This window comes from Kitasatospora sp. NPDC059973, from assembly GCF_042737525.1.
GTDB lineage: Bacteria > Actinomycetota > Actinomycetes > Streptomycetales > Streptomycetaceae > Kitasatospora.
Map to the genome: position 1 here is coordinate 1 of NZ_JBHWUI010000037.1, position 55,452 is coordinate 55,452.

General features: G+C 73.3%; 51 protein-coding genes and 2 pseudogenes (1 of these 53 only partly in view). 22 read left to right on the top strand and 31 right to left on the bottom strand.

Features of this window, described 5'->3' with window-relative positions; genetic code table 11:
* Positions 1-125: 125 nt before the first annotated feature.
* The 8 genes from ACFWA9_RS13095 to ACFWA9_RS13130 form a co-directional block, all read right to left on the bottom strand.
* Positions 126-1,067 carry an ABC transporter substrate-binding protein gene (locus ACFWA9_RS13095; protein WP_380386404.1) on the bottom strand — a complete coding sequence of 314 codons (942 nt, stop codon included), beginning with the start codon at positions 1,065-1,067 and terminating at the stop codon, positions 126-128.
* Between the two features lie 68 nt (positions 1,068-1,135).
* A complete protein-coding gene (locus tag ACFWA9_RS13100) occupies positions 1,136-1,831 on the bottom strand; it encodes an ABC transporter permease (protein ID WP_352287275.1) in 696 nt (231 codons plus the stop codon).
* Positions 1,828-2,496: an ABC transporter permease gene (locus tag ACFWA9_RS13105; RefSeq protein WP_352287272.1), complete on the bottom strand. Its 669-nt coding sequence runs from the start codon at positions 2,494-2,496 to the stop codon at positions 1,828-1,830. Before ACFWA9_RS13105 ends, ACFWA9_RS13100 begins: the two co-directional genes overlap by 4 nt.
* Positions 2,486-3,622: an ABC transporter ATP-binding protein gene (locus tag ACFWA9_RS13110; RefSeq protein WP_380386408.1), complete on the bottom strand. Its 1,137-nt coding sequence runs from the start codon at positions 3,620-3,622 to the stop codon at positions 2,486-2,488. The genes ACFWA9_RS13105 and ACFWA9_RS13110 overlap by 11 nt, the downstream gene beginning before the upstream one ends.
* A gap of 411 nt (positions 3,623-4,033) precedes the next feature.
* A complete protein-coding gene (locus ACFWA9_RS13115) occupies positions 4,034-4,420 on the bottom strand; it encodes a rhodanese-like domain-containing protein (protein ID WP_329490478.1) in 387 nt (128 codons plus the stop codon).
* Positions 4,414-4,980, bottom strand: coding sequence for a cysteine dioxygenase family protein (locus tag ACFWA9_RS13120; RefSeq protein WP_352287266.1), 567 nt, complete (start codon positions 4,978-4,980; stop codon positions 4,414-4,416). Before ACFWA9_RS13120 ends, ACFWA9_RS13115 begins: the two co-directional genes overlap by 7 nt.
* 175 nt (positions 4,981-5,155) lie before the next feature.
* The gene (locus ACFWA9_RS13125) at positions 5,156-5,233 is read right to left on the bottom strand and encodes a putative leader peptide (RefSeq protein ID WP_380386513.1); all 78 of its coding nucleotides are present in this window, start codon (positions 5,231-5,233) and stop codon (positions 5,156-5,158) included.
* 47 nt (positions 5,234-5,280) lie between these two features.
* The gene (locus tag ACFWA9_RS13130; RefSeq protein WP_380386412.1) at positions 5,281-8,376 is read right to left on the bottom strand and encodes a hypothetical protein; all 3,096 of its coding nucleotides are present in this window, start codon (positions 8,374-8,376) and stop codon (positions 5,281-5,283) included.
* 410 nt (positions 8,377-8,786) lie between these two features.
* Here ACFWA9_RS13130 and ACFWA9_RS13135 point away from each other — a divergent pair, with 410 nt between their 5' ends.
* From ACFWA9_RS13135 to ACFWA9_RS13150, 4 genes are all read left to right on the top strand, one after another.
* On the top strand, positions 8,787-9,629 hold the full coding sequence (locus ACFWA9_RS13135; protein WP_329490481.1) for a nitrilase-related carbon-nitrogen hydrolase: 843 nt from the start codon (positions 8,787-8,789) through the stop codon (positions 9,627-9,629).
* Between the two features lie 14 nt (positions 9,630-9,643).
* Entirely contained in the window at positions 9,644-11,056 is a 1,413-nt protein-coding gene (gene hydA, locus ACFWA9_RS13140; RefSeq protein ID WP_380386415.1) for a dihydropyrimidinase, read from the top strand.
* 75 nt (positions 11,057-11,131) lie between these two features.
* Entirely contained in the window at positions 11,132-12,169 is a 1,038-nt protein-coding gene (locus ACFWA9_RS13145) for a TIGR03842 family LLM class F420-dependent oxidoreductase (protein ID WP_380386418.1), read from the top strand.
* A complete protein-coding gene (locus tag ACFWA9_RS13150; RefSeq protein WP_380386420.1) occupies positions 12,159-13,685 on the top strand; it encodes an NCS1 family nucleobase:cation symporter-1 in 1,527 nt (508 codons plus the stop codon). Before ACFWA9_RS13145 ends, ACFWA9_RS13150 begins: the two co-directional genes overlap by 11 nt.
* 90 nt (positions 13,686-13,775) lie before the next feature.
* On the opposite strand, the gene ACFWA9_RS13155 is transcribed toward ACFWA9_RS13150, so the two are convergent.
* Positions 13,776-15,014 (bottom strand): glycosyltransferase, encoded by a 1,239-nt coding sequence (locus tag ACFWA9_RS13155; protein ID WP_380386423.1) that lies wholly within the window; start codon positions 15,012-15,014, stop codon positions 13,776-13,778.
* Between the two features lie 136 nt (positions 15,015-15,150).
* On the opposite strand from ACFWA9_RS13155, the gene ACFWA9_RS13160 reads away from it, so the two are divergent.
* Positions 15,151-15,417 carry a GlsB/YeaQ/YmgE family stress response membrane protein gene (locus ACFWA9_RS13160; protein ID WP_329490487.1) on the top strand — a complete coding sequence of 89 codons (267 nt, stop codon included), beginning with the start codon at positions 15,151-15,153 and terminating at the stop codon, positions 15,415-15,417.
* A gap of 91 nt (positions 15,418-15,508) precedes the next feature.
* Here the strand turns inward: ACFWA9_RS13160 and ACFWA9_RS13165 are convergent, their stop codons facing one another.
* The 4 genes from ACFWA9_RS13165 to ACFWA9_RS13180 form a co-directional block, all read right to left on the bottom strand.
* The gene (locus ACFWA9_RS13165) at positions 15,509-16,441 is read right to left on the bottom strand and encodes an ADP-ribosylglycohydrolase family protein (protein ID WP_380386426.1); all 933 of its coding nucleotides are present in this window, start codon (positions 16,439-16,441) and stop codon (positions 15,509-15,511) included.
* Between the two features lie 144 nt (positions 16,442-16,585).
* Positions 16,586-17,173, bottom strand: coding sequence for a TetR family transcriptional regulator (locus tag ACFWA9_RS13170; protein ID WP_380386429.1), 588 nt, complete (start codon positions 17,171-17,173; stop codon positions 16,586-16,588).
* Between the two features lie 123 nt (positions 17,174-17,296).
* Positions 17,297-18,292, bottom strand: a complete 996-nt coding sequence (locus ACFWA9_RS13175; RefSeq protein ID WP_380386516.1) for an aldo/keto reductase — start codon at positions 18,290-18,292, stop codon at positions 17,297-17,299.
* A 213-nt stretch (positions 18,293-18,505) separates the two neighbouring features.
* Positions 18,506-18,808 (bottom strand): GNAT family N-acetyltransferase, encoded by a 303-nt coding sequence (locus tag ACFWA9_RS13180; RefSeq protein WP_380386431.1) that lies wholly within the window; start codon positions 18,806-18,808, stop codon positions 18,506-18,508.
* A 1,073-nt stretch (positions 18,809-19,881) separates the two neighbouring features.
* Between ACFWA9_RS13180 and ACFWA9_RS13185 the strand changes: the two genes are divergently transcribed.
* The 6 genes from ACFWA9_RS13185 (at position 19,882) to paaE (ending at position 25,574) form a co-directional block, all read left to right on the top strand.
* Entirely contained in the window at positions 19,882-21,213 is a 1,332-nt protein-coding gene (locus ACFWA9_RS13185) for a M20/M25/M40 family metallo-hydrolase (protein WP_380386434.1), read from the top strand.
* A gap of 497 nt (positions 21,214-21,710) precedes the next feature.
* Positions 21,711-22,775 carry a 1,2-phenylacetyl-CoA epoxidase subunit PaaA gene (gene paaA / locus ACFWA9_RS13190; RefSeq protein WP_380386436.1) on the top strand — a complete coding sequence of 355 codons (1,065 nt, stop codon included), beginning with the start codon at positions 21,711-21,713 and terminating at the stop codon, positions 22,773-22,775.
* Positions 22,772-23,065 (top strand): 1,2-phenylacetyl-CoA epoxidase subunit PaaB, encoded by a 294-nt coding sequence (gene paaB, locus ACFWA9_RS13195; protein WP_329490494.1) that lies wholly within the window; start codon positions 22,772-22,774, stop codon positions 23,063-23,065. The genes paaA and paaB overlap by 4 nt, the downstream gene beginning before the upstream one ends.
* Before the next feature lie 17 nt (positions 23,066-23,082).
* Complete coding sequence (gene paaC, locus ACFWA9_RS13200) at positions 23,083-23,964, top strand: 1,2-phenylacetyl-CoA epoxidase subunit PaaC (protein ID WP_352291080.1); 882 nt, start codon at positions 23,083-23,085, stop codon at positions 23,962-23,964.
* Positions 23,958-24,464, top strand: coding sequence for a 1,2-phenylacetyl-CoA epoxidase subunit PaaD (gene paaD, locus ACFWA9_RS13205; RefSeq protein ID WP_380386440.1), 507 nt, complete (start codon positions 23,958-23,960; stop codon positions 24,462-24,464). Before paaC ends, paaD begins: the two co-directional genes overlap by 7 nt.
* On the top strand, positions 24,465-25,574 hold the full coding sequence (gene paaE / locus ACFWA9_RS13210; protein WP_380386441.1) for a 1,2-phenylacetyl-CoA epoxidase subunit PaaE: 1,110 nt from the start codon (positions 24,465-24,467) through the stop codon (positions 25,572-25,574). It abuts the gene before it with no gap.
* Here paaE and ACFWA9_RS13215 read toward each other — a convergent pair.
* Positions 25,562-26,653: an NAD(P)-binding domain-containing protein gene (locus ACFWA9_RS13215; protein ID WP_380386519.1), complete on the bottom strand. Its 1,092-nt coding sequence runs from the start codon at positions 26,651-26,653 to the stop codon at positions 25,562-25,564. The genes paaE and ACFWA9_RS13215 overlap by 13 nt on opposite strands.
* A 200-nt stretch (positions 26,654-26,853) precedes the next feature.
* Positions 26,854-27,225 (bottom strand): YbjQ family protein, encoded by a 372-nt coding sequence (locus ACFWA9_RS13220; RefSeq protein ID WP_329490498.1) that lies wholly within the window; start codon positions 27,223-27,225, stop codon positions 26,854-26,856.
* A gap of 122 nt (positions 27,226-27,347) precedes the next feature.
* Between ACFWA9_RS13220 and ACFWA9_RS13225 the strand changes: the two genes are divergently transcribed.
* The 3 genes from ACFWA9_RS13225 to ACFWA9_RS13235 all read left to right on the top strand — a co-directional run bounded on the left by ACFWA9_RS13225 (position 27,348) and on the right by ACFWA9_RS13235 (position 29,792).
* The gene (locus ACFWA9_RS13225; RefSeq protein WP_329490499.1) at positions 27,348-28,283 is read left to right on the top strand and encodes a hypothetical protein; all 936 of its coding nucleotides are present in this window, start codon (positions 27,348-27,350) and stop codon (positions 28,281-28,283) included.
* Positions 28,284-28,348: 65 nt separating this feature from the next.
* Positions 28,349-28,960: a hypothetical protein gene (locus ACFWA9_RS13230; RefSeq protein ID WP_380386445.1), complete on the top strand. Its 612-nt coding sequence runs from the start codon at positions 28,349-28,351 to the stop codon at positions 28,958-28,960.
* A 97-nt stretch (positions 28,961-29,057) separates the two neighbouring features.
* Positions 29,058-29,792: a peptidyl-tRNA hydrolase gene (locus tag ACFWA9_RS13235; protein ID WP_380386447.1), complete on the top strand. Its 735-nt coding sequence runs from the start codon at positions 29,058-29,060 to the stop codon at positions 29,790-29,792.
* Between the two features lie 586 nt (positions 29,793-30,378).
* On the opposite strand, the gene ACFWA9_RS13240 is transcribed toward ACFWA9_RS13235, so the two are convergent.
* The 6 genes from ACFWA9_RS13240 to ACFWA9_RS13265 form a co-directional block, all read right to left on the bottom strand.
* The gene (locus tag ACFWA9_RS13240; RefSeq protein ID WP_380386450.1) at positions 30,379-31,209 is read right to left on the bottom strand and encodes a terpene synthase family protein; all 831 of its coding nucleotides are present in this window, start codon (positions 31,207-31,209) and stop codon (positions 30,379-30,381) included.
* 168 nt (positions 31,210-31,377) lie between these two features.
* Positions 31,378-32,856: a cytochrome P450 gene (locus ACFWA9_RS13245; RefSeq protein WP_380386453.1), complete on the bottom strand. Its 1,479-nt coding sequence runs from the start codon at positions 32,854-32,856 to the stop codon at positions 31,378-31,380.
* 99 nt (positions 32,857-32,955) lie between these two features.
* Positions 32,956-34,590 (bottom strand): prenyltransferase/squalene oxidase repeat-containing protein, encoded by a 1,635-nt coding sequence (locus ACFWA9_RS13250; protein ID WP_380386456.1) that lies wholly within the window; start codon positions 34,588-34,590, stop codon positions 32,956-32,958.
* A 67-nt stretch (positions 34,591-34,657) separates the two neighbouring features.
* A complete protein-coding gene (locus ACFWA9_RS13255) occupies positions 34,658-35,749 on the bottom strand; it encodes a polyprenyl synthetase family protein (RefSeq protein ID WP_380386459.1) in 1,092 nt (363 codons plus the stop codon).
* Between the two features lie 917 nt (positions 35,750-36,666).
* Positions 36,667-38,355: an IPT/TIG domain-containing protein gene (locus ACFWA9_RS13260; protein WP_380386462.1), complete on the bottom strand. Its 1,689-nt coding sequence runs from the start codon at positions 38,353-38,355 to the stop codon at positions 36,667-36,669.
* Positions 38,356-38,875: 520 nt separating this feature from the next.
* Positions 38,876-39,835 carry an IPT/TIG domain-containing protein gene (locus ACFWA9_RS13265; RefSeq protein ID WP_380386465.1) on the bottom strand — a complete coding sequence of 320 codons (960 nt, stop codon included), beginning with the start codon at positions 39,833-39,835 and terminating at the stop codon, positions 38,876-38,878.
* A gap of 257 nt (positions 39,836-40,092) precedes the next feature.
* Between ACFWA9_RS13265 and ACFWA9_RS13270 the strand changes: the two are divergent.
* The 5 genes and pseudogenes from ACFWA9_RS13270 to ACFWA9_RS13290 form a co-directional block, all read left to right on the top strand.
* A pseudogene (locus tag ACFWA9_RS13270) lies at positions 40,093-40,287 on the top strand (hypothetical protein); the annotation flags it as partial.
* 290 nt (positions 40,288-40,577) lie between these two features.
* Positions 40,578-41,918, top strand: coding sequence for a hypothetical protein (locus ACFWA9_RS13275; protein ID WP_380386467.1), 1,341 nt, complete (start codon positions 40,578-40,580; stop codon positions 41,916-41,918).
* Between the two features lie 463 nt (positions 41,919-42,381).
* A complete protein-coding gene (locus ACFWA9_RS13280; protein ID WP_380386470.1) occupies positions 42,382-42,651 on the top strand; it encodes a hypothetical protein in 270 nt (89 codons plus the stop codon).
* Positions 42,652-43,080: 429 nt separating this feature from the next.
* Positions 43,081-44,088 carry a recombinase family protein gene (locus ACFWA9_RS13285; RefSeq protein ID WP_380386473.1) on the top strand — a complete coding sequence of 336 codons (1,008 nt, stop codon included), beginning with the start codon at positions 43,081-43,083 and terminating at the stop codon, positions 44,086-44,088.
* A gap of 77 nt (positions 44,089-44,165) precedes the next feature.
* Positions 44,166-44,636: pseudogene (locus ACFWA9_RS13290) on the top strand (site-specific integrase); the annotation flags it as partial.
* 129 nt (positions 44,637-44,765) lie between these two features.
* On the opposite strand, the gene ACFWA9_RS13295 reads toward ACFWA9_RS13290, so the two are convergent.
* From ACFWA9_RS13295 to ACFWA9_RS13310, 4 genes are all read right to left on the bottom strand, one after another.
* Positions 44,766-45,284 (bottom strand): hypothetical protein, encoded by a 519-nt coding sequence (locus ACFWA9_RS13295; protein ID WP_380386476.1) that lies wholly within the window; start codon positions 45,282-45,284, stop codon positions 44,766-44,768.
* Between the two features lie 105 nt (positions 45,285-45,389).
* Positions 45,390-46,314 (bottom strand): IS5 family transposase gene (locus ACFWA9_RS13300; RefSeq protein WP_380386522.1). Its coding sequence is split into 2 segments (ribosomal slippage): positions 45,390-45,741 and positions 45,740-46,314, totalling 927 coding nucleotides; the frame shifts between segments, so codons are not numbered across the junction.
* A 111-nt stretch (positions 46,315-46,425) separates the two neighbouring features.
* Entirely contained in the window at positions 46,426-46,860 is a 435-nt protein-coding gene (locus tag ACFWA9_RS13305; protein ID WP_380386479.1) for a hypothetical protein, read from the bottom strand.
* Positions 46,861-47,568: 708 nt separating this feature from the next.
* Entirely contained in the window at positions 47,569-47,913 is a 345-nt protein-coding gene (locus tag ACFWA9_RS13310; RefSeq protein WP_380386482.1) for a hypothetical protein, read from the bottom strand.
* 335 nt (positions 47,914-48,248) lie between these two features.
* Between ACFWA9_RS13310 and ACFWA9_RS13315 the strand changes: the two genes are divergently transcribed.
* Complete coding sequence (locus ACFWA9_RS13315; RefSeq protein WP_380386485.1) at positions 48,249-48,578, top strand: hypothetical protein; 330 nt, start codon at positions 48,249-48,251, stop codon at positions 48,576-48,578.
* 178 nt (positions 48,579-48,756) lie between these two features.
* Here the strand turns inward: ACFWA9_RS13315 and ACFWA9_RS13320 are convergent, their stop codons facing one another.
* The 4 genes from ACFWA9_RS13320 to ACFWA9_RS13335 form a co-directional block, all read right to left on the bottom strand.
* Positions 48,757-49,365, bottom strand: coding sequence for a transposase (locus ACFWA9_RS13320; protein ID WP_380386488.1), 609 nt, complete (start codon positions 49,363-49,365; stop codon positions 48,757-48,759).
* Between the two features lie 329 nt (positions 49,366-49,694).
* Positions 49,695-50,441 (bottom strand): hypothetical protein, encoded by a 747-nt coding sequence (locus ACFWA9_RS13325; RefSeq protein ID WP_359804239.1) that lies wholly within the window; start codon positions 50,439-50,441, stop codon positions 49,695-49,697.
* 45 nt (positions 50,442-50,486) lie between these two features.
* Positions 50,487-51,302, bottom strand: coding sequence for an ABC transporter permease (locus ACFWA9_RS13330; protein ID WP_380386491.1), 816 nt, complete (start codon positions 51,300-51,302; stop codon positions 50,487-50,489).
* Positions 51,299-52,207 (bottom strand): ATP-binding cassette domain-containing protein, encoded by a 909-nt coding sequence (locus ACFWA9_RS13335; RefSeq protein WP_380386493.1) that lies wholly within the window; start codon positions 52,205-52,207, stop codon positions 51,299-51,301. Before ACFWA9_RS13335 ends, ACFWA9_RS13330 begins: the two co-directional genes overlap by 4 nt.
* A gap of 131 nt (positions 52,208-52,338) precedes the next feature.
* Here ACFWA9_RS13335 and ACFWA9_RS13340 point away from each other — a divergent pair, with 131 nt between their 5' ends.
* Together ACFWA9_RS13340 and ACFWA9_RS13345 are read left to right on the top strand one after the other, a co-directional pair.
* On the top strand, positions 52,339-53,586 hold the full coding sequence (locus ACFWA9_RS13340; RefSeq protein ID WP_380386495.1) for a histidine kinase: 1,248 nt from the start codon (positions 52,339-52,341) through the stop codon (positions 53,584-53,586).
* Complete coding sequence (locus ACFWA9_RS13345; RefSeq protein ID WP_380386498.1) at positions 53,583-54,263, top strand: response regulator; 681 nt, start codon at positions 53,583-53,585, stop codon at positions 54,261-54,263. The genes ACFWA9_RS13340 and ACFWA9_RS13345 overlap by 4 nt, the downstream gene beginning before the upstream one ends.
* A 37-nt stretch (positions 54,264-54,300) precedes the next feature.
* On the opposite strand, the gene ACFWA9_RS13350 is transcribed toward ACFWA9_RS13345, so the two are convergent.
* Together ACFWA9_RS13350 and ACFWA9_RS13355 are read right to left on the bottom strand one after the other, a co-directional pair.
* Positions 54,301-55,368 carry an ATP-binding cassette domain-containing protein gene (locus tag ACFWA9_RS13350; protein WP_352291091.1) on the bottom strand — a complete coding sequence of 356 codons (1,068 nt, stop codon included), beginning with the start codon at positions 55,366-55,368 and terminating at the stop codon, positions 54,301-54,303.
* On the bottom strand, positions 55,365-55,452 hold the 3' portion of the coding sequence (locus ACFWA9_RS13355) for a hypothetical protein (RefSeq protein ID WP_380386501.1). It continues 53 nt past the right edge of the window; only the last 88 of its 141 coding nucleotides appear in the window; its start codon lies off the right edge, out of view — the gene reads right to left on this strand; it ends in the stop codon at positions 55,365-55,367. The genes ACFWA9_RS13350 and ACFWA9_RS13355 overlap by 4 nt, the downstream gene beginning before the upstream one ends.

Sequence of the window (55,452 nt, forward strand, 5' to 3'; positions counted from 1 at the left end):
GCCCGGGGGTCGCCCCCCGGACCGCCGCCGCCTGCCCTCACCGGCCGTCCGGCTCGTACCGCCGGCCCGGCGCGTACGGTCCGCCGGCCGCCGTGGCTGCCGGTCGGGCCGTCCGGCCGCCAGGCTCAGCTCAGGCCGTTGGCCTTCAGCCACTCCTTGGCCACGGCGGACGGGTCCTCCTTGTCCACCGCGACCTTCTTCATCAGCGTCGCCAGGCCGTCGGTGCTGAGCTTGGCCGACACGGCGTTCAGCGCGGCGACGGCGGGGGCGTCGACGGCCGTCTTGTTCACCAGCGGGGTGATGTTCTGCGCGCCGAACAGGTGCTTCGGGTCGGCCAGCGGGACGAGCTTCAGCTGGGCGATCTTCGGGTCGGTGGAGAAGACGTTGCCGACCTGGATCGAGCCGTCCTTGATCGCGTTGGCGGTGGTCTCGCCGGTCGGCTTCCACTCCTTGAAGGTCAGCCCGTAGACATCCTTGAGCGGCTGCTCCTGGCGGGTCTTGAACTCCGGCGGGCCGCCGATGGTGAACTCGCCCGCCTTGGCGGCCAGGTCCTCGATGCTCTTCAGCTGGTACTTGTCGGCGCTCTCCTGGCTGATGCTCAGGGTGTCGTTGTCCTCGGCGGGCGAGGAGTCCAGGATGGCCAGCGAGGCGGGCAGCGTCTTCGCCAGTTCGGCGTTGACCTCGTCCTTGGTCGCGGCCGGCTTGCCGCCGAGGTAGGAGAGCAGCGCGCCGTTGTACTCGGGCAGCACGGTCAGGCTGCCGTTCTGGAGCTGCCCGTAGAGCACCTCGCGGCTGCCGATGTTGAACTTCTCCTCGACCTTGACGCCCTTGGCCTTCAGCGCCTGCGAGTAGATCGAGCCGAGCAGCACGTTCTCGGGGAAGTTGGCCGAGCCGACCACCACGGTCGAGCCCGAGCCACCGGTCGTCGCGCCGGCCGGGGCCGAGGCGCCGCCGCCGAGCGGGTCGCCGCCGGAGGAGGAGCAGGCGGTGGCGCCGAGGGCGAGCGCGGTGACCGTACCGAGGAGCAGGGCCCGGCGGCCGCTTCGGCGGCGTGCGGATGTCGACATGGTGATTGGTGTCCTTTCGGGACGGCAGATGCTCGGTGGGACGAGCGGGACAAGCCTGCGGAGCGGGATCAGGGGGACTCGCGCGAGGAGCGGGCGCGGCGCTGGGCGCGCAGCCCGGGCGGGAGCGCGTAGCGGGCGAGCAGCGCGAAGAACAGCTGGGCGCCGACCGCGAGCAGCACCACGAGCAGCGCGCCGCCCACCGTCACGGCGTAGTTCCGGGTGGCCAGCCCGTCCATCACGTACCGGCCGAGCCCGCCGAGGCCGACGTAGGCGGCGACCGTGGCCGTCGCGACCACCTGGACGGTCGCGGTCCGGAAGCCGGCCAGCAGGGTGGGCAGCGCGGACGGCAGGCAGACCTGCCGCAGCACCTGCGGGTGGGTCAGCCCGACGCCGCGCGCCGCGTCCCGGACGTCCGGATCGGTCCCGCGCACCCCCTCCACGGCGGCGACCAGCAGCGGCGGCGCGGCGAGCGCGACCAGTGGGACCAGCACGGCCGTGTCGCCGACCCCGGCGAGCAGCACCGCGAGCGTCACCAGGCCGAGCGTCGGCAGCGCGCGGGCGGCGCCGGCCAGCGAGGTGACGGCGGTGGCGCCGCGGCCGGTGTAGCCGATCAGCAGGCCGAGCGGCACGGCCAGCAGGGCCGCGAGGAGCAGGGCCTCGCCGGAGAGCACCAGGTGCTCGGTCACGCGGTGCACGATCGAGTCCGGGCCGCTGCGGCGGTCCGGGGAGGAGAAGAAGTCCCCCAGCCAGGAGAGCCAGTTCATCGGCCGGCCCCCTTCTCCCGAACGGCCCAGGGCGCGAGCACCCGCCGGGCGCCGACCAGGAGCAGGTCCACGGCCAGCGCCAGCGCGGCGATCAGCACGATGCCGGCCACGATCGGGGTCGGGAAGGTGCGCTGGAAGCCGTCGATGAAGAGGTAGCCCAGCCCGCCGCGTCCGACCAGGGCGCCGACGCTCGCCAGCGAGATGCTGGAGACCGCGGCGACTCGCAGGCCGGCGACCAGGTACGGCACGGAGGCGGGCAGTTCGACGGCCGTCAGCCGGTGCCACGGCCCGTAGCCCATCGCGGTGGCCGCCTGGCGGACCGAGTCGGGGACGGCGTGCAGGCCGTCCACGGTGGTGGGCAGCAGGACGGCGACCGCGTAGAAGGTCAGCGGGATCATCACGGTGGCCTGGGTGGCCAGCCCGGTGTAGGGGATGAGCACCACGAAGACCGCCAGCGAGGGCAGCGCGTAGACGACGTTGAAGACGGCGGCCAGCGGCTGGTAGAGCCGGGGGTGGCGGGCGCAGGCCAGGCCGAGCGGGACGGCCAGCAGCAGGCCGATCAGGACCGGGAGCAGCGCGATCACCGCGTGGTCGGCGAGCAGGTCGCCCAGGTAGCCGAGGTGGTCGCCGATCCAGTACCACCGGACGATCGGTTCATCGTCCACCGGTGGCTCCGTCGGTCGCGTCCTCGTCCACCTCGCCCGCCCCGGGCGTGTCGTAGGCCTTGACCATCGCTATCTCCTCGGCCCTGGGACCGGGCGCGGCCGCCAGGGCGGTCAGGACGGCCTCCCGGCTCGCCGTGCCGGTGGCCCGGCCCTCGGCGTCCAGGGCGACCGCGACCCCGGCGGGGGAGAGGACGGCGGCGTCCAGCGCGGAGCGCAGGGTGTCCGCCTGCGGGTGGTACCCGGCGACCGGGTGCAGCGCGGCGGCCGGGGCGTCCCGGTCGATCCAGCCGATCGGGCGGCGCTCGTCGTCCAGCGTCAACTCCCACCGGCCGTAGCGCAGTCCGTCGGCCACCGGGCGGACGGTGACGGCGGTGGCCGGCCGCAGGCCGAGCCCGCGCAGCCCGCGGTCACGGCCGAGGAAGGCGGCGACCTCGGCGTCGGCGGGCGCGGTGAGCAGCGTGTGCGGGTCGGCGAGCTGGGCGATCCGGCCCTGCTCGCGCAGCACCACGACCTGGTCGCCGAGCCGGATGGCCTCCTCGATGTCGTGCGTGACGAAGAGGACCGTCTTGTGCAGTTCGGACTGCAGCCGCAGCAGCTCGTCCTGGAGCCCGGCCCGCACCACCGGGTCGACGGCGCTGAACGGCTCGTCCATCAGCAGCACCGGCGGATCGGCGGCCAGCGCCCGGGCCACGCCGACCCGCTGCTGCTGGCCGCCGGAGAGCTGGAACGGGTACCGCTTGCCGGTCTCGGGCGCGAGCCCGACCAGCTCCAGCAGCTCGGCGGCCCGGGCCCGGGCCCGCTTCTTGTCCCAGCCGAGCAGGTAGGGGACGGTGGCGATGTTGTCGATCACCTTGCGGTGCGGGAAGAGGCCGGCCTGCTGGATCACGTAGCCGATGCCGCGGCGCAGCTTGGCCGGCTCCAGCTCGGCGACGTCCGTGCCGTCCAGGAGCACCCGGCCCGAGGTCGGCTCCACCATCCGGTTGACCATGCGCAGCAGGGTCGTCTTGCCGCAGCCGGACGGGCCGACCAGCACCGTCGTCCGGCCGGTGGGCACATCGAGGTCCAGGCCCCCGACGGCGATGGTGCCGTCGGGATGGCGCTTGCCGGCGCCGTCGAATCTGATCACGGGGAGTTTCCTCTGTCTCGGTGCCGCCCGGTGGTGGCGCCGATGGTGTCGGTCTGTCGGTCGTGGCGGTTTGTCGACAAGTGACGGCCCGTGAAGCGGCCGCCCTTCGTCGGATCAACTGCCCGGGCGTTCTTCCGCCCGCGTGGCTGCCCTGCATCGGACCGGCGGAAACTCCGATCAGACTATGACCTGAATCATCTCCTGTCCGTGATTTACCCTCCGCGTGGGGCGGCCGCCCCCGGGAGACGGGGCCGGGCCCGGGTCCGTCGGGCCGGCCGCCGAGGGGACGCGTCGGCGCTGCCACCGGGCCGGACGCACCCCGGACCCGGTCGGTGGGAGCGCCCTGCGGGCGCCCCGCTCAGCCGCTCAGCCGCTCTGCTCAGCCGTCCTGCCGTCCTGCCGTCCTGCCGTTCAGCCGCCCTGACGCGTCGGCAGTCCGGCGGCCGCCCAGCCGACGAAACCGCCGTCCAGGTCCGTCGCCCGGTGCAGCCCCAGCTCGCGCAGCGAGGCGGCGGCCAGGCTGGAGGCGTAGCCCTCCGAGCAGACCACGACCACCTCGACGTCGTAGCCCTCGGCCTCCGGGATCCGGTGACTGCCCGTCGGATCGAGCCGCCACTCCAGCACGTTGCGCTCGATGATCAGCGAGCCGGGGATCTCGCCCTCGGCCGCCCGCTGCGCCGCCGGCCGGATGTCCACCAGCAGCGCGCCGTCCAGCTGGGCCTGGTACGCCTCCCGGGCGCGGGGCCGGTGGACCCCTTCGCGGGCGCGCTCCACCAGGTCGTCGATCGTGGTCACCATTGCTCCGGTCCTTCCTGCGAGGTGCGGACCAGTCCGCCGGCCCGCAGTTCGTAGTGCGCCATCGAGTCCAACGGCGGTGAGTAGGCGTGCAGCGTGACCGCGGGGCCGGCGCCCGTGTTGCGGACGTCGTGCACGTATTCCGGGCCGAAGGCCCGGGCGGTGCCGGCCGTGATCCGGCGGATCAGCAGGCCCTGCTCCGGCCCGCCGAGCGAGAGCTCCTCCAGCTCGCCGAGGGCGACGGCGAACGCGCCGCGCGAGCCGCCGTGGTCGTGGAAGCCGGTGGACTGGCCGGGCAGCCAGCTGATCAGCCAGACCTCGTGGTCCTCGTCGGCCACCAGGCGCCGGTACCAGCGTTCCTCGGTGGAGAGCCGGACGTGGTGGATCCACTGGTCGGGCTGCTCGGCGAGGTCGCGGACGATTGCGCGCAGGGACTTCGGGGTGAGCGGGGTACCGGTCCGCGCGGGCGCGGTGGCGGCGGAGTCGGCGGCGGTCGGGGCGTCGGGGGCGGCTTCGGTGCGGGCCGGGCCGGCCGGGGTGCCGGGGGCGAGGTCCAGGCTCATGTGGGCGTCCTCGGGGAAGGCGGAGCGAGCGGAGGTACGGCCGTACCCGGCGGGGGATGCAGGCCTGCCGGGTGCGGGTGCGCCGGGAAACGGGGCGCGTCAGGAAGACGGGTACGGCTGCGCGGCGCGGGCCCTGGCGGACGTCACAGGGCGGGACCGGCGAGGAGGGTCAAGGTCAACAGGCACACATGGAGCTCGCCTGGCGTCGCAGATCGACGTGCAGGCGGCAAACCAGAGTGGTGCCGGAGTCCATGCGCCGGATCTTTCCCGACCCGCGGGGCGTGAGTCAAGCGGGCCCGGTCACTCGTGCGTGGCGCGCCGGGGTGCGGGAGGCGCCGCGGCCGGGCGCGCTGCCGTGCTGGTCGGAGCCACCGGGGCGGTCGGCGCGGGGGCCGGCGCCGGGGTCGGTGCGAGGTCGGCCAGCGTCGCGCCGAGCACCGGGGCGGCCTGCTCGCCCAGATGGCGGCCGAGCGTCTGGTAGGCGTCGAACTGCCGGTGGTCGAACCACTGGTCGCTGGTGCTGTCGTTGGGGAACGCCGCGTTGGCCGCCGCGTAGGCGTGCAGCTCGTACGGCATGCCGACGGTGAGGACGGCCTGGACGACGATCAGCGTGCCGTGGTGCCGCCACTCGTCGCCGTGGGAGCCGTGGGGGCCGTGGGGGCCGTGGTGCCGGTCGCCGACGGCCGGGCCGACGCGGGTGTCGTCGCCGGGGGCGTCGAACGGGTCCGGGTAGCGGATGTCCCCGGTGATCACGGCCCGGGCGGAGAGCCGGCCCGCCAGGCGTGCCGCCAGACCGCGCAGCGACGTGTCGTCGCTGCCGGGGATCAGCAGCTCCGGCCGGTGCAGGGTGATGACGATGCCGAGCTCCTCGCGGGCGAGGGTGATCGCCGCCGCCAGACTCGCCGCGACCGGGGCGTCCCCGCTCGCGTCGACGCAGACCGCCGTCCGCACGCGGTGCCGGAGCAGCTCGACCAGGCCGAGGTTCTCGTAGTGCCCGCCGTCGGTGGTGAGCAGGAAGCGGTCGTCCATCGGGAAGCGGCCGCTCAGCTCGCGCAGCTGGTAGGGGAGCCGGCGGACGGCGGGCTGGGAGGGGAGCCGCCAGTCCCGCCCCGGCGCCCAGAGCGGCCCGAGCGCGGCCGGGTTGGGCAGCCAGGTGCCCAGCCGGGCGTTGGTGACGGCGAACAGGCCCTGGTAGGCGCGGGACTGACGGCCCATCGCGGAGGAGAACGCGGCGCCCGAGACGGCCATCGCGGACTGCACGGTGAGGTCCCTGGCGATGTGCCGCCGGGTGCGCCGCTCCAGCAGGTCGGTGCGGGCGTAGCCGACGTCCGGCCCGCCCACGTAGTCGTGCGAGAAGGTGAAGGAGACGGCCCGGCGCCCGGGCGGCGTGCGGGAGCTGCCGGACAGGTTGGCCGCCGCCGCGAAGATCATCTGAGGGACGTCGGGGTGCCGGGCGCCGTAGTGGCTGAGCCAGGTCTGCTCGCGGTAGAAGTGGTACGGCCGGGCCAGTGCCTCACCGTCCTCGGTGGCGCGGCGGACGGCGAAGGCGGAAGCCAGCCGGCGCCGGTAGAACGGGTGCAGGCTCATCCACGTCTGGTCGAGGTTGAGCCCCACCGTGCCGAGCACGAGCGGCAGCAGCACCTGCGCGGTGGCGGGCCAGGCGTGGCCGGTGGCGACCGCCCAGCCGAGCGCGAGCAGCGCGCCCGACGACAGCGTGGCGAGCGCCGCCCACACCAGCAGGTACTGGACCAGCCCGTCCGTCACCCCGCCGCCGAGCCGCCGGGTGCTGTGCAGCAGCCCGCCGAGCGCCGCCGCGCCCTGCTCGACGACCCGGCGCCCGCGCCACAGTATGCCGAGCAGCAGGGTGAGGTAGCTGAGGAGGACGGTCAGGCTGAGCCCGGCGCCGGTCTGCCGGGCGCCGACCGCCAGCTCCTGCTGCAGCCAGACCGCGCCCCAGGCCAGTCCGGGCACCACCAGCACCCCGGCGGCCACCAGCGCGGCCAGGGCGAGGGCGCCGTGCGAGAGCCGCCGCAGGGTGCGCGGCAGCGGGGTGTCCCAGCCGAGCTGCGAGAAGGCGAGCAGCCAGAGCAGCCAGCAGAGCGCGGCCGCCGCGAGCAGCCCGAGCAGCGCGAGGACGGCCGGCTCGCGGACGGCGAGCGCGCCGAGCCGGCCGGCCCCGCCGGTGCGCAGGCCGACGGCGGCCAGCGCGTCCAGGTCGGTCAGCGGGACGAGGTGGTAGAAGCGGCTGAGCCCCAGGCCGAGCACCAGGACGGCGGCGAGCAGCAGGGCCAGCGCCGCGACCAGGCCGCGGAGCAGCGTGCCGAGGGCGACCAGCCACTGGCCGGCCCCGTCCGCGAGGTACTTGGCGTGCCGGCGGAGGTGGTCCTCCTCCGGCGAGCCGGGCTCCAGGACGTCGTCCGCCGTCAGGCCGGAGACGGCGTGCTCCGGGCCGCCGGGCGCGGAGTCGCTGAGGGCGAGCTGCAGCGCGCCCGTGGTGTAGCCGCCGCCGGAGACGGAGACCAGGTAGCGGGCCTGCTTCAGCCAGGGCCGCAGCGCCTGGAGGACGCCGAGGGTGACGCAGGCGGAGCGGATGCCGCCGCCGGAGACGCAGAAGCCGAGCCGGGCGGGTTCCCGGCCGGGCGGCACCCGGGTGCCGTTGCGCCAGCGGGCGTGGCGGTCGAGCGGCCCGTGCGGGCGCGGCCCGGGCGGCCAGCGCCCGCCGTGCCGGGTGGCCACCGGCCACGGCGGGATCAGCTCGGGGCCGGCGTCGGCCGGTCCGGCGCCCCCGGCTCGGGCCGGCGCGGGCGGCCGCCGCAGGATGCCGCGCGCCGCGCGGTGGACGGTGATCGCGAGCACGGCCAGGGCCATCGCGCCGGCCGGCAGCAGGAGCAGCCACTTGACGGTGGCGAGCGCGGTGGCGGCGGCGAAGGGCGCGTCGGAGCCGGCGTGCGGGCCGGGGCCGGTGCCGAGCCCGTCCAGCCCGATGCCGAGCAGCGCGTTCTCCGCGATGTCCAGGGCGCCCGCGAGCAGGCCGGCGGCCCCGGCGGCGAGCGCGGTGAGCCGCCAGTGCGGACGGGTGAGCACGTACCGGCCGAGCAGCCCGGCCGCCGCGAGGGTCAGGGTCCAGCCGCCGAGCAGCCAGGGCTCAGCCCGCAGCGCCGCGAGGTGGTCGGCGGCCCGCCCGGCGACCACGGCTCCGGCGGAGGCGGCGGAACCGGCCAGTTGCAGCCGCACGCTCCGCACCGCGGGCGCCCACCGGGCGAAGAGCAGGCTCCCCAGCACGAGGGGCAGCGGCACCGCCAGGGCGAGCAGCAGCCCGGCCCACGGCGGTACCGGACCCGGCGGAGGGTCGGGGGGCGCGCCACCCGGCCCGGGCGCGGCGGATGCGGCCTTCACCTCGACCTCCCCCCGTGGGCCCGGCCCGGACGACCGCCGGGAACTCACCGTCCGGAGCGCCCCGGTGACGGACCGGAGCAGCGTCCACCGGCGTCTTACCCCGGCGCGCGGTACTTCGCACCCGGAATCACCCGAATGGGTAAGGAGTGCGGCAGTGGGGTAGTTGAGCGTTTCATCCCGTCCAGAAGCACCCGCGTGTCCGCGTAACAGGATCGCCCCGGCCGCGTTACGTCCGACGTATTGTCAGGCCACCGAGGCCGGGCCTACGGTCTACAGACCACGTTCTACGCACGTAGATGTGTGCGTCGCCGCATGCCGACGCGTGCCGGAACCCGAGGCGGATCCGCCCCGTCAACCCTCAGACCGCAGGCCCGACCCCCCGGCCGGGCCACGGAGTTGCGGAGGTACCCATGTCGCAGATCGTCCGTGCCGCCCTCGTGCAGACCCGGTGGACCGGTGATCAGGAGACGATGATCGCCCTCCACGAGCGCCACGCCCGCGAGGCCGCCGCCCAGGGTGCGAAGATCATCGGTTTCCAGGAGGTCTTCAACGCCCCGTACTTCTGTCAGGTCCAGGACCCGGAGCACTACCGCTGGGCCGAGGCCGTCCCGGACGGGCCCACCGTCCGCCGGATGCGGGACCTCGCCCGCGAACTCGGCCTGGTCGTCGTCGTCCCCGTCTACGAGGAGGAGCAGCCCGGCGTCTACTACAACACCGCCGCCGTGATCGACGCCGACGGCAGCTACCTCGGCAAGTACCGCAAGCACCACATCCCCCAGGTCAAGGGCTTCTGGGAGAAGTACTACTTCAAGCCCGGCAACCTCGGCTGGCCCGTCTTCGACACCGCCGTCGGCAAGGTCGGCGTCTACATCTGCTACGACCGCCACTTCCCCGAGGGCTGGCGCGCCCTCGGCCTGGCCGGGGCCCAGATCGTCTACAACCCCTCCGCCACCAGCCGCGGCCTCTCCGGCTACCTCTGGCAGCTCGAACAGCCCGCCGCCGCCGTCGCCAACGAGTACTTCGTCGCCGCGATCAACCGGGTCGGCACCGAGGAGTACGGCGACAACGACTTCTACGGCACCTCCTACTTCGTGGACCCGCGCGGCCAGTTCGTCGGCGACGTCGCCTCCGACAAGGAGGAGGAACTCGTGGTCCGCGACCTCGACCTCGGCCTCATCGAGGAGGTCCGGCAGCAGTGGGCGTTCTACCGGGACCGCCGGCCCGAGGCCTACGGCCCGCTCACCGAGGCGTGAGGGAGGCACCCACCGTGACCCGCACCGTCATCCGCGGCGGCCTCGTCATCACCGCCACCGACGAGATCCACGCCGACGTCCTGATCGAGGGCGAGCGCATCGCCGCCCTCGCCGCCACCGACAGCGACGCCGCCCGGGCCTGGACCGCCGACACCGTCATCGACGCCACCGGCCACTACGTCGTCCCCGGCGGCGTCGACGCCCACACCCACATGGAGCTGCCCTTCGGCGGCACCGCCGCCTCCGACACCTTCGAGACCGGCACCCGCGCCGCCGCCTGGGGCGGCACCACCACCATCGTCGACTTCGCCGTCCAGCCGGTCGGCGGCTCGCTGCGCGAAGGCCTTGACACCTGGCACGCCAAGGCCGACGGCAACTGCGCCGTCGACTACGCGTTCCACACCATCGTCTCGGACGTCAACGACGCGGTCCTGAAGGAGATGGACGCCCTCGTCGACTCCGGCGAGTCCACCTCCTTCAAGCTCTTCATGGCGTACCCCGGCGTCTTCTACAGCGACGACGGCCGCATCCTGCGCGCCATGCAGCGCGGTGCCGCCAACGGCGGGCTGATCATGATGCACGCCGAGAACGGCATCGCCATCGACGTCCTCGTCGAGCAGGCGCTCGCGGCCGGCCGCACCGACCCCCGGTACCACGGCGAGGTCCGCCGCGAACTCCTGGAGGCCGAGGCCACCCACCGCGCCATCAAGCTCGCCCAGGTCGCCGGCAGCCCGCTCTACGTCGTCCACGTCTCCGCCGCCGCCGCCCTCGCCGAGCTCGCCCGGGCCCGGGACGAGGGCCTGAACGTCTTCGGCGAGACCTGCCCGCAGTACCTCTTCCTCTCCACCGACAACCTCGCCGAGACCGGGGCCGACGGCTTCGAGGGCGCCAAGTACGTCTGCAGCACGCCGCTGCGCCCCCGCGAGCACCAGGAGGCGCTCTGGCGCGGGCTGCGCACCAACGACCTCCAGGTGGTCTCCACCGACCACTGCCCGTTCTGCTTCGCCGGCCAGAAGGAGCTCGGCCGCGGTGACTTCTCCAAGATCCCGAACGGGCTGCCCGGCGTGGAGAACCGGATGGACCTCCTCCACCAGGCCGTCGTCGACGGCCACCTGACCCGCCGCCGCTGGATCGAGGTGGCCTGCACCACCCCCGCCCGGATGTTCGGCCTGCACCCGCGCAAGGGCACCATCGCCCCCGGCGCCGACGCCGACGTGGTCGTCTACGACCCCACCGCCGTGCAGACCGTCTCCGCCGCCACCCACCACATGAACGTCGACTACTCGGCCTACGAGGGGCGCCGGCTCACCGGCCGGGCCCGCACGGTGCTCTCCCGCGGCACCGTGATCCTCGACGACGGCACCTGGCTGGGCCGCGCCGGACACGGCGCCTTCCTGCGCCGCGACACCTGCCAGTACCTCACCTGACCGTCTCCCCGCACCGCCGTTGCCCGGGGCCCTGCGTCGGCCCCGGGCGGCCCCACCCTTCCCTGGAGCTCCCCGATGGACATCGGCCTCGTCCTGCAGACCGACCCGCCCGCCCGCCTGCTCGTCGACCGCATGGTCCGCGCCGAACGGGCCGGGTTCAGCCACGGCTGGACCTTCGACTCCTGCGTCCTGTGGCAGGAACCCTTCGTGATCTACAGCCGGATCCTCGCCGAGACCACGACGCTGACCGTCGGCCCGATGGTCACCAACCCCTCCACCCGCACCTGGGAGGTGACCGCCTCCCTGTTCGCCACCCTCAACGACATGTACGGCAACCGCACCGTCTGCGGCATCGGCCGCGGCGACTCCGCGATGCGGGTGGCCGGCCGCCGCCCCGCCACCCTCGCCCGGCTCTCCGAGGCCATGCACGCCATCAAGGAGCTGGCCGAGGGCCGCACCGTCGAGGTGGACGGCACCGAGATGCACCTGCCGTGGGTCCGCGAAGGCGCCCTGCCGGTCTGGATGGGCGCCTACGGGCCCAAGGCGCTCGCCCTCACCGGACGCCAGGCCGACGGCTTCATCCTCCAACTCGCCGACCCCTACCTCACCGAGTACATGATCAAGGCCGTCCGCGCCGCCGCCGCCGAGGCGGGCCGCGACCCCGACACCGTCACCATCTGCGTCGCCGCCCCCGCCTACGTCACCGCCGACGACTCCCCGGCCGCGCTCGCCCACGCCCGCGAGCAGTGCCGCTGGTTCGGCGGCATGGTCGGCAACCACGTCGCCGACCTGGTCACCCACTACGGCGAGCACTCCAGCCTCGTCCCCGAGGCCCTCACCGCCTACATCAAGGACCGCCAGGGCTACGACTACAGCCACCACGGCCGGGCAGGGAACCCCGACACCGCGTTCGTGCCCGACGAGATCGTCGACCGCTTCTGCCTGATCGGCCCGCCCGCCGCCCACCGGGACCGCCTCGAACACCTCCGCTCCCTGGGCGTCGACCAGTTCGCCGTCTACGCCATGCACGACGCGGTCGAGGCCACCATCGACGCCTACGGCAACGACGTCATCCCCCGGCTCCGGCAGGAGGCGCGCCCCGGTGAAGGGTGACCCGCCGGCCGACCGCGCCGCGGCCACCGGCCAGTACGAGCACGGGGACGGCCGGGTCGAATCCGACCCCGCCGCCCCCGTGCTGCCCGCCAACGGCTTCACCAACGACGACCTGCGGCCCGTCCCGGTCGCCCGCCGCACCTGGACCACCTACAACTTCCTCGCGCTCTGGGTCGGCATGGCCCACAACATCCCGTCCTGGACGCTCGCCTCCGGCCTGGTCGCGCTCGGCATGGACTGGAAGCAGGCCGTCCTCACCATCGCCCTGGCCAACCTCGTCGTGCTCATACCGATGCTGCTCACCGGCCACGCGGGGACCAAGTACGGCATCCCGTTCCCGGTCTTCGCCCGCGCCTCCTTCGGCCTGCGCGGCGCCAACCTGCCGGCGCTGCTGCGGGCCGCCGTCGCCTGCGCCTGGTTCGGCATCCAGACCTGGATCGGCGGCGAGGGCATCTTCCTGCTCGCCGGCAAGCTCCTCGGCGAATCCTGGCGCACCGCGGCCGAGTTCGGCGGCCACCCGTGGACGCAGTGGCTCTCCTTCCTGCTGTTCTGGCTGATCGAGATGGCCGTGATCGCCCGCGGCATGGAGACCCTGCGCCGGTTCGAGAACTGGGCGGCCCCGTTCGTCATCGTCGGGGCGCTGGCCCTGCTGGCCTGGATCACCGTCAAGGCGGGCGGCTTCGGGCCGCTGCTCGACCAGCCGTCCCGGCTCGGCTGGGGCGGCGACTTCTGGAAGGTCTTCTTCCCGGCGCTGATGGGCATGATCGGGTTCTGGTCGACCCTCGCGCTCAACATCCCCGACTTCACCCGCTTCGGCGGGAGCCAGCGCGCCCAGATCCGCGGCCAGGCGCTCGGGCTGCCCACCACGATGACCCTCTTCGCGCTGCTCTCGGTGCTGGTCACCTCCGGCTCCCAGGCCGTCTACGGCGAACCGGTCTGGGACCCGATCGCGCTCGCCGCGAAGATGGAGAGCCCGGTGGGCATCCTGTTCGCCCTGCTGACCGTGCTGGTCGCCACGCTCTCCGTCAACATCGCGGCCAACGTCGTCTCGCCCGCGTACGACCTCGCCAACCTGCTGCCCCGGCTGATCACCTTCCGGACCGGGGCGCTGATCACGGGTGTGATCGGGATCGCGCTCTTCCCCTGGAAGCTGATCTCCGACCCGCACGTCTACATCTTCACCTGGCTCGGCCTGGTCGGCGGCCTGCTCGGCACGGTGGCCGGCGTGCTGATCGCCGACTACTGGGCGCTGCGGCGCACCCGGCTGCTGCCGGCCGAGCTCTACCGGCCGCACGGCGCCTACTGGTACACCGCCGGCTGGAACTGGCGGGCCGTCGCCGCCCTGGCCACCGGCGGCGTGCTGGCCGTCGGGGGCTCCTACGGCGGCCCGTTCCCGGCCGACGGCCTGCTGCCCGTCCTCAAACCGCTGGCCGACTACGGGTGGGCCGTCGGCTTCGCCACCTCGTTCGCCCTCTACCTCGTGCTGAGCCGGGGGACGGGCCGGCGCCGGCGGTAGGGGCGGGCCGCCGGGGCCGTGCCGGGGGCCGTTCGGCGGCCGTTCCGGGGGCGGGTGGGGGCCGGTGGGGGCCGGTGGGGCCGTTCGGGGTCAGGAGGCGAGGCGGTCGACGGCGGCCAGGACCCCGACGGTGCCGTCCTCGGCGGCCAGCGCGGCGGCGACGGCCCGGGCGCGCTCCCGGTAGTGCGGCGTGTCCAGCGTGCGGCGGACGGCGGCGGCCAGGCGGGCGGACGTGAGCGCGGGGAGCGGGACCGGCCCGGGGGAGGTGCCCAGGCGGGTGAGGCGCGCGGACCAGAACGGCGCGTCGAGCTGGGCGGGCACGGGGACGGCGGGCGTGCCGGCCCGCAGGGTGGCGGCGGTGGTGCCGGCCCCGGCGTGGTGGACGATGGCGGCCATCCGCGGGAACAGCCAGTCGTGCGGGGTGTCGTCGATGGTGAGGACGTCGTCGGAGTCGGCCGCGCCGAGGCCGCTCCAGCCGGCCTGGAGGACGGCCCGCACCCCGGCGGCCCGCAGTCCGGCGAGGACGGTGGCGCTCAGCGCCGCCGGATCGGGGACGACCAGGCTGCCGAAGCCGACGAAGACCGGCGGTGGCCCGGCGGCGAGGAAGTCGACGAGGCGGTCCGGCGGTCGCCACCCGGGCTCGGGGTGCGGCCACCAGTACCCGGCGACCTCCAGGCCGGGGCGCCAGTCGGCGGGGCGCGGCACGACGGTGGGGGAGAAGCCGTGCAGCACGGGGTGGGCGCGCCGGGTCCGGGCGATGCCGCGCGGCGGCAGGCCGAGCCGGTGGCGCAACCCGTGGACGGCGGGGGCGAAGAGGCGGTCGGCGGCGGCCTCCACGGCGTGGCCGGCGAGCAGGTTCCCGGTCCGGCCCAACGACCGGGTGCCGGTCACGGAGGGCGCGAACTCCCGGGTGGGGGCGATCGGTTGGAGGTAGAGGCCGATGCTGGGGATGCCGGCGGCCTCGGCGGCGACCTGGCCGAGCGGGGTGGTGGCGCTGGTGGTGAGCAGCAGGTCGGTGCCCTGGGCGGTGGCCGCCACGATGGCGTCGCCGAGGGCGGGCATGAAAGAGCGGCCGAGGCGCAGGAGTTGGAGGAGGGACAGCGGTCCGGAGCCGGACCGCAGGACCCGCTGGCCGCGGTCGGAGGCGAGTTCGGCTCGCGGATCGACCGGGAGCGGGCGGAACTCCAGGCCCGCGGCGCGCACCTGACCGGCGAAGGTGGTGTGGGTGGCGACGGCCACCTGGTGGCCGGCCGCGCGGAGCCGGGCGCCCAGGCCGGTGAAGGGCGCCACATCGCCCCGGGACCCGGCGGTGGCGATCAGGATGCGCATGGCCGCAGTATCGCGGCGCGGCCGGTCGCGCCGCCGGGTGCCACGCCCGGCGCACTGCAACCGAGGGGGCGCACGGCGGCGTCCTGGCCGGTGAGACGGCCCGCTGGGAGTGCCGTGACGGAGGGCGGGAGGACGCATGAGCATCATCGCGTGGATCGTGCTGGGTCTGGTGGCCGGGGCGCTGGCGAAGCTGCTGCTGCCGGGCAGGGACCCGGGCGGTCTGGTGGTGACCACCCTGATCGGCATCGCCGGGTCGTTCGTCGGCGGCTGGATCTCCTCGCGCATCCTGGACAAGCCGGTCTCGGCGCACTTCTTCGACCTTGCCACCTGGGGCTCGGCGATCGGCGGCGCGCTGGTCCTGCTGATCCTCTACCGGATCTTCTTCGGCAACTCCCGCAGCTGAGCGCCGTAGGTGACCGCCCGCGGTGGCCCCTGCCGGTGACCGGCAGGCCGGGTCGGGCGTCGGAACCGCCCGACCCGGCCGGCCGTGCCGGCTACGGCTCGGTCACCCACCCGGGCAGGTCCTCGCGGGCGTCCAGCCAGGCGGCGGGCACCCCGGCGAGGCCGGTCCGGGCGGCGACCACGCCGCCCGCGATCGCGCACGTGGTGTCCATGTCGCCCCAGCCCTCCAGGGTGTGCCAGAGCGCGTCCGGCAGGGAGTCGAGGTGCGTGGCGGCGGACCAGAGGGCGAACGGCACGGTGTCCGGGGCGGAGATCAGGAGCCCGGACCCGAGGACCTGAGCGGCGTGCCGGACGCTGGTGTGCCCCGGCAGCCGGGCGGCGATCCGCAGTCCGGAGCGGACGTCGCTGTCGGGCAGCCGGGCGGCGAGCTCGGTGAGCAACTCGGCCCGACCGGGCGGGCGCTGCCCCCGGCTGCGGGCGGCGAGCGCCGCCGCCAGCGCGACCGCGACGGCCCCCGCCACCGCCTCCGGGTGGAAGTGCGTGGTGAGCGCCTGCAGTTCGGCCTGCCGGGCCACGGTGTCCAGGTCTTCGGCGAACCAGGCGCCCAGCGGGGCGGCCCGCATGGCCGCGCCGTTCCCGTAGGAGCCCTGCCCGCCGAACTGCTCCGCGGTGACGCTCCGCCAGTCGGCGCCCGCACCCACCGCCCGCAGCACGCCGTGCATCGACGGCCCGTACTTGCGCCCGTACTCGGTGGCGTACTCCTCGGCGAACCCGGCCGCCAGCTCGTCCTGGTGGACCGTGCCGCGGCGACGGAGATGACGGACCAGGACGAGCGCCATCGCGGTGTCGTCCGTCCAGTGCCAGGGCGCCGGGCGGGGCAGCCGGGCGGCGAGTGCGGCGGGAGCCTCGTCGAGCGGGGCGGAGAACCAGCGGTCGCCGAAGGCGTCGCCGAGGGCGAGTCCTTGCAGGCTGTCCAGCGCCGGTCCGGTGGCACGCAGGCCGTCCTCCCGAGGGGAATCGATCATGCGTGGGAGTCTGCCGGGTGCCGCCACGGTGGGGCGAACGCTTTTCGGCGGTGGGGCCGGGCGCGAGCCGGGCCAGGTGCGGGCCCGGGTGTGCGGGCCAGGATGTGCGGCCCCGGGTGTTCGGGGCCGGGCGGGTGTGGTCGGTCAGCGGGTGAGGAGGCCGCCGAGGAGGAGCTTCCAGAGGGCGGCGAAGCGATCCGGTGCCTGGGGGTCGGACCACTCGGCGGCGTACGCGGGGTCGTGGAAGTGTGCGGTCGCCTCGAACAGGGCCCGGGCGGTCGGGCCGACCGGAGCCGGCCCGAACTCCCCGCTGTTCACCCCGGCCTGGACGATCCGGCCGATCTGTTCGACCAGGGTGTCGATGTGGGCCTCGACGGTGCTGCTGGTCTCCGCGACCAGCACCAGGTAGGTCGCGAACAGCTGGGGGTCGTCGAGCGCCTTCTTCCGCTTGGCGGCGAACAGCGTCTCCAGCCAGCGGTGCAGGCGTTCCACCGCCGGGCCGGACTCGGCGGTGATAGACGCCAGGCTGTCGTGCGCCTGGTCGAGCCAGCGCTGGGTGACGGCCTCGCGCAGCGCCGCCTTGCTGGGGAAGTGGCGGTAGACGCTGCCGTGGCTGACGCCGAGGGTGCGGGCGACGTCCACCACGGTGGCCTTGGCGGGGCCGAACCGCCGGAGGACCTCCTCCGTCGCGCCCAGGATCTGCTCGGGAGTGAGTGCACTGTCCGTGGTCACGGGGAGGTACGTCCTAACGGGGTGGTGCGTCCGTCGCCGGGGCGGCGGACGGTGCTGCGGCTGACGGGCGGGCCGGGGCGGGGCCCCGCCCCGGCCGCGAACCGGCGACCGCCGGGGTGCCGGTCAGTGCTCGCTGTCGAGGTGGGCCATCTGAGCGGCAGCGTACCTGTCCCCGGCGGCGGACCCGGCGGGGACGGCGGCCTCGATGGCGGCGAGGTCGGCCGGGGTGAGGGCGACGTCCAGCGCACCGAGGGCCTCGGCGAGCCGGTCGCGACGGCGGGCGCCGACCAGCGGCACGATGTCCTCGCCGCGCGCGGCGACCCAGGCGATCGCGACCTGGGCGACGCTCGCGCCCCGCTGCTCGGCAACCGCGCGCAGCGCCTCGACCAGGTCGAGGTTGTGGGCCAGGTTGTCGCCCTGGAAGCGGGGGCTGTGGCCGCGGAAGTCCGACCCGGCCAGCGCGCGCCCGTTGTCCCAGTGCCCGCTGAGCAGCCCGCGCGAGAGCACGCCGTACGCGGTGACGCCGATGCCCAGCTCGCGGGCGGTGGGCAGGATCTCGGCCTCGATGGACCGCGAGAGCAGCGAGTACTCGATCTGCAGGTCGCTGATCGGGTGCACGGCGGCGGCCCGGCGCAGCGAGTCGGCGCCGACCTCGGAGAGGCCGATGTGGCGGACGTGACCGGCCTTGACGAGGTCGGCGATCGCGCCGACGGTCTCCTCGATCGGAACGCTCGGGTCCAGCCGGGCCGGGCGGTAGACGTCGACGTAGTCGGTCCGCAGCCGGCGCAGCGTGTAGGCGAGGGCGGTCTTGGTGGCGGCCGGGCTCGCGTCGTAGCCGAGCCACTGGCCGTCCGGGGCGCGCTGGGCGCCGAACTTCACGCTGATCTGCACGCTCGCGCGGTCCCGGCCGCGCAGTGCGTCGTGGATCAGCAGTTCGTTGTGGCCCATGCCGTAGAAGTCGCCGGTGTCGAGCAGGGTGATGCCCGCGTCGAGTGCGGCGTGCACGGTCGCGATGCTCTCGGCCTCGTCGGCCGGGCCGTAGAGGTCGGACATGCCCATGCAGCCGAGGCCGAGGGCGGAGGTGGTGGGGCCGGTGGCGCCGAGCGGGCGCTGCGGGATCCGGGAGGTCGTGGTCACGGGGTGCTCCGGCGGGGTGAGGGGGTGGAGGGGGCGGCGGCCGCGCGGGGCGCGGGCCTGCCGGATTCCACTATGGCACCTTGGCTGACAGATTTCAAAGTTTGTCAGCCGTCATCTGTCAGTCGTCATCCGTCATCCGTTAGTCGTTACCTGCTACCTGCTACCTGCTACCTGTCAGCCGTCACCTGTCATTCGTCAGTCGCTCACCCGGCTGCGGTTCTCGTAGGCCAGATCCGTGTACTCGGGGTGGCGCAGCATCCAGCCCTTGATGAACGGGCACGTCGCCAGTACCGCCAGGCCCCGTTCGCGTGCGTCGTCCAGCGCGGCCCGGGCCAGCGCGCTGCCGACCCCCTGCCCCTCGAACGCCGGCTCGACCACGGTGTGCGGGTAGACCACCAGCCGGTCGCTGCGGATGTACTCGGCGAAGCCCGCCGGGGCGCCGTCCACCCGGGCCTCGAAGCGGTTCCCGGCTTCGGCGTCGTGCACGGTGACGGTCATCGAAGGCTCCTCGCGGTAGGTCGCGGAGCCGGGGCCGGCCCCGGTCCATCATCGAGTTCCGGCGGCCGCACCGCCCGTCGGTCGGCCCGGTGTTGCCGCGGCCGCGCCGTCTCCGCGCCTGACGGCCCCGCCGTCCGGTGGACCGCGAGTCGCTCCCGACGAGGGGCAACCGGGCGCCTGGGCACCGCACTTGGGCCGGTACCGGGTCGCCCCGGACCGGCCCCGGGCGCGCCGCCCCGGTGCTCTCGCCCGGTCGCCTCCGCCGCGACGGCCACCCGGCCGACGGGCCGCACCACGGGTGCCTCCGCCGCCGCCGCGTCGCGACGGACGGCCGCGCCGACGGCCCGCTTCCTCGTACCGGGCGCTGAGCCGGGGTCACCCATCCGGCGTGGAAAACCCGCGCCTTGGGCGTTTGGGCTGCCGAACCCGGGCGCCGGGTCCATGGTGGAGATGGGCGCGATCCGGCGACCGCGCTCGCGCGCCGATCCAGGCCCGCGCGCCGTGCGCCCGCCGCCGTTCTCCGACGGGTGCCCGAGGCAGGGCCCGGCCCTCCGGCGCGCTGGGAGCAGGGCCACCTCGCAGGAAGCCGAACGGTTCTTCTAGGCTCACATCTCGGCTTCCCCGTGGCGGTGCCGTTGCTGCGCCCGCCGCATCGAAGCCGCCGTCCACGGGGGCTCCGGGCCGACCGGGGCCTCCGGATCGAGCGAGGAGGACGCAATGCCAAGCATGCCGCCCAGCCGTTCCACCGCACTCGGGCCAGACGGGCCGACCTGGCAGGTCGTACGCCGGGCCGGGGCCGCGCGCCCCGGCTGGTCCGGGCACCCGGGCTGGTCCGGCCGGCCGGTCCGGCCGCTGAATACCGGCGGCGGCCGCGGAGGCGAGCGTTGAGTCCTCAAACCGTCCGGCCGCCCGCCGCGTCGACCGTGACCACCGCGGCCGCCGGCCCCTCCTCGGCCACCGTCGCCCCTGTGACTCTCGCCACAGCCGCAGCCGCAGCCGCAGCCGCAGCCACGGCCCCAGGCCCAACCACAACCACACCCAAGGCCGCGGCCATCGCGGAGGCGGTGCAGGCGGTGCGGTCCACCCCGGCGCCGGCCGCGACGCCGGCCGCGACACCGCCCCGGCCCGAGCCCGCCCCGCCGGCCCGCCCCACCGCCTCCGCCCAGGCGTCGCCCGTGGAGCCGCCCGCCCCGGCGGCCGCCGACGGTGATCCCCACGCCGGGCTGACCGCCGCCCTTCCCGGACTGCCCCAGGCCCTCAGCTCCCGCGCCCGTACGCTGGCCGGAGCCGTCCGACGCCGCTGCGCGGACCTCGCCCGTATCGAGTCGCCCAGTGGCGACGCGCCCCGACTCGACGCCCTCGCCGAGGAGTTGGCCGCCGGATTCGGCGCGACCGGCGCCACCGCCCACCGCGAGCCCGGCCCCGCCGGTGATCACCTGGTGCTCCAGTGGGACGGCCAGGACGAGAGCCTGCCGCACCTCCTCGTGGTCGGCCACCACGACACCGTCTGGCCGGCCGGCACCCTGAACGACTGGCCGGTCACCGAGCAGGACGGCACTCTCAGCGGCCCCGGCGTCGTCGACATGAAGGGCGGACTCGCCGTCCTGGAGGGCGCGTTCGCCCTGCTGGCCGACCTCGGTCAGCGCCCGCACCGCACCGTCCGGCTGGTCGTGGTCTCGGACGAGGAGGTCGGCAGCCCGGACGGCAGGCGCCTGGTCGAGCGCCAACTGCGCGGCGCGGCGGCCGTCCTGGGGCTCGAACCGCCGCACCCGGACGGCCGGCTCAAGACCGCCCGCCGGGGCAGCACCCGGGTGCGGCTCACCGTCACCGGGCGGGAGGCACACGCCGGCAACGACGCCGGCGAGGGGGTCTCCGCGGTCGACGAGCTCGTCGACCAGCTGGTCGCGGTCCGTGACCTCGCCCGCCGGCCCGGTACCGAGCTCAACGCCGGGCGGATCAGCGGCGGTACCCGCGCCAACGTGGTCGCCGGCCGGGCCGAGGCCGAGCTGGGTCTGCGCTTCTCCACCGGTGAGGCGCAGCGCCGCACGCTCGACAGCCTCGCCCGGCTCACCGCGCTGCGGCCGGGGGCCCGGGTGCGGACGGAGGTCCTGTCCAGCCGGCCGGCCTGGCCGGAGCGCACCGCCAACCCGCTGCTGCGGCACGTCCGGTCGCTCGCGGCGGTGCTCGGGCAGCAGCTGGACGGCGGCCCGGCCGGCGGTGCCGGTGACACCAATCTGCCGGGCTCGCGCGGCCTGCCGACGCTGGACGGCTTCGGCGCGGTCGGGGCCGGGGCGCACGCCCGGCACGAGCACATCCGGATCGATCAGCTGGCGCCCCGGATCGCGCTGCTGGCGGCGCTCCTCGCCGTACCGCTGCCGCGCCTGCGGGACCGGTCGGAGGGGTGAGCGCGCCCCCGTCGCGGTAGCGGCGGGCCGGGCCGGGTGGGCCCGTCGTCCGACCCCGGACGGCGGGCCCACCCGCTGTGGCGGCCGGTTGCGGTGAGCGGTTCCCGTGCCGGGGCCGCCGTGACGTGCCGCGACGGACGGGTCGCTGTCCAGCGGGGCCCGGCGAGGTCCCAGCGGGGCCCCGGTGAGGCCCTCGGGGAGATGGCGGCCGCCACCCGCACCCCCGTCCGGGGCGGTCCCCGGCGCGGGAGCGAGCCCCGGCGGACCCCGGGCGGCCCGGTTCCCTTGTCAGGGCGCCGCCTCACCGCGCACAATGGTACCGACCGAACGGTCAGTCGGTTGCCGTGAGGGCGGCGGCCGAGCCCGGCACACCGCGCTGCCGGTGGCCGGTGCACGGGGCGCCGGTGCGGGGACGCGAGCGGATCGCGCCCGGGCACCGGCCACCGGGGCACCGGCCGCCGGGCGCTGACCGCAGGGACAGGACGCGAGAGGGGCGAGTGGTGACAACAGAGGTGGCCGAACCGGCCTCCGCGCAGACGCAGGAGGAGCGGTTCGAGGCGGTCGTCGCCGCCGAGCAGCGGATCGAACCCCGGGACTGGATGCCCGACGCCTACCGGGCCACCCTGATCCGCCAGATCGCCCAGCACGCCCACTCCGAGATCATCGGCATGCAGCCCGAGGGCAACTGGCTCACCCGCGCCCCGTCGCTGCGCCGCAAGGCGATCCTGCTCGCCAAGGCCCAGGACGAGGCCGGCCACGGCCTCTACCTCTACGCCGCCGCCGAGACCCTCGGCGTGGACCGGGCGGAGCTGACCGAGAAGCTGATCTCCGGCCGCCAGAAGTACTCCTCGATCTTCAACTACCCGACCCTCACCTTCGCCGACGTCGGTGTGATCGGCTGGCTGGTCGACGGCGCCGCGATCTGCAACCAGGTACCGCTCTGCCGCTGCAGCTACGGCCCGTACGCGCGGGCGATGGTCCGGATCTGCAAGGAGGAGTCCTTCCACCAGCGCCAGGGCTACGAACTGCTGATGACGCTGATGCGCGGCACCGACGCCCAGCGGCGGATGGTCCAGGACGCGGTGGACCGCTGGTGGTGGCCGTCCCTGATGATGTTCGGTCCCTCCGACGCGGAGTCGCCGAACACCGCCCGCTCGATGGGCTGGCGGATCAAGCGCCACACCAACGACGAGCTGCGGCAGCGCTTCGTCGACATGACCGTCCCGCAGGCGGACCACCTCGGGGTCACCCTGCCCGACCCGGCGCTGCGCTGGAACGAGGACCGGGGCTGCTGGGACTTCGGCGAGCCGGACTGGTCCGAGCTGACCAGGGTCATCCAGGGCCAGGGCCCGTGCAACGCCCAGCGGGTGGACCGCCGCCGCGCGGCCCACGAGGACGGCGCCTGGGTCCGCGAGGCGGCCACCGCCTACGCGCGCAAGCGCCGGGCGGAGAGCCGCCCGGCCGCCACCTCCCCGGCCGCCACCTCCCCGGCCGCCACCTCCCTGGCCCCGACGGCCGGACCCGAAGCGCCGAGCGCGCAGAGCGAGGAGAACGGAAAGTGACCGAGTCCAAGGCCGGCTGGCCGCTCTACGAGGTGTTCGTGCGCCCCCGGCGCGGACTGAACCACGTCCACGTCGGTTCGCTGCACGCGGCCGACGACCGGATGGCGCTGCTCGCCGCCCGTGACCTCTACACCCGGCGCAACGAGGGCGTCAGCCTCTGGGTGGTCCCCTCCGCCGCGATCACCGCCTCGACCCCGGACGAGCGCGACCCCTTCTTCGCCCCCAGCGGCGACAAGGTGTACCGCCACCCGACCTTCTACGACATCCCCGAGGATGTCCCGCACATCTGACGGGGAGCAGCACGACCATGACAGACGACCACGTCTACCTGAGCCTCTCCGAGGCGTCCGACGAGCCCGAGGGTGAGGGCCGCTGGGCGTACGGGACGGGCTTCGCCGACCCGCTGCTCGGGGTGGACACCGCCGTGCCGCCCGGCCTGGACGGCGCCGACCTCGCCGCGTACTGCCTGATGCTGGGCGACGACGCCCTCGTCCTCGCCCAGCGGCTCACCGAGTGGTGCACCCGGGCGCCGGAGCTGGAGGAGGAGGTCGCGCTCGCCAACCTGGGCCTCGACCTGCTCGGCCAGGCCCGCCAGCTGCTCACCCGGGCCGGCCAGGCGGACGGCTCCGGCCGCACCGAGGACGACCTGGCGTACTGGCGCGAGGAGCACGACTTCCGCAACGTCCGGCTGGTCGAGGCGGAGAACGGGGACTTCGCGTTCTCGGTCGCCCGGCTGCTGGTCTTCGCGACCGCGCGCGGCGCGCTGTACGAGGCGCTGGCTACGCACCGCGACCCCGTGCTGGCGGCGGTCGCCGCCCGGGGCGTCAAGGAGCTGGCCTACCACCGCGAGTACGCCACCGCCTGGACGCTGCGGCTCGGCGACGGGACGCCGTACTCGGCGCTGCGGATGCAGGCCGGTCTGGACGCGGTCTGGCCGCTGGTGGAGGAGCTGTTCACGGCGCATCCGGTGGAGCTGCGGGTCGGCGTGGACCCGGCCGGCCTGCGCGAGCCGGTGCTGCGCTCGCTGGCCGCCGTCCTCGCCGAGGCCGGGCTGACCGTGCCCGAGGTGCCGGGGCTGGCCACGGTCGGCGGCCGGGCCGGGCGGGACGGCGTGCACACCGAGGCGCTCGGTCCGCTGCTGGCCGAGTTCCAGGTGGTGGCCCGCGCGCACCCGGGGGCGACATGGTGACCACCACGCGCGGCCGGGCCTGGGAGGTCGCGGCGAGCGTCCCGGATCCGGAGCTACCCATGCTCACCCTGGCCGACCTCGGGGTGCTGGCCGAGGTGGAGGAGGGCGGTTCGACGGTGACCGCCTGGCTGACCCCGACCTACTCCGGGTGCCCGGCCGTCGCCGAGATGGCGGCCGATGTGGACCGCCGCCTGCACGCGGCGGGGTACCCGGACGTCCGGGTGCGGCTGCGGCTGGACCCGCCGTGGTCGACGGACCTGATCACCGAGGAGGGCCGCCGCAAGCTCGCCGAGGCGGGCATCGCGCCGCCCGACCGGACGTCGGCGCACCGGTCGTCCCCCGGCCTGCTGGCCCTCGGCCCGACCCGCCGTGTGGTGGCCTGCCCGCTCTGCGGCGGCACCGACACCGAGGAGCTGTCCCGCTTCGGCTCGACCGCCTGCAAGGCGCTGTGGCGCTGCCGGGACTGCCGCGAGCCCTTCGAACGCGTCAAGGAGATCTGAATGGCCGCCAGCCCCGCCCCGGCCCCCGGCCCCGCCCCGGCCGCCCGGCGTCCGGCCTTCCACCACCTGCGGATCGCCGAGGTGGAGCGGCTCTGCGACGACGCCGTCGCGGTGACCTTCGAGGTGCCGGAGGCGCTCGCCGAGGAGTTCGCGTTCCGCCCCGGACAGACGCTGACGCTGCGCCAGGTGGTGGACGGCACCGACGAGCGCCGCTCGTACTCGATCTGCGCCCCCGTCGGCGGCCCGCTGCGGATCGCCGTCCGCGAGGTGCCCGGCGGGCTGTTCTCCCGCCGGCTGGTGCGGGAGGCGCGGGCGGGCGAGGAGGTCGAGGTGCTGACCCCGTCCGGCCTCTTCACCCCGACGCTCGGCGAGCCCGCCGACCACGTGCTGCTGGCGGCCGGCTCCGGCATCACCCCGATGCTCTCCATCGCCGCCTCCGTCCTGGCCGCCGACCGCACCTCCACCGTCACGCTGCTCTACGGCAACCGGCGCAGCGACACCGTGATGTTCGCCGACGAGCTGGCCGACCTGAAGGACCGCTACCTCGGCCGGTTCCAGCTGGTGCACGTGCTCTCCCGGGAGACCCGGGACGCCGAGCTGCTCAGCGGGCGGCTGGACCCGGAGCGGGTCGAGGCGCTGCTGAGCGCACTGGTGGACGTGCCGGCGGTCGGTCACTGGTGGCTCTGCGGGCCGTTCGGGATGGTCACCGGCGCCAAGGAGCTGCTGGCCGGGCTGGGCGTGCCGACCGCGCGGGTGCACCAGGAGCTGTTCCACGCCGAGGACGAGCCGGCCGCCGAGCGGACCGAGCCGTCCGGTCCGGCGGACGGCGTCGCGCACAGCGAGGTGACCGTCGTCCTCGACGGGCGCGGCAGCACGCTCACGCTGCCGCGCGACCGGTCCGTCCTGGACGGCGCCCAGCGCTCCCGCCCCGACCTGCCGTTCGCCTGCAAGGGCGGGGTCTGCGGTACGTGCCGCGCCCTGGTCACCGAGGGCGAGGTGGAGATGCGCCGCAACTTCGCGCTGGAGGAGAAGGAGCTGGCCGCCGGCTACGTGCTGACCTGCCAGGCCCGCCCGCTCACCGACCGGGTGACGGTCGACTACGACCGCTGAGCGGGCACCGCGGCCGCCCCGGCCGGCGGTCCGAGCAGCGCGACGATGTCGTGGACGGCGGCCCGGCCCGCCCGGTTGGCACCGACGGTGCTGGCGGACGGGCCGTAGCCGACCAGGTGGACGCGCGGGTCGACGGTGGCCCGGGTGCCGGTGAGGGCGATCCCGCCGCCGGGGGAGCGCAGGCCGAGCGGGGCGAGGTGGCCGACCTCGGGGCGGAACCCGGTGGCCCAGACGATCGCGTCGACCGCCAGCTCCCGCTCGCCCCAGGCGACGCCGTGCTCGGTGAGGCGGTCGAACATCGGCCGGCGGTGCAGGGCGCCGAGCTCCTCGGCCTGGCGGTAGGCGACGGACGGGCCGAGCCCGGTCACGCTCACCACGCTGCGCACCGGCAGCCCCTGGCGGACCCGCTCCTCGACCTTGGCGACCACCGCGCGGCCGTACTCGGGGGTGAACGGGCCCTCGTGGAAGACGGGCGGGGTACGGGTGACCCAGACCGTCTCGCCGACGGCCGCGACCTCGGACAGCACCTGGACCGCCGAGGCGCCGCCGCCGACCACCAGGACGCGCTTTCCGGCGAACTCCGCCGGCCCCCGGTACTCGGCGTAGTGCAGCTGCCGCCCGGCGAAGTGGCCGGGGTAGTGCGGCACGAAGGGACGGGTCCAGGTGCCGGTGGCGTTGATCAGCGCCCGGGTGGACCAGGTACCGGCGTCCGTCCCGACCAGCAGGCGGGCGTCCGGCCGGTCGGACTCGGAGCGCACCGCCCGGACGTGGACGGGGCGCACCACCGGGAGCGTGTGCTTCGCCTCGTACGCCGTGAAGTACCCCGGGACCACCTCGCGCGCGGGCGCGTCCGGGTCGGGCTCGGGCAGTTCGAAGTCGGGCAGGTCGTGGAAGCCGTGCACGGTGGCCATCCGCAGCGAGGGCGCGCGGTGCGCCCAGGCGCCGCCGGGGGCGGAGCCGGCGTCGAGGACGACGAAGCCGCCGTCGGCGTCCTCCCGGTAGGGGGCGAAGCCGCGGCGGCGCAGGTGGTAGGCGGCGGACAGACCGGCCTGCCCGGCCCCGACCACCAGGACGTCCACCCGTCGGGTGGTCCGGCCGGCCCCCGGGGCGGCGTCGGCGGCGAGCGGGGCGGCCCCGGGCTCGACCGCCCCCAGGTTGGTTGCACCGTAAACAGTCACGCCGGTGAAACATCCCGCGGGCGGGGAGTGTTCCCGGCGCGGGGGAGGACCCTCACGCCGGGACCCGGCGGTGGGTGCGGCCAGGGGCTCGGGCGGCCGGCTCAGGTGAGCGGGGAGATCACCACGGCGGTGCCGTAGGCGCAGACCTCGGTCCCCGCGTCCAGCGCCTCCGTCACGTCGAACCGGAACATCAGGACCGCGTTGCCACCGCGTGCCTTGGTCTGCTCGACCAGGCGCTCCATCGCCTCGTTGCGGCTCTCTACCAGGGTCTTCGTCAGACCCCGCAGCTCGCCGCCGACCAGTGACTTCAGGGAGGCGCCGATCTGGCTGCCGATGTGCCGGCTGCGGACCGTCAGGCCGAAGACCTCGCCGATGACGTGGTCGACCCGGAAGCCGGGGATGTCGTTGGTGGTCACGACCAGGACCTGGGCGTCCGGGCGCTGCCCGCCGCCGAATTCGTCGATGTTAGCCATGGGGCCATCCTGCGGGCTGCGTACCGCCGGTGGGCAGAGGCATGGCCGGGAACCGGCGGAGAAGGCGCCGAGATGCCGGACGGACCGGTGATCGGTCGGCGGAAAGGCCGTACCGTAGCCCCATGGGCGAGCGAAGCGATCATCCACAGGGGCCGGGCGCGGCGGAGGACTCGGGCGCGCAGGAGATCGAGGCGACGGTGGTGCTGGGCCTGCGGATCACCGACTGGCCGGCGTTGCGGGCGGCCGCGATCGCGGCCGTCGAGGAGCTGGACTTCGCGGGCGTCGACCCGGCGGGTCAGCGCCGTGAGCTGCTGCGCGAGGTGTCCGAGGACGCCAACGCGGCGCTCGGCGCGTTGCTGCACCCGGACCGGCTGGTGGCCGCGATCGCCGGTGTCGAGGCGATCGGCGGCACGCTGGAGATCAGCGTGACCGAGGACTTCGCGCCGGATTTCGCCGAGTTGTTCCCGCTGGACGGCGGCGAGGACGAGGACGGCGGCGGCGGGGCCGGCGACTGGACGCTGACCCCGCGCACGGCCTGCCTCCTCCACGCCCAACTGCTGGGCCTGGCCGACGCCGCGTACGACGACCTGGAGGAGCACGAGGACGAGCCGGTCGGCGACGGCGACGAGACGGACTGGACGGTCTTCGCCCGGCTGCCGCAGCGCACCTGGCGCCAGCACCGGAACTGGCGCCGGGCGATGGCCCGCGCCTTCGACGACCTCGCCGACGACCTCGCGCTCGGTGAGTGGCCGCTGCCGCGGAACCTGGCCGAGGAGATCGCGCTGCGGATGGCCCTGGTGGACGCCCGCACGCTGCTCGGCGCGCAGCCGGAGTCGGTCGCCGACATGATGGGCGACCTGCCGGCCGACCTCTACGACTACGACTGGGACGGCTGCCACGACGAGCTCTTCGGCGTCTTCGGGCCGGACGACGGCGATCCGGAGCTGAGCACCGAGCAGCGCACCGAACTGCTGCTCGCGGCGACCCACCCGGAGGGCTGGTTCCTGGTGTACGAGGACGCCGAGGAGCGGGATCCGCAGCGCGGCTACCGGCGCTGACGGCGCGGGTCGGGGCGGCCCGGCCGGGTGGGGCGGGGTGCGCGGCGGCCGGTTAGGCTGCGGGCATGTCCGATTTGTCCGACAGTCCTGACGGGCCCGCCGCCGGCGCGGGCCTCGCCGACGCCGGTGCGGCCGCCGCCCTGGGTACCGCCGTCTCCGGCGCCCGCGCCTTCGGAGCCGCCGCCGGAGCCGCCGATGCCGGTGCCCACGACGCCGCCGGTACCGACGACCGCGTGCTGGAGCGGCTCACGCTGGGCCTGGAGGGCGTCGAGGCCGCCCAGCGCGGGCGGCGGGCGCAGGCCCGGGAGAGCTTCGAGCGGCTCTGGCACGAGCTCGGCGAACGCGGCGACGTCTTCCACCGCTGCGTCCTCGCCCACTACCTGGCCGATCTGCAGGACGATCCGCACGCCGAGCTGGAGTGGGACCGCCGGGCCCTGGCCGCCGCCGACTCGCTGACCGCCGAGCGCGCGCAGACCTACGCGGCCGCCCTCCAGGTCCGGGCGTTCTACCCGGCCCTGCACCTCAACCTGGCCTCCGACCACCTCAAGCTCGGCGAGCCCGAGCCGGCGCGCGAGCAGTTGGAGCGCGCCGTGCGGAGCCTCGACGCGCTGCCGCAGGACGCGTACAGCGCGGGTATCCGGACCGCCGTCGAGGAGTTGCGGCAGCGCCTGCGCTGACCGGCCCGCCGGCCCCCGGTGGGAGCCCCGGGCCCGGCGGTGCGTCCCGGCCGACCTGGCGTGATCACCGCCGCGTGCGGGCTGGCATGCTGGACGGGTGACTTCTCCGTTCGACGCCCCCGTCCCCGCCCCTGCTCCCGAGGACCGCGACGCCCGGCCGCAGTACGTGCTGCCGCTGGTCGTCCGGCTGGAGCGGGCCACCCCGCCCGGGCGGACCGACGCGCTGGAGACCTCGGCGCGGGCCGTGCTCACCCTGCTCTCCGACCCCCGGGTCACCGCGCCGGACGGCGAGTGGGCCGAGCGGGTCGAGGCCTGGGAGGACGCCCGGATCCGCAAGGTCGTCCGGCGCGCCCGGGGCGGCGAGTGGCGCCGGGCGGGCGAGCTGCCGGGCATCACGGTGGCCGGCCGGGAGGCGGAGGTGCGGGTGTTCCCGCCGGTCCCGCTCGACGGCTGGCCCAAGGAGCTCGCCAAGCTCCAGGTCTCGGGCACCGATCTGGAGGAGAGCGGTCCGGTCGCCGAGCCCGGGGCGGGCCTGCCGGTGCTCTGGCTCAACCCGGAGCTGGAGATGAGCGCCGGCAAGACGATGGCCCAGACCGGCCACGCCGCCCAGCTCGCCTGGTGGCGGCTGGACGACGCGCAGCGCAAGGAGTGGGCGGAGTCCGGCTTCGCGCTGGCGGTCCGGACGGCCACCCCGCAAGCCTGGGCGGAGCTGGTGGCGAGCGGTCTGCCGCTGGTCCAGGACGCGGGGTTCACCGAGATCGCCCCCGGGCTAACTGTTGCACTCGAAGGCGGCGAGCGCTACTGCCCCACCCCGCGCCTACGACGTCCGTAATGCATCACCTTGACCTCAACTGGGCAACGTAGCAGGTGAGGCGCGCGTTCTGGTGACCGCACGCCTCCGGCAGACCTTCTTGGAGGGGTGAAGGGACGGCGCTTCCTCTGTCAGGCAGGACGGGCCAGCATCCGCCAGCGCTTGGAGGACAGTCCACCTGCTGTCGCCGCCGAGGAGTAGGGGGCGCGGAGCCGCAGGTCGCGGCCCACGCGGAGATGATCGGCGAGTCCGGCTCAGCCGGTCCGCAGGGCGTTCATCAAGATCAATGGCGATCAGGTCGCGGCCGGGTCATCGGGGTGGGCCACGACGAAGGCTTCCATCGGGCCGAGGTCTTCGGGGGACGGGCTGCGGGCTTCGCCCGCGCGGACGGAACCGCCTGCTGGTGGTCAGGTGCTGGGCCGGCCCGTGGGCATCTGGAGGCCGAAGTCGCGGAAGTTGACGGCGTACCAGGCGCATCTGTGACGCCCTCTCAGAGCGCGCGGCGGCGACGAGGGCTCTGTGTACGGTTCGGCGACCTTCGAGGCTTCGATCTGGAGCCAGGCGTGGTGGAAGGCCATGCGGGCGAGCCTCGAGCTGGCCTCGTCGGTCAGCTCCCTTCGGGCATCTGGACGGTGTCTTGGTGTTGGTAGAGCCGTACGGTCCAGGTGGTGAACCTGTTGAGGGCGATGGCGGGCGCGTTCCCGTTGTCGATCAGCGGTTGGCAGATCTTTTTCAGGTTCTGCTGCGCGTTCGCGAGCTCGGTGTTGAGTCGGGGGCGGGAGAAGCCGAGGCTGAGGGCGTTGATTTTGCCTTCGCCGTGTTCGCGTTCGGTTCCGGCGAGGTCGTTGGCCACGCGGACGGCGAGGCTGGCGTGCTGTGCGGCGTCGGTGAGCAGGGGCAGGTGCCTCGGGAGGTCGGGTGCGTCCATGGCGGCCCACAGCGTGGTCATGAGGGGCAGGACGCCAATGGAGTCCGCTGCGATCTTGAAGTACTCCTGTGCGCCGAAAGGAAGGCTTGCCTCCTGACCGTGCCAACGGCTGGCCTGGTACTCGACGGACATGGCGTCGAGCATGCGGTGGAGGGATGCGCGGAGCTGGGGGTCGAGGAGGTCGTGCGACGGCAGTTGGGCGAGGCTGTGGAGGATGCTCTCGAGTGCGCCGGCGATGGGGTTTCCGGTCCCAGGGGCGGCGCCGTTCAGCACGTTGCGGCAGCTGTCGAAGGTGGCGTCGACCTCCGCGGCGTCGGCTTCCGCTGTGTCGGCGTGGTCGTCGACGACCACGATCCAGCACGCCAGGCGCGCGGCGGGCAGCAGATCTCGAGGTCTCATCCACGGAGCCGTGAATACGGCGGTCATGGTGCATTCCAGGAGCAAGTCGCGGCGGAAGTGCGGCTGCAGGTCGCGGACGGCGTCGGTGAGTCTGGCGTGCAGTTCGATCATGCTTGCGGCGGTGTCCGCGCCGACGTCGGCGGGGAGGTCCCGGTCCAGGCGCCATGCCGACGGCGCCGTGCGACGAAAGTCTCGGTTAATTGTGGCCCTCTCCATTCGATCTTCCGGACGCGCCGTGCTCCGGTTCGGCGTTCCAGCGGCAGACTGCCGAAATGCGTATCACTCCTTTGCTTCGGGGCAAAGTCGCTGTTCGCCGGGGTGTGAGGGCTCTGCCTCCCCGTGGGGAGGGAGAGAAGCGGTGGGGGCCGTGGTGCGGGTGGTGGCCCGCAGCTTCAGTCCGCGGGGGGTCAGGGCGGGGCCGCCGATGGCGGGGCGGACGCGCAGGTCGGGGAGGGGCTGCAGGCGCCAGCGGTTGGTGATGGTGGCCAGGGCGAGGGTGGCCGAGGCGGCGGCGAACCGGTCGCCGATGCACTTGCGGGCTCCGCCGCCGAAGGGGAGGAACGCCTCGCGCCGAGGCGGATGGGGGGCGCCTGGTGCCCACCGGTCGGGGTCGAACCGGTCGGGGTCCGGATACAGGTCGGCTCGGCGGTGGATGAGATAAGGGCTGTACAGGATGGTGGCGCCGACGGGGACCGGGTGCCGGCCCAGCTGGGTGTCGGCCGTGCAGACGCGGGTGGAGCCCCAGATGGGAGGCCACAGGCGCAAGGTCTCGGTGATGACGCGGCCGGTCAGCTCCAGGCGGGGCAGGTCGGCGTGGGTGGCCGGGCGGCCGTCGAGGACGGCATCGACCTCGGTGTGCAGGCGCCTCTCGATGTCGGGATGCTGTCCCAGCAGGTGCAGCGCCGAGGCCAGGCTGGATGCGGACGTCTCTGTCGCGGCCAGGAAGAACGTGACGATCTGATCGATGATCTCGGTATCGGTCAGCATCTGCTGGGCGGGACCGGAGTCGGGGTCATGGGCGGTGAGGAGCATCGACAGCAGGTCGCCGTGGTCGATGCCGGCGGCCCTGCGGTCGGTGACGATGTGCCGGAGGTTGCGGCGTAGGCGCACCCACGCCTGCTGGTAGCGGCGGTTGCCGGGGGTGGGCAGCCGGGCCAGCAACGGTGGTGTCGCCATCTGCACGGAGAGCGCTTTGATGATGGTGTTGAGGTCGCTGAGTGATTCGGTCAGCACATGGGGAGGCGTCGTGGCCGAGAACATGGTGTCGAGCGTGATCCTGGCGGTGAGCGCCTGTGTTTCGGCGAGTACATCGAGGATCTGGCCGTCCTGCCAGGATCCGGTCGCCTCGGCGGCCCGCGCGGTGGTGGCCCGCGCGTAGCCCGGGAGGCGGGGGGCCTGGAAGGCGGGCTGGAGCATGCGCCGCTGACGGCGGTGCTCACTGTGCGGACAGGTCAGCAGGGCGTCTCCCACGACCTTCCGGCCCAGGTCGAAGATCGGTCCGCCCTTGTCGAAGATCTTGTCGTTGCGCAGGACATGGCTGGTCAGATCCGGGTCGCAGACCACCAGCGCTCGCAGCGGCCCGAGACGGACCTGTACGACGTCGCCCTGTGCCGGCAGGCCGGCGAGGAACTTCAAGGGGTTGCGCAGCAGCGGCACGAGATGGCCCAACAGGGGCAGTTCCCCGGCTGCCTTGGGGACCGGACTGCCGGTGCCGTCCCCCTTGTTGCCGGTCGTTGACGCTGCCGGTGATTTCGCCATGGGGCACTTCCTCGGAAGAGACGTCGGGTGCGGGTGAGAGATCAGCGCGTCGATACCCGCCCGCGCCCCTGCTTTCCTGTGGCCGGTGCCACAAGGGGGCTAGCGGTTCCCGGCGGCGCCCGGCGGCGGTGTGATGCCTCGAGCTGCCAGCTGGGCGAGGTGCAGGGCTGCGACGGCTGGGGCGTGTGCGAGTGCGGGGTGGTGGTAGAGGTCCTTGCCGGTCCAGAGCTCGGCCCCGTCCGGGTGTGCGATGCGGGCGAGCAGGAAGTCGCTTCCGCGGGTGACGGCGTGCTCGATCGCCGGGCCGGCGGTGCGGGGGGTGAGTTGGAGGGTGAGCAGGGCGTAGGCGGTCTCTTCGAGGGTTCCCTGCCACCGGCCCCATGAGCCGTCCGGGCGCTGGGTGGACAGCGTCCACTGCAAGGCCTTGTCCACGGCGGTCGCCGCAGCGCCGGTTCCGTAGTGGGCGAGGGCCAGGGTGCAGCACATGGCCGGGTAGTAGGGGGAGGCGTGCCATTTGTCGTCCCAGCTGCCGTCGGGCCGCTGCTGCTCACAGATCCAGGTCGAGAGCTTGGTGACGGCCGCCTGGTAGCGGTGGGCATCGGGCGGGCCCGGCCGAGCGGCGGCGAGGTGCTGGCCCAGTGCTTCCAGCTGATGGGCGTTGGTGCTCGGGGATGCGGTGCGTTCTCCCGGCCAGGTGCAGAAGTGATCGCCCTGCTCGTACCCGAACAGACATCCGGGGTCCTGGGGGATTCCGAGCAGGGCCAGCGTGAACAGCACGATGGAGGTGGTGTCACCGTCGACCGGAAGGCCGGCCCCGCCCGCGGCGCCGTCAGGGCCCAGGGCGTTCACCAGGCCCTTCACGAGGTGATCGGGCACCGGGGGGTACAAGCCCGCGCGGGCCAGGACACCCAGCACCGCCGCACGCTCGAAGACCTCGATGGGAACGGGCGCCGGCGCCAGGCCGCCGAAGTCGGACACCACTGTCTCCAGGAAGGCGATGGCCGGACCGTGCGTGGGGGCAGGGCCGAGCCATGCTGCGGTGGCCGCCGGCGAGGCTCCCACGGTGCCGGGTTCCACCGGGCGCACCCCCCGGGCTCCACAGGCCGCGTCGCCGGCGCTCTCCAGCGAGTACAGGGCCTTGTCGGGTACCGCGCCGCCGGCCTGGAGCCGGGAACGCAGCGTGGCCAGAACGTTGGCGTCGACATCGGCCGGCAAAGACAGACGGCCCGACGGCAGCCAGGTTTGTGCAGCCGAGGACGGAGCGTCGCGCAGCCTGTCCAGCTGGATGTTGACCGCCTCGATGAGGGCGGGGACGACCAGTTCGATCGCGTGGGTGTCTGGCAGCGGTGCGCGCATGCTGCTCAGTTGGCGCAAGAGTGCCTCAAGGCCCCGGGCGGCGCACGCGGCCACGCGCGCCCGGTCGGCGCCGGTTACGCCGGGTGCGCGCTGCAGGGTGGTCAGCAGGGCCTCGGTCGCACTGAGGGTGGGCACCAGAGCGAAGCCCTCCGATGCCGCGGGGCCCCAGTTCCCGTCCGCCTGCTGGGTGTCGAGAAGGTGCTGCAGCCGCCTTTCGTGTCCGGCCAGCCAAGGCGCCAGACTCACCAGCCGCGCTGTTTCGTACAGCGAGGGGGCGGGGCGGCCCCAAGGCGCGGCCACGAGATCGGCGATTAGCTGGGCGGCTGCCGCGGGGGCATCGAAACGGCTGGTCTGCGTCGGTGCGTCGGCTGTCGTCATCGCTGGTCTCCGTGGTGAGGATCCGGGCAAGGCTGCATTTTTGGCGTCGTCGACGGGAGCGGGGACGTCATGTGGTTCTGTCCGTGGTGGTGTGGGCGAGCTTGCGCAGGGCCGCGGTCGCGGAGGGCGTGAACGGCGCCTTGTCCAGGGCCTGCAGGGCTTGCTCGAAGCGGACACGGATCATCTGCTCGACTTCCTGGCGGGCTCCGGTGGCGGTGAGGATCTCGCGAACATCGGCCGCACCGTCGTCGTCCAAGTCCGGGTTGCCGATCAGCTTTTGCAGCATGCGCCGCTGAGAGGCATCGGCGCGCTGGAGGGCAAGCGCGACCAGAACGGTCTGCTTGCCGCCGCGGAAGTCGTCCGAAGCGGACTTCCCCGTCCTGCCCACACTGCCGAACGCGCCCAGCAGGTCATCACGCAACTGGAACGCCTCGCCCAGAGGCGTCGCGAAAGCGGTGCAGGCGGCCAGGACAGCCGGACCCGCGCCACCGAGCAGCGCACCGATGTGCAGAGGGCGCTCACAGGTGTATTTGGCGGTCTTCAAACGGACCACACGTAGCGCCGCTCCGACATCCGCGGTGAACTGTCCAGCGGTGACGAGATCTAGGTACTGGCCGTACATCAGCTCGGTGCGCATCGTGTCGATGACCGGGAGCACGGCCGCAAGCCGGCTGGGGGACAGACGGGCTGTGTGCAGGAGTTCGTCTGACCAGGCCAAGGCCAGGTCACCGACCAGGATGGCTGCGCCGGTGCCCACGCGGTCGCTGTCACCGGGGGCACCTGAGGCGCGATGACGGTCGGCCAGGGCACGGTGGACGGTCGGCCGACCCCGGCGCGTGTCGGAACGGTCCATGAGGTCGTCGTGGATCAGGGCGAAGGTATGGAACATCTCCAGCGCGGCCGCAGCACGGATCACCGTCGCGGGGGCGTCGTAATCCTGCGCGGTGTGCCAGCCGATCACACACAGCAGCGGGCGCAACCGCTTCCCACTGGCGAAGACGAAGTCACCCAGTGCCCGGGGCACCTCGTCAGGCAGGCGTGAGTCCACCGCAGCGGTGACTTTGTGCCGCAGGAACTCCTCCAGCACCGCGTCAACATCTTGGCGGATGCCGGGCAGGTCCAGCGTGAGTGCGGCCGTGGAGGCCTGGGAAACCGTCAAGGCCGGTTCCGGCCCCAGCCCCGGGCATACACCGGTCTACCGCCCGCCTCGGCGGCGGACAGCGAAGCGGCCTGAACACGGGCAGGGCAGCGGAGAGCAGGCAGGAGAGCCAACAACCATCACATCCAGCGCTTGAAGGGGCAACCTCGTGGCGGGAACCTACCCAAGTCCCCAGGACGGAGAAACAGTCGTCCCGGGAAGCACGCAGGCGCACACCGCACCCGCTGGTCACTCCAGAGGTCCACAGCCCTTACACGCCCGCCATGCGCCCCTGCCCCGCCCGTACGCCCCTGCCCGTTCCGCCTCAACCGGAGCCCTCATAGGGATCAGCGGCGGCCCGGCAGGCTTCCCGGAGCGCCCGCCGAATCCGTAAAGCCTGCGGTCTTCGGTGTAACTCCGGACCAAGGAAGAACACTTGATGCGCGACATGGCTGTCTCTGTCGCGGCGGTTGAAGAGGTACGGCCGGTCGAGCTGTCGGCGACCTGCTGGACGACGGGTTGATCGGGCCCCGCCGACGGCAGCAAGGCCGTCTGTGTGCGAGACGTCGGCGGACCAGCCGTCCTCGGCGGCATGGTCGTGGGAACCATCTCCGGTGACCGCGCGGCCGCTGGCTCCACTACCGGGCCCGCGATACGCGGCACCACCAGCCGCTGAGGCCCCCGCCAGAGCAACGCCCGGGGGCCGCCCGCGTTCGCGGGCGGCCCCCGGGGCGTTGGGTCGTGTGATGAGGAAAGGCCACACCTATGCGCCGCGCCGCAGGGCGGTGCGGTCTGGGAGCGAGGGCGTGGCGAGGCCCCGGACCGGCCGCTGTCCGGGGCTTCGCGGGGACTGAACCCCCGGCCCGAGCCGGAGGCTTGCGCGAACAGGACTGGCGCCCTTCCTCCGGGGAAGGGCGCCGCCTTGGTGTCCGGTCGGGTCAGGGGCAGGTGACGAGGAGGATGGAGATGACGGTGCAGGTGGCGGTGTCAGTGTCGTTGGCCGCGTTGGGGTCGGTGGGTGCGGAGGCGGTGCGGGTCGCGGTGACCGATACGTGGCCGAGCGAGAGCAGGCTGAGTGGCACGCGGAAGGTCTTGGCCGCGTTCGCTCCGTTGGCGATGGTCCCGTAGGTGCAGGTCACCGTGCCGGTCGCGGTGGTGCACCCGGCCGACAGGTTGGTGGCGCTGGCCCCCGGGGGCAGGGCCGCGGTGACGGTGGCCGAACCGGCCGCCCCGGGGCCGGAGTTGTTCGCCGTCAGGGTGTAGGTGAGGTAGGGCACCAGGATGCCCAGATGCGGCTGCGCGGTGACGTCGACGGCGATGTCGGCGGGGGGAAGCAGGTAGGTGTACCGGCTGGCGGGGGTGGTGGTGCTGGTGCCGCCGGGGGTGGTGACGGTGATGTCGACGGTGCCGGCCGCGTGCGCGGGGGCGGTCGCGGTGATGGACGTCGCGGAGTTGACCGTGAACGACGTGGCCGGGGTTCCGCCGAAGGAGACACCGGCGGTGCCGGTGAGGTCCGTGCCGGTGATCGTGACGGCGGTGCCGCCGGAGGTCGGGCCGGAGGCGGGGCTGATGGTGGTGATCTCGGGTGCGGGGGTGGTGTGCAGGGAGAGGCGGGTGGGGCTGTTGAGGCCGGTGGCGGCGGTGGTGACGGTGTGGGTGGCGGTGTCGATGGCGTAGAGGTTTCCGGGCACCGTCCCGCTGGGGTTGACCGGGTCCACCGCGTAGACGGTGGTGCCGGTGGAGTTGACCTGGACGTCCTGGATGTTGCCGAGGCCGCCGACGAAGGTGGTGGCGGTGTTGGTGGCGGTGTCGATGACGTGGACGCCGTGGTTGCGCGGGCTGCTGGCGTAGAGGGTGCCGCCGTCGGGGCTGATCGTCAGGCTGATGGGGTTGTCGGCGGTGATGCTGGCGGTGAGGGTGTTGGTGGCGGTGTCGATTCTGGCGATGGTCGTGCCGCTGCCGATGGCGGCGTAGACGGCGGTGCCCGCCGGGTTGACGGCCGCGCCGTAGGGGGTGCCGTCGAGCGGCACGGTGGCGGTCACCGTCGCGGTGGCGGTGTCGATCACGGTCAGGGCGTTGGGGTTGAACGTGGTGACGTAGGCGGTGGTCCCGGCGGGGTTGAGGGCCAGGCTCGTGTGGTTGCCCGCCACCGGCACGCTGGCGGTGATGCTGTTGGTGGCGGTGTCGATGACCTCGACGGCGTGCGCGGAGGTGTCGGCGACGTAGACGGCGGTGCCGGCGTTGTTCACGGCGATCGCGGTGGGGATCCCGGGGAGCGGGACCGTGGCGGTGACCGCGGCGGTGGCGGTGTCGATGACGGCGACGGTGTTCGGGAAGGCGGCGGCCGCGTACGCGGTGGTCCCGGCCGGGTTGACCGCTACGTCCTGGGCGTAGCCGCCGACGGGGATCGACGCGGTGGTGGTGCCGGTGGTGGTGTCGACGGCCAGGACGGCCTGGCCCAGCTGGCTGGTGACGTAGGCGGTGGTGTGACCGGGCTGGAGCGCGTGCGCGGCCGGCGCGACGGCGGCGACCAGGCCGGCCGCGGCGAGTGCGGTGGTCGCGGTCAGAGCCACCACACGGCGCGCCCATCCGGTGGGAGCGGGTCGGGTGGGCAGGGTCAAGGACATCGAGATGTTCCCTCCGGAAAGTCCCGCGCCGCGGCGGCGGGAACCGGAAGGGCCCCAGGGAACCGGTGGCGGTGCGGTGGAACCCGCACACGCCCGCCCCGGTGGCGCTCTGCCACCAGGGTCTGGGCCCGTACGTCGTTCACCGCCGCGGCGGCGTCCCCGCCGGCCGCGACAGCCATCGGTCCCACCCGGGCAGCCCTGACAGCGGGCCCCCGGGGAGGGTCGAAGCCGAATATCCCAGCGGCACCACCGCCCGCGCACCGGTACCTGGGCCCTTGACCGGATTTCGCCGGTACCCGACCGCCGCGAGGCCCTACCCGGTGGTACGGACCGGCTGGCCGACAACCAAGTGGGCTGTCCCGCCGCGGAGTTGAACCTGATGCCGCAGGGGTGGAGGTGCCCTCGGTGAAGGGTGGTGCGTGGCGGCACCGGGCGGAGGCGGTCCCGCGCCCCGAGGTGGCATCACCCCGGGGCGGATTCTCTCGGGGGCCTGATCAGGGACGGCTGGCGGGGTGCGGGGTCACTGGTACAGGTAGAGGTTCTGGTCGTTGTTGGTCGCGCTGGTGCCCGCGGCGGTGGTGACCTGGACGTAGACCTTGGAGTAGGGGGCGGCCGGGGCGGTCACGGTGCAGCTGGTGGCCGTGCAGGTCACGGCGGTGGCCTTGCGTCCGGGTCCGAAGGTGACGGAGGTGGCGCCGGCCAGGTTGGTGCCGGTGAGGGTGACCTTGTTGCCGCCCGCGGTGGGGCCGCTGTTCGGGCTCAGCGCGGTGACGGTCGGCACTCCGTAGGCGTAGCGGCTCGCGGGTGTGGGGGTGCTCCACCCGCCGTTGGCGGTGCGCACCTTGACGTCGACGATGCCCACGGTTCCGGCGGGGGCCTGCATGGTGCAGGTGGTGTCGGAGGAGCAGGAGCCGTTGGCGACGTACTTGGTGCCGAAGGTGACCTGGTTGGCGCCGGTGAGGTTGGTGCCGGTGATGGTGACCATGTTGCCCCCGGCCACGGGGCCGTTGTTCGGGCTGAGGCCGGTGACCCTGGGGGGTGCGACGTAGGTGTAGTAGACGTTGGTCATGCTCCACGCGCCGTTGTCGGTGTCGATGGCCACCATGAGGTTGACCGACTGGTTGATCGTGGCGTTCGGGTTGCCCGCGGGGACGGTGCCGGTGCAGGAGGTCTTGGTGCAGTTCACGTTGGTGGCGAGGTGACCGTTGAAGTCGATCAGGGTTGCCTTGGGGTCGTTGCCGTACAGGTCGGTCCCTGTGATGGTGAAGGTGCCGCCGCCGGCCGCCGGGCCGCTGGCAGGGCTGATCGAGTCCACCTGCGTCCACGTCTGGGGCTCGGCGTGGGCGGGCCCGGTGAGGGCGGTGGGGCCGGTCAGCCCGAGCAGGGCCACGGCGACGACTGCCGCCTTGGCGGTGAAACGGCCACGCCAACCAGGGCGGGAAGGTCGGGTGGGCGCATGGGGGTTCGAGGTGTCAGCCATCTGGGTTTCCATTCTCAAAGCAGGCGTTGCCGGGCCGAGGGAGCAGCGCCGGTCCAGGGGCGCGGCTCGTTCGTTGAGCCGGAGCGTGGCCGTGCTGCCCGGAGAAGTCACCGCGAACGCTGGGGAGGCCGGTCAACGCCTCCCCGCTCAACAACCGGGCAACGACATCCGCCCCAGGGGGTAACGGCCCTGCCTGCCCCGACTTTGCGGGCCTGCCCACCCTCAGGGCCGCGCCCTTCTGCGGCGTTCGGCAGCCCGTCGCCCAGCTCCGCGCCGAGGGGCACGAGATCCCGGGCGAGGACGTGGCGTGGCTCTCCCCGCTCAAGCACAAGAATCTGAACGTCCTGGGCCGCTACAGCTTCAGTGCCTCCCAGCCGGTCGACGGCCTGCGCCCGCTGCGTGATCCGGAAGCAGTCGATCTCGACGATGATGACGACGGCCAGGACGTGTGAGCCCGGCATACGGGGCGGCTGAGCCCATGCGCGAAGGCTGGGGAGGCAGTGTCGCCCCGCCGTAGTGCCCCTGGGTCATGTCTGTGTGCTGATCCGTCGGGGTCGTGCTGTGGAAACCGGCCATTTTGTCACCTTGTGCAGCCAGATGGGCACTATGCGTTCTAGGTTGGCCGTGCGTGGGAGGGAGTCTCCGCACGCCCAGGACACGGTGCGTCGCTCGCGCCGGGGGCCGCCCTTGTGCTGCCCTCCGGCCGTGAGCCGGGTGCCGTGCAACGGACAGGGGTGAATGCATGACGGACGTCGAGAGCGACACCAATTCCGGCCTTCCCGAAGGGATGGCCGCACCGTCGGTCGAGGCCCAGGAGCTGGCCGCGAAGGCCCGCGTGGAGCTGCAGGCGCGGGGCGGTGACGTTTGGGTGGAGACGAAGTGGTGGGGCTTCCAGGTCCACATGAACGAAGCCACGGCCGCTGACTTCTCGGATGTCGTCGACCGCGTCGGCGACATCATCGAAGGCACGATCCCCAAGATCGGCAGGGCGCTGGCCGCCGTGATGAAGCTCCACTCGATGTGGATCAAGGCCGTCAACGGGCCCACCGGCGTCAAGTGCAGCTCCCCGTGGTTCGCTCCGAGCCTGCTCATCCCCAGCAGCAGGGGCGGGGTCGTGGGTGACCCCAAGCTGTGGTGGACGGTGTACGAGCCCGGCCCGGGGTGGAGCCCGGACGAGAAGTTCGCCGCCCACTACAGCGGATCCAACCCGGCCCTGGCTGCCTTCAACGGCCGTCTGTACCTCGCGCACCGCGGCAGCGACGCCGGCGGTGGCGACGCCCAGCTGTGGTGGGCGGTCTACGACGCGCAGAGCGGCTGGAGCGAGGACCAGGTCTTCCCGGGGCACTCCAGCTCCCACGGCCCCGCGCTGGCCGTCTTCAACGGCAAGCTGCACTGCGTGCACCGCGGTGTCGCGGGCGATGAGCGGCTGTGGCACTCCACCTTCGACGGCACCCGCTGGAGCGCGGACACTCCGCTGCCGGCACACGGCAGTTCGGTGGGGCCCGCGCTGGCCGTCTTCAAGAACAAGCTGTACCTGGTACACCGCGGCGGTGGCAGCGACGGCCGGCTCTGGTGGTCCACCTTCGACGGCACCCGCTGGAGCAACGACACCCCTCTCGGCAGCCACTCCACTGCCTCGAACCCCGCCCTGGCCGTCTACGGCGACAAGCTGCACTGCCTCCACCGGGGCGGCGGCAGCGACACCATCCTCTACCACACCACCACCGTGGACGGCGTCAACTGGAGCGCGGACACCAAACTCCCCGCCCACAACAGCCTGGAAGGCCCGGGCCTGACCGTGTACGACAACAAGCTGTACTGCGTCCACCGCGGCTACGGCGGCGGTGACCAGCACCTGTGGTGGTCCTACTACAACGGCTCCTCCTGGAGCGGCGACACCAAGTTCCCCGACCACACCAGCGGCGCCGGACCCGCCGTGATCGCCTACCGCGACCCGAACGGCACCCGCGACCAGCTCCTGGTCGTCCACCGCGGCTACGGCGCACGCGCCGCCGGCACCGACACCGCCGAGGACGAAGCACGCCTCGCCGCCGAAGCGAGCACGCCGGAGCAGGCCGAGTAGAACCGGTAGATCAATCAGGTCTTCACCAGGTCCTTGCCGGAGCACGGTCGCCTCACGTCGCCTCAGGTAGGGCCCCGTTTCAGGAAGACGCGCCGGGAGACGTGCTCGGGGAGCGGTCAAGTGACCGCCCCCCGAGCAGCCACTGGGATCCCAGTAGTTCTCGCCGAAGAAACAACGCTAAGGAACGATCCGCAGGTCAGCGCGTGGGTTCCGTGGTCCACCCGGTCGTCCTCGGCCATCCGGGGTGAAACGCGGATTGAGGCCCCGTTCGGCGCCATCGATCGGCCGGTTCCGGCCAAACCGCGCCGGACGTTCACACCCGGTCCGTAAGCCGTGAATGATCTTGGGAGCGAATCATGTCGGCGACCGCCGCACCGATTCCAACCCGAGGAGCACTCGTGAGCGACAGCGAAACAGAACCCACCATGACGGCCGCCAAGAGGGAATCCAACAGATTCCGGCGGTGGTCCAGGTGACTGAGTCGCCCGCGGCCGCCGAAGCCCGCGACAAACTGCTTGCCGCCATCGGCCGCGAAGCGGAGCATGTCCCGGCCGCCAACCCCGGCCAGGCGTCTTCGGCGTTGGTCGAACTCGCCCGCGCATACGTCCTGGTGACGGGTGGCTCTGCCGCAGATGACGACGTGAAGCCCGGTTTCGCCCGGACGTTCCGCTACGACGGGGGCGGCAACCAGCTCGGCTTGGTTCATACGGGCCCACAAGCACACGGGCGCTGAGCGTCCGGGCGTGGGGGACCATCGGTACACCCACTAGCGCTAAGCAGCAGATCCTGATCAGCCCGCTGCGACAGGCACATGAAGCCGTGCCATGCCCTGAGAGGCCTGCGGGGTGGTCAAAGCCACGGCAGACGGCCACGACCACCCCGCAGCACGTGCCGCTACCGCCCGGGGTCGACCTGGTCCCGAGGGTCGAGCTCCTCCCGCCGAGGGAGGCACCCATCCGCTGATCGGCCGCCACTCGAACACCTGCACGGAAGATCCGTATCGCCGGACGTGATGCCCGTGACGGTGCGTCACTCGCAGAAATGGTCATCTGTGCGAGTTCTGCGAACGGGCCGGGAGTGATCACGTTTCCGCAGGTCGGCACTCGCAAAAGCCCTCTCGAAATCGACGCGTTGTGCGAGGCACTTCTGAGAGACTTCCCGCATGGATCTCACGCCCGATCGGGCCGCATTGGCGGTAGAACGTCACGGCTGCCCGAACTGTGACGCGCCCGCCGGCTCCGCCTGCCGCACCCGCGGGGGGAAGACCGCCGCGAAGTACCACACCCCCCGCTTCGTCCTCGTCCCCGCGCTCCGCGAGGAACTCGAAGTCCTCGTCCCCGCCGACCGCCACCCCGGCCGCGCGTGGAAGCAGGGCCCGGCACTCGTGATCGTGCCCGCACCCCGGACCGGGCGGCCGGTCCGGATCGGGTACGCGAGGACCTCGACCGCCCGCCAGGAGCTGGCGAGCCAGCTCGAAGCGCTTCACCGGGCGGAATGCCACAAGGTCTTCAAGGAGCAGATCAGCACCCGGGTGAAGATCCGGCCCGAGCTGGAAAAGGCGCTCGCCCTGGCCCACCAGTTCAAGGAGGCCGCCCCCGAGACGCCCGTCATCCTCACGGTGCACGAGCTCAAGCGCCTCGCGAGGAACGCCGCCGAGCTGATGACGCTGTCCGCCGAGCTCCAGGCCGGGGACATCCAGCTTGAACTTCTCACCGGGCCGCTCACCGGGATTTACGACCCCAACGGCATGGGCGCGATGTTCTTCGCCGTGCTCGCCGTCGCCGGGCAGATCGAGCGTAACTACATCCGGGAGAAGACCCTCGAAGGCCAGGTCATCGCCGCGTCCAAGGGCAACCACGGCGGACGGCCGAAGGTCATCGACGACGACATGCTCACCTTCGCCATCGCGCTCAAGGACAAGGGCGTCCCCGTCCCCGAGATCGCCAAGAAGCTCACCATCAAGACCGGGAAGAACGCGGGCAAGAACCCCTCGGTCGCCTCGCTCTACCGGGCGCTGGCCGAAGCCGAGGGCGCCACCGTGGATGACGGATTGCCGCTGCGGCCCAAGCCCGCCCGTATCCGCCAGCCCGGGGAGCCGCTCACCGCTGAGGAGATCGACCTGCGCGATCGGCTCCAGTCCCAGCCCCACCCGAACGCCGAGATGCGGTAGGGCGTCCTCACCTCAGCGACCCAGGGAACAAGATCAAGTGCTTAACGCTAATGGCTGTTCCGCTGGTCCCCAAGGCCGTGAAAGCCAAGGGTGCCCGGAGCAAGACCCGCCGGCGGGGCCAGGCCCGCGAGGACTTCGTGCTGGAGACCGTGTACTGGGACGCCGGCACCGCCCGGCTCCTGCCGCGCCTGCTGCGCGGCAGGAGCCGGGGGCCGGTGTTCGTCACCCACCGCCGTCCCGGGCCGGGCAAGGTCCTCAGCCCGCGCGACGTGTGCCCGGACACCGGCCTAGCCCGTCTGTCCTACGGCCAGGCCCGCGCCCTGCTGGACCAGCACACCGCGGTGCGCGGACCGGGAACCGGCTGGGACCTGCACGAGTACCGCCATTGCGCCCTTACCCACCTCGGCGAGCAGGGCGCCTCCCTGCTGATACTGATGGCCAAGTCCCGGCACAAGAAGCCGGAGAACGTCCGCCGCTACTTCAAGCCATCGCCTGAGGCGATCGCGGAGCTGACCAGCCTGCTCGCCCCTGGAGACGCGCGCCGCTGACCTCCATCCGGTCCGCAGCCGGCCTGGATGGGGGCCACGACGGTTCGCGGTGACTGTGCTCGGCCGGGTACGGGGGAGCGCGCCCATGCCGCTGGCATGGTGACGGTTGCTGTCCTGCACTGTGCGGGGCTACTTGCGGGTGAGGTAGCCCTCCGCCTGCGCGGTGTTGGTGCCGAATGCTTTGCCGTTGCTGAAGAGATAGGTGCCGCCGGTCACGCGGGTCGAGCCCTTCGCGCACCACGGGTCCACAAACCTGCCGACGGCGCCGCTGGGGGTCTCCCACCGCAAGCCCCGGCCCTTGACATCGGTGCCCGTCATGGAAAGCGTGGCCTTCCCCTTGAAGTCCTCGCCCTTAGCGGGGGCTGCGAGCAGATGAAGTCCCTTGTCCTGGGAGAACACGGCCAGGTACCGCGGCACTCGACCGGCGGTGAGTCCGTTGCCCTGCTCCTGGCTGACTTTCACCCCGACGAACGGCCTCTCGTCCTTGGTGATCTTGCCCCTGGCGCTGGTCACCCAGTCCGACCAACTGGCCCCGCACGTGGCGGCTCGGGCGGCCCCGGTGGTGGAGGCCGCCGCCGACGGGCCCAGTCCAGCCGCGATCACCAGTGCCATCGGCCATGCCCAGCGCGCGTCCAGCCGCCTGCTCATCCGAACTCCCTCATCCGATCGCCGCGCACAGGTCATCCCGCGCGCACCGTGATTGTGGCCGCCGGCCCCGGCCCGGACCGGAGCGGCTAGGACCTGTCCGGGCGATCAAGTTCGCAGCCAGATGGCTAGAGCCGCCGCTGTCGCAGTGCCGAGGAAGACGAAGCCACGCTTGTCATACCTGGTGGCGACGGCCCGGTGCTGCTTCAGGCGGTTGATCGCCCGTTCGACGGTGTTGCGCTTCTTGTACCGCTCCTGGTCGAAGCCCGGCGGCCGTCCGCCTCGTGAGCCTCTGCGTGAGCGAGCGGCCTGGCTATCGATCTTCTCTGGAATGGTGTGCGGTATGCCCCGGCGCCGCAGATAGTCCCGGCACGGTCTGTTGCTGTAGGCCTTGTCGGCCATGACGCTGTCAGGTGTCTTACGGGGTCGGCCCGGCCCGACTCTCGGGACACGGATCTTCCAGCACGGTCTGGAACTGCGAGCAGTCGGCTCGCTGCCCCGGCGTGACGATCAGGGACAGCGGGCGGCAGCGTCCGTCCGCGCTCAGGTGGAGTTTTGTGGTGAACCCACCCCGCGAGCGCCCCAGGCCCTCACCTCCCGCTCCACCTCCATCAGGCGGCCGAGCAGGCTCTGCCACGCGACCTCGCGTTCTGGCGATTTCGCCCCCTGTGGAGGTGGGGTCCATCGGTGGATCGGTACGGGCTCCGGCCGCATGTTGATGCGCACGGACGATCGTCGAGTCCACCGAGACGTCCCAGTCGATCTCACCCGCGCCGTCGGCCGCTGCCTGGACCTGCTGGAGCAGACGCTCCCACATGCCGTTGGCCGACCAGAGCCGATGCCGTTCATAGACCGTCTTCCACGGACCGAACCGTTCGGGCAGATCACGCCACGGCACCCCGGTCCGTACTCGATGCAAGATGCCGTCGATCACCTGACGGTGGTCCCGCCACCTGCCAGAACGCCTGTTGCTGACGGGTAGGAACGGCCGCAGCCGTTCCCACTCGGCATCACTCAGATCACCGCGCCCCATGTCCACATCAACGACTCAAATACGCAGCAGTCGCGAAAGCAGCCGGACCGCTTGATGCGGCCTCGACGTCTGCGGCGAGAGGGGACCGGTGCCAAGGGGCCCGGTGCTTCCCTACTTAGCTTTGGCTTCGACGTTCGCCTCGACTCGGCGGGCCGCCGGCCCGGTCGACGGCTGGAAGCTCATGTTCTGGTCCGCGTTAACGAGATCCGAGTCGGTGGGCACGACGTAGAACCCGTTGGTGGGGACGTGAGCAACGAGGTTGATGCCGTGGCTCGCTGCCCCGGCGCGTGCGTGGAAGGCAGGCGCGAGGGCCGCCGCGCTGTCGGTGGCCACCAGGGCGTAGGCGCGGGCGAGCTCCACCAACGCCGCAGACGCCTGCCCGGCGGACTTCTCGACGACGAGCTGGGCTTCGGCACCAATGGCCGCCAACAGGGCGTCACGGGCCTCCGTCGCGGCAGGCGACGCCTGGACCTGGATTACGGCGGGGATTTGCTGCACGCCTTCGTCGGCGGTGACGGAGTTGGACTCTGTCTCACTGCTGGTCATGGGGACCTCTTCGGCTTTGGTCTGACGGGTTGTAGTCAGGCTATGGCCGAGAGTGCAGTCCTGGAGTGGCCCTTGATCCACTTGTCGAGAACTAGCCACCACTTGGCCGGATTATCGACGCGCTCGGCGGCGATCTCCTCCGCCCGGTCCAAGGATCACTTCACCTGCGGGCCCTCGGGCCCTGCCAGGGCTTAGGGCCGGTCTTCGTTCGGATGCTCCCCAACCCCCAATACCGCACCGCGCTTGATCGCCCGGACAGGTCCTAGCCCGACCGGCTGCTGCTGCTGCCAGCCCAGCCACCCCCGCACGGCCCGCTACCTCTCAAGGTGGGCCTCGAGCTCGCTCACGGGGACCACGTCCCCGGCTCGGTGACGATGCCACCGTCCGCGAAGGCAACGCCCGTGTCCAGGGTGAGGGTCTACCCGGCGGCAGCCCGTTCCCGCTCCGTCACCACGCCGGCCGTCGCGGCCGCCGGACAGCCGGCCGCGATATCTCCCTGTGGTGAGCTGCGCCCGGTAACCAGGCACGGTCTGCCTGCCCCTGGCCCCTGGCCGCGCCGGGGGCGGCGAGGGCTTGGGCTGTCGTCGCCGGCCGGTGTTGTGGTTGGGGTGGGTGCCTGGCGCTCGGGCGCACCGGAGCGCACCCTGCCCGCGGCGCCCGCTGCGGGCAGGGTGCGGCGCCCGTTGGGCGACGCGCGGGTGACGGTGGTCAGAGCGGGTCGGGGATGCCGAGGAAGTTGGCTCCGTCGGCCTCACTGAGCCCGGGACCTCCGGGCAGGGTATTGAAGTCCAGGCTGCTTACGTCGAACGTGCCGCCGCCGAGGTCGAGGACCAGGTTGGATGCGGTGGTCAGTGCGTATGCGTGGGCGAGGCGTTGCAATGCTGCGGATGCCTGTCCCGGGGACTGGGCGAGGTGCTGGGCTTCGGCACCGATGGCGCGCAGTAGTTTGTCGCGGGTCTCGGCGACCGCAGGCGTGGCCGAGACCGCCGAGGATTGAGCGCTCCTGGCGGCGGTGGCGGACTGTCCGCCACCTGTGGGGGAATGGGCGGTCACGGTGTCTCCCGGGGGTACGCACAGTGTTGTCGACGGTCAGCATTCCGCGATCACCACAGGTCAGCAAGGACAAGATCACGCCATGTGGCTGGTGAGCAGGCGTGGTCGCCAGCGGGGCTCCGGGCCGAGGGGTAGGACACGATCCCGATGGTCGGGAGTTGTTCCGCGTCAACAGTTGGTCGGAACCGGCCAATATGTCGATCGAGCATGAGGACCGCAGCCCTGTCCGGGATGATCTTCAAGGCAAGTCCGTGTGAGCGGGAAGACTTCAGTATTCCTGTGGCCATGCTCGCCCCGCAGCGGACTCAGGTGAACAGTCGAATCAAGGAGCCCCCATGACCGGCAGCGAGCCCAGTGACATCCCCGCCGACGAAGGCGTGAAGCAGATCCCCGTAACGATCCAGGTCCCGGAGGCGCCCGGCGCCGCCGACGCTCGCGAGAGCCTGCTCAAGGCCATCGGTAAGGAAGCTGAGTTGGTCGCGGACAAGTATCCCGGGCAGGCTTCCAAGGCACTCACCGAACTCGCCCACGCCTACGCTCTGGTCACCGTCGGCACGTCGACCGTCGCGGGCCTCGCGAACACCAGAGCCATGACGTTCAAGGTGAACATGGGCGAGTCGGGGGACCCCTCGCAAGCCGTCTTTTTCCCCGAGAGGTCATACTAAGCCGTCTTTTTCTCCATGATCCCATACATGGTCGGGTGAAGCGCACGTGCGCGTCCCGACACACCTTTTATGTCGGGACGCGCACGATCTCGGTCTCGACCCCGACCGGCAGAACGACTTCAAGTTGCGCGAGCACGACGAACAGGCGGCCACGAGGTCGTCCCTCGACCGACCATGATTATTCTCGCCGGTTGCTTCCTGAACCCCCGACTACTACCAGGGCCCGGCCCAAGGCGGTGGCGTAGGCGGCGAAGACGCCGATCTGGCAGTTCTCGGTGCGGCCGGCGGTTCCGGAGTATTGGCGTTGGACCCCGGCGGATGTGATGCCCTTCTTGATGAACCCGGTGTCGTCGATGATGAGGACGCCATCGCTCTCGCCGAGCTTGTCAGCGACGTATTCCTGCAGGTCATCGCGGATGTCGTCGGGGTTCCACTTCGCTCCGGCGAGTAGGTGCTGCAGCCCGTCGGGGGTTGTGTGGCCTGCCTGCTCAGCCAGTTGCCAGCTGTTCTTCCGGGCCACCGGGGCGAGGAGGCCGCGTACGTAGTCGCGCATGCGACGGCGTAGCTCCACTCGACCAAACCGATGGCCAACGGTCACGAAGAGGTCGTCCAGGTCCAGGTTCCACTGCTCGCCAACACGCGCGCTGATCACCTGGGGAAGCTGCCCCGCCGCTGCCACTACTTGCGGCGCTGTCGCACGATCGATGGACGGCCCGACGAAGACCGCACCTGACCAACCGCAGCCCGCTACACTCCAGCCACCCAGCGAAACCCACAGGTCAGACATCAAAATCCTGCTGGAGTACTAGTCGCCCGGCGGCCAAGCGAGGGAGGCGAGGACTACGTCGTAGTGCCAGCCGGTGACCCGTTGGCCAACAGCCCCGTCCCGGCTCCGGAGCAGCCGTAGCTGCACGGGCAGGCGGGTGAGGGCCACCGTGGTGGGGGTGAGGAGGGATGAGTCCCGCGATGGTCAGCCAAAAGAGCAGGTGAGAGCCTTAATCCGGACTCCTGCACTCACCGAGATCGCCCCGGGGAGCTGCACGGTGGTCGCGGAGCACCCGGCGCTTCGGCGCGGCTGACCGGGGCCGGTGGACGGGCCGGGCGACCGCCCACCGGTCACCCGGCGCGGACCGCGTACCGGCGCACCGAGCGCAGACCGGCGCAGGCCGCCGCGGCCGCCCAGAGGGCCATGATCAGCAGACCGGTCCAGTGGCCGTAGTGCACCGTCGGGTCCGCCTGGGTGCGCATCGCGTGGAAGCCGGCCCGGTCGGGCAGGAACTGCGCCGCCTCGCGCACCCCGGGGATCGCCGTCAGCACGGTGGTGCCGAGGAAGAGCATCGGGGTGAGCAGGCCGAGCGCGGCGCTGAGGTTGCGCAGGACGGCGGTCAGCCCGAGGCAGAGCACGATCAGCAGCGGGTGGTAGAGCACCCCGGCGAGGAAGCTGCGCCCGGTACCGGGGACGGTGAGGTCCACCCCCACGGTCGCGGCGGTGGCCAGGAACGAGCCGGCCGTGGAGACCAGCCCGAGCAGCAGCCCGAGCCCGGCGCCGAGGGCCAGCTTCGCGCCGTAGAGCCGCCCGCGCCGGGGGACGGCGGTGAGCGAGGCGGCGATCATGCGGGTGTTGAACTCCTGCCCGATCAGCAGGACGCCCACGCAGGCCACCGCGACATGGCCGAACTGCAGGCCGTAGTAGATCCCGATGGACGGGTCCTCGCCGGGGGTGTGGTCCACCTGCCCGTACGCGGCGTTGACGGCGGCGGTGATGCCGACGGTCAGCGCGAGGGCGACGAGCGGAGTGCTCCACTGCGAGCGGAGGGTGGTGAACTTGAGCCGCTCCGAGCGGAGTACGGCGGCGGTGGTCATCGCGGGGGCGTCCTTTCCGGCAGGTCCGGTCGTGGGGAGTGGCGGTCAGGCGTCGGCCCGGCGCAGCGCGCGCAGGCCGCCGTACGCGGCCGCGGCCGCCCAGAGGGCCATGATCAGCAGACCGGTCCAGTGCCCGTAGACGACCTGCGGATCGTCGGCGTAGTGCAGCGCGTACTGGCCGGCCCGGTCGGGCAGGAACTGCACCACGCGGCGGACCCCCGGCACGCCGGCCAGCAGCGGGGAGAGCAGGAAGACCGTCGGCACCAGCAGGCCCATCGCGGCGGTGAGGTTGCGCAGCACGGCGGTCAGGCCGACGCAGGTCACCACCAGCAGCACCGGGTACAGCACCCCGACGGTGGCGCTGCGGAGCAGGCCGGGGCCGTCCCAGGCACCGGCGGCGTAGGCGGCGTAGCCGGCGAAGGAGCCGGCCGTCCCGAGCAGGCCGACGACGAGGGCCACCAGCGCGCCCAGGGTGAGCTTCCCGGCGTAGAACCGCCCGCGCCGGGGGACGGCGGTGAGCGAGACGCCGATCATGCGGGTGTTGAACTCCTGCCCGATCAGCAGGACGCCGAAGCAGGTCAGCGCGGCCTGGCCGAAGTTGAGGCCGTAGTGGATCCCGATGCCGGGGTCGTCGATCAGGCTGGCGTCCTCGTCGCCGAGCGCCGCGGCGGTGGCGGTGCCGAGCCCGGCCGTCAGCAGGACCGCCAGGAGCGGCGTCAGCCAGAGCGAGCGCAGGGTGACGAGCTTGATCCACTCGGACCGCAGGACCTGCCCGAAGCCCGTCGGGGCGGACCCCGGGGCCGGGGCCGTGCCGGTGCGGACGGGGGAGCCGGCGCGGACGGGCGTGCCGGTGGCGCTCATGCCGCCACCGCCCGGTACTCGACGCTGTCGGCGGTCATCCGCATGAAGGCCTCCTCCAGCGAGTCCTGTTGGACGGCGATCTCGTACAGCACCACGCCGTTGGCCGCCGCCAGTGCGGCGATCCGCTCCGGCTCGGCGCCGGCGACCTCCCAGGCGCCGCCGTCCACCGCCTCGGCGGCCAGGTCGGAGCCGGCCAGCAGGGCGGCCAGCTTCACCGGGTCCACCGCGCGGACCCGGACCCGGGTGCGGCCGTGGCGGTCGAGGAAGTCGGAGGTGGCGGCGTCCGCCAGCAGCCGGCCCCGGCCGATCACCACCAGGTGGTCGGCGGTGAGCGCCATCTCGGTCATCAGGTGCGAGGAGACCAGCACCGACCGTCCCTCGGCGGCGAGTTCGCGCAGCAGGGTGCGGATCCACCGGATGCCCTCCGGGTCGAGGCCGTTGACCGGCTCGTCGAGCATCAGCACCGGCGGATCGCCGAGGAGCGCGGCGGCCACGCCGAGGCGCTGGCGCATGCCGAGCGAGAAGCCGCGGATCCGGCGCCCGGCCGCGTCGGCGAGACCGACCTGGCCGAGCACCTCGGCCACCCGGCGCTCCGGCAGGCCGCCCGCGGCGGCCAGCCAGCGCAGGTGGCCGCGGGCGGTGCGGCCGCCGTGCAGGGCGTGGGCGTCCAGCAGCGCGCCGACCTGCCGCAGCGGGTCGGCCAGTTCGGCGTAGGGGCGGCCGCCGACCAGCGCGCGGCCGGCGGTCGGCCGGTCCAGGCCGAGGACCAGTCGCATGGTGGTGGTCTTGCCCGCGCCGTTCGGCCCGAGGAAGCCCGTCACCACACCGGGCCGGACCTCGAAGTCGAGGCCGTCGACCACGCGTGTGCCGTCGTACTCCTTGGTGAGGCCCTGAACCTGGATCACGGCTGCCCTCCCTCTCTGTCGATGGCCCTATTCGACCGGAGCGGAGGCCGCGGCGGATCCCGCCGGGGAGGGGACCGGCCTCCCTCCCGGGAGGGAGGCCGTCCGTGCCCCTGGCCTGGCAGGATGGCCGGATGCCCAGGATCCTCGCGCCGCTGCTGAGCGCCGCCACCTACGCGAGGTGGCTCCATCTGCTGATCGGTCTGGTCTTCGCCGGCGTCGTCCTGCTGGTCTTCCCGGGGACGGAGGGACGCAGCCTCGGCGGGCTGCTCGCACTGGCCGTCCCGCTGGACGTCGCGCTGCTCGTGGCGGCCGCCCTGGTACCCGCGATGCGCCGGGCGGAGGGTGTCCAGGCCCGGTTGCTGCTGATGCCCGCGCGGGAGCGGGACATCGCGGCCGAGCCGGCCCGCGGCTTCGCCGACCGGCGCCGTACGGCGGCCTGGCTGATCGGGCGGGTGGCCCTCGGGACGGCCGTCGGCTTCCCGTCCGTCCTGGTGCCGGCCGCCGCCGTCGGGCTGCTCGTCCGGCCGGAGCCGGACCTCTTCGGCCTCCGGCTCCCGGCGCGCGAGGGGTTCACCTGGTACCCGCTGCTGGCACCGGTGCTGATGTTCGCCCTCGGCTGGCTGGTGGTCTGGGCGGGCCGTCTCCAACTCGCCATGGCGGTGCGGTTGCTGGGGCCGTCCCCGGCCGAGCGGCTGGCCGCCGCCGAGCTGCGGGCCGAACGCCTGCTGGAGCGCAACCGGCTGGCCCGGGAGCTGCACGACTCCATCGGCCACGCGCTGACGGTGACGGTCATCCAGGCGGGCGCGGCGCGGGAGGTGGGCGACCCGGCGTTCGTCGCCAAGGCGCTCGAAGTCATCGAGGAGACCGGCCGGCAGGCGATGGAGGACCTGGAACGCACGCTCGTCCTGCTCCGCGAGACCCGCGACCCCGCCGGTACGGGCGGGGCCTTCGAGGGCGCGGACGGCGCCGACGGCCCGGCCACCGAGCGGCCCGGCATCGGGCAGCTGCCCGCCCTCTTCGACACCGCGCGCTCGGCCGGCAGCCCGGTCGAGGCGTGGATCGGCGTACCGGCGGCGAAACTGCCCGGGGTGCTCTCCCGGGAGGGCTACCGGATCGTCCAGGAGGGCGTCACCAACGCCCTCAAGTACGCGCCGGGTGAGCCGATCACCGTCCGGATCGCGGTGCGGGAGGGGCAGTTGGAGCTGCGCTGCACCAACGCGCTGGCGTCGTCCGCCGTCCGCGCGACACCACGCCGGGGCGGCAAGGGACTTCGCGGCATCCGCGAACGGGCCACCCTGCTCGGCGGCGAGGCCGCGGCGGGGCCGGAGGCCGGGCAGTGGGTGCTGGCCGTGCGGATGCCCCTACGCTTGGGCGCGTGATGATCGACATTCTGCTGGCCGACGACGAGGAGCTGGTCCGGGCCGGGCTGCGGGCCGTCCTGGAGGCGCAGGGCGACCTGCGGGTGGTCGGCGAGGCCGCCGACGGCGCCGAGGCGGTCGCGATGGCGCGCGAACTGCGCCCGCAGGTGGTGCTGATGGACGTCCGGATGCCCCGGCTGGACGGCCTCGCGGCGACCCGCGCGCTCGTCGGGTCCGTGCCGCCCGGCGGGCCGGACGGCTCCGGCGGGCAGCCGCCGAAGATCCTGGTCGTCACCACCTTCGAGAACGACGACTACGTCTACCAGGCCCTGCGCGCCGGGGCCGACGGCTTCCTGCTGAAGCGCTCCCGCCCGGCGGAGATCGCCCACGCCGTCCGGCTGGTCGCGGCGGGTGAGTCGCTGCTCTTCCCGACTGCGATCCGCCGCCTGGCCGCCGGCCAGGGCAACCGGGCGGCCCGGGACACGATGGCCCGCGCCGCGCTGACCGAGCGCGAGGCCGAGGTGCTGCGCCTGGTGGCCCGGGGGCTGACCAACGGTGAGATCGCCGAGCAGCTCTTCCTCGGCGTGCAGACGGTGAAGACGCACGTCAGCAGCGTGCTGGCGAAGCTCGGGGCGCGGGACCGCACCCAGGCGGTGATCGCCGCGTACGAGTCCGGGTTCGTGGAGCCCTCGGAGTAGCCGGGCGCCGGCCGGGGGGCTCCGGGCGGCGGCCCGCTCAGGCCGGGTAGGCGTGGGTCTGGACGGCCTTGACCGAGGCCCAGACGGACGTGCCGGTCGCCAGGTCGAGTTCGGCCGCGGCGGCGGGGGTGAGGTCGGCCGCCATCGGGAGGGCGCCGGCCAGGTCGGCGCGGACCTGGTCGCCGTGCAGGTCCAGCCCCGCGATCTCCAGCTTCCAGACGTTGCGCGCACTGCCGTGCGGCCGCTCCCGGTGCAGCGTCACGGCGGCCGGCGGGAAGGCCACGAAGGCCGGGCCGGTCAGCTCCTCGGAGGTGGCCAGCTCGGTGCCGTCGGCCAGCGTGACCCGGCGGCCGTCCGCGAGGCCCTGGTACAGGTTGAGACCGACCAGGCGGGCGATGTAGTCGGTGCGCGGCCGCCGGGCGATCTCGGCGGGGCTCCCGGACTGCACCTCGTGGCCCTCCTCGATCACCACCAGCCGGTCGGCCAGCACCATGGCGTCCAGCGGATCGTGCGTCACCAGCACCGCCACCGCCTCGAACTCGGCCAGGTGGCGCCGCAGTTGCGAGCGGACGTCGAGCCGGGTGCGGGCATCCAGGGCGGCCAGCGGCTCGTCGAGCAGCAGCAGCCGGGGCCGGACGGCCAGCGCCCGGGCGAGCGCGACCCGCTGGGCCTGGCCGCCGGAGAGCCGGCCGGGGCGGGTGCCCGCGTGCTCGGCCAGGCCCATCCGCTCCAGCCAGCCGGCCGCCTCGGCCCGGGCCTCGCGCTTGGGCCGGCCCTGGCAGCGCGGGCCGAACGCCACGTTGTCGAGTGCGCTGAGGTGCGGGAAGAGCAGGTAGTCCTGGAACACCACGCCGACCGGCCGTTCCTCGGCGGGGGTGTGCAGCCGCTCGGCCGGGTCCTCCAGCACCCGGCCGTCCAGCCGCAGATGGCCCGCGGTGAGCGGGAGCAGCCCGGCGAGGGCCCGCAGCGCGGTGGACTTGCCGGCGCCGTTCGGCCCGAGCAGGGCGACCACCTCGCCGGGGGCGGCGGTGAGCGCGAGGTCGAGGCTGAAGGCGGCGCGGTCCACCCGCAGCCGGGCGTCGAGGGCGTGCTTCGCGGCGGTCATCGTGGCAGTGTCCCGGGGGAGGTGCGGGGCGGCGGGGCGCCCACGGCGGTGGCGGGCAGGGCACGGGTGGGCAGGGCGCGGGCG

Excerpts from the sequence above, each read along its gene's own strand:
- ACFWA9_RS13275 (WP_380386467.1), top strand. The coding sequence starts at position 40,578 with ATGACGGACGTCGAGAGCGACACCAATTCCGGCCTTCCCGAAGGGATG.
- ACFWA9_RS13160 (WP_329490487.1), top strand. The coding sequence starts at position 15,151 with ATGAGCATCATCGCGTGGATCGTGCTGGGTCTGGTGGCCGGGGCGCTG.
- ACFWA9_RS13325 (WP_359804239.1), bottom strand. The coding sequence starts at position 50,441 with ATGACCACCGCCGCCGTACTCCGCTCGGAGCGGCTCAAGTTCACCACC.
- ACFWA9_RS13305 (WP_380386479.1), bottom strand. The coding sequence starts at position 46,860 with ATGACCAGCAGTGAGACAGAGTCCAACTCCGTCACCGCCGACGAAGGC.
- ACFWA9_RS13225 (WP_329490499.1), top strand. The coding sequence starts at position 27,348 with ATGGGCGAGCGAAGCGATCATCCACAGGGGCCGGGCGCGGCGGAGGAC.
- ACFWA9_RS13265 (WP_380386465.1), bottom strand. The coding sequence starts at position 39,835 with ATGGCTGACACCTCGAACCCCCATGCGCCCACCCGACCTTCCCGCCCT.
- paaD (WP_380386440.1), top strand. The coding sequence starts at position 23,958 with ATGGTGACCACCACGCGCGGCCGGGCCTGGGAGGTCGCGGCGAGCGTC.
- ACFWA9_RS13230 (WP_380386445.1), top strand. The coding sequence starts at position 28,349 with ATGTCCGATTTGTCCGACAGTCCTGACGGGCCCGCCGCCGGCGCGGGC.
- ACFWA9_RS13315 (WP_380386485.1), top strand. The coding sequence starts at position 48,249 with ATGACCGGCAGCGAGCCCAGTGACATCCCCGCCGACGAAGGCGTGAAG.
- paaE (WP_380386441.1), top strand. The coding sequence starts at position 24,465 with ATGGCCGCCAGCCCCGCCCCGGCCCCCGGCCCCGCCCCGGCCGCCCGG.
- ACFWA9_RS13145 (WP_380386418.1), top strand. The coding sequence starts at position 11,132 with ATGGACATCGGCCTCGTCCTGCAGACCGACCCGCCCGCCCGCCTGCTC.
- ACFWA9_RS13120 (WP_352287266.1), bottom strand. The coding sequence starts at position 4,980 with ATGAGCCTGGACCTCGCCCCCGGCACCCCGGCCGGCCCGGCCCGCACC.
- ACFWA9_RS13095 (WP_380386404.1), bottom strand. The coding sequence starts at position 1,067 with ATGTCGACATCCGCACGCCGCCGAAGCGGCCGCCGGGCCCTGCTCCTC.
- ACFWA9_RS13330 (WP_380386491.1), bottom strand. The coding sequence starts at position 51,302 with ATGAGCGCCACCGGCACGCCCGTCCGCGCCGGCTCCCCCGTCCGCACC.
- ACFWA9_RS13340 (WP_380386495.1), top strand. The coding sequence starts at position 52,339 with ATGCCCAGGATCCTCGCGCCGCTGCTGAGCGCCGCCACCTACGCGAGG.
- ACFWA9_RS13350 (WP_352291091.1), bottom strand. The coding sequence starts at position 55,368 with ATGACCGCCGCGAAGCACGCCCTCGACGCCCGGCTGCGGGTGGACCGC.
- ACFWA9_RS13100 (WP_352287275.1), bottom strand. The coding sequence starts at position 1,831 with ATGAACTGGCTCTCCTGGCTGGGGGACTTCTTCTCCTCCCCGGACCGC.
- ACFWA9_RS13220 (WP_329490498.1), bottom strand. The coding sequence starts at position 27,225 with ATGGCTAACATCGACGAATTCGGCGGCGGGCAGCGCCCGGACGCCCAG.
- ACFWA9_RS13320 (WP_380386488.1), bottom strand. The coding sequence starts at position 49,365 with ATGTCTGACCTGTGGGTTTCGCTGGGTGGCTGGAGTGTAGCGGGCTGC.
- ACFWA9_RS13135 (WP_329490481.1), top strand. The coding sequence starts at position 8,787 with ATGTCGCAGATCGTCCGTGCCGCCCTCGTGCAGACCCGGTGGACCGGT.
- ACFWA9_RS13260 (WP_380386462.1), bottom strand. The coding sequence starts at position 38,355 with ATGTCCTTGACCCTGCCCACCCGACCCGCTCCCACCGGATGGGCGCGC.
- ACFWA9_RS13295 (WP_380386476.1), bottom strand. The coding sequence starts at position 45,284 with ATGAGCAGGCGGCTGGACGCGCGCTGGGCATGGCCGATGGCACTGGTG.
- ACFWA9_RS13285 (WP_380386473.1), top strand. The coding sequence starts at position 43,081 with ATGGATCTCACGCCCGATCGGGCCGCATTGGCGGTAGAACGTCACGGC.
- ACFWA9_RS13245 (WP_380386453.1), bottom strand. The coding sequence starts at position 32,856 with ATGGCGAAATCACCGGCAGCGTCAACGACCGGCAACAAGGGGGACGGC.
- ACFWA9_RS13240 (WP_380386450.1), bottom strand. The coding sequence starts at position 31,209 with ATGATCGAACTGCACGCCAGACTCACCGACGCCGTCCGCGACCTGCAG.
- ACFWA9_RS13250 (WP_380386456.1), bottom strand. The coding sequence starts at position 34,590 with ATGACGACAGCCGACGCACCGACGCAGACCAGCCGTTTCGATGCCCCC.
- ACFWA9_RS13155 (WP_380386423.1), bottom strand. The coding sequence starts at position 15,014 with ATGCGCATCCTGATCGCCACCGCCGGGTCCCGGGGCGATGTGGCGCCC.
- ACFWA9_RS13115 (WP_329490478.1), bottom strand. The coding sequence starts at position 4,420 with ATGGTGACCACGATCGACGACCTGGTGGAGCGCGCCCGCGAAGGGGTC.
- ACFWA9_RS13180 (WP_380386431.1), bottom strand. The coding sequence starts at position 18,808 with ATGACCGTCACCGTGCACGACGCCGAAGCCGGGAACCGCTTCGAGGCC.
- ACFWA9_RS13125 (WP_380386513.1), bottom strand. The coding sequence starts at position 5,233 with ATGGACTCCGGCACCACTCTGGTTTGCCGCCTGCACGTCGATCTGCGA.
- paaC (WP_352291080.1), top strand. The coding sequence starts at position 23,083 with ATGACAGACGACCACGTCTACCTGAGCCTCTCCGAGGCGTCCGACGAG.
- ACFWA9_RS13165 (WP_380386426.1), bottom strand. The coding sequence starts at position 16,441 with ATGATCGATTCCCCTCGGGAGGACGGCCTGCGTGCCACCGGACCGGCG.